Source organism: Burkholderia sp. Bp9015 (assembly GCF_003853505.1).
In the GTDB taxonomy this organism is placed as follows: Bacteria; Pseudomonadota; Gammaproteobacteria; order Burkholderiales; family Burkholderiaceae; genus Burkholderia.
Genome location: NZ_QTPZ01000044.1, coordinates 1 through 56985, shown reverse-complemented (window position 1 = coordinate 56985; position 56985 = coordinate 1). Strand labels below are relative to the sequence as shown.

Below are 56985 nucleotides of genomic sequence, written 5' to 3'. Positions count from 1 at the left end.
GCAGCAGCGCGTCGAGCCATTGCGCGAATTTGAGGCCGAGCGTGATCGGCAGCGCCTGCTGCAGCCACGTGCGGCCGATCATCGGCGTCGCACGATGCGTGCGCGCGAGCGTCGCGAGCGACGCGCACGCTTCGTCGAGCAGCGGCTCGAGCACGTCGAGCGTGTCGCGCAGCTGCAGCACGGTCGCGGTATCGATGATGTCCTGGCTCGTCGCGCCCCAGTGCACGAACTTCGCTGCCTCCGGGTCGTCGGCCTTCACTTGCGCGGTGAGCTGCTTGACGAGCGGGATCGCGAGATTGCCGCCGAGCGCCGCGCCGTGCGCGAGCGCGTCGGCGTCGAGCCGGCCGGCGTCGCACGCGCGTTCGATCGGCGCGACCGCGGTGGCGGGAATCACCTGCTGCGCGGCGAGCGCGCGCGCGAGCGCGGCCTCGACGTCGAGCATCCGCTGGATCGTCGCGCGGGGCGACCAGATCCGGTTGAGCGGCTCGGTGCCGCAAATGAGGGAGGTCAGGCGGGCGCTGTCTTCGAGCATGGCATCAGATTGGGGAAACGGCGTGCGCTTATTGTCTACCCAAGCGTGCCGGCGTGCGCGGGATCGCGCGCGCCGGCACGCTTGCCGGTCAGGCCGCGGCCTTGCGCGTCGCGTCGATCAGCGGCACGCCGGTCAGCTTCTGCAGTTCGTCGAACGACAGGTCGGTGAAGATCTCGCTCACCGCGAGGCCGTCGGCCGTCACGTCGAGCACCGCGAGATCGGTGTAGATGCGGCTCACGCATTGCACGCCGGTGACCGGATACGAGCACTGCGCGACGATCTTGCTCTCGCCCTGCTTCGTCAGGTGCTCCATCATCACGAACACCTGCTTCGCGCCGATCGCGAGGTCCATCGCGCCGCCGACGGCCGGAATCGCATCCGGCGCGCCCGTATGCCAGTTCGCGAGGTCGCCGTTCGCCGACACCTGGAATGCGCCGAGCACGCAGTAGTCGAGGTGGCCGCCGCGCATCATCGCGAACGAATCCGAGTGGTGGAAATACGCGCCGCCGGTGAGCAGCGTCACGTGCTGCTTGCCGGCGTTGATCAGCTCGTCGTCTTCCTCGCCGGGCGCGGGCGCCGGGCCCATGCCGAGCAGGCCGTTCTCGCTGTGCAGGAAGATCTCCTTGCTCGGGTCGAGGTGGTTCGCCACCAGCGTCGGCACGCCGATGCCGAGGTTCACGTACGCGCCTTCGGGAATGTCCTGGGCGACGCGCTTGGCCATTTCATCGCGGGTCAGTCGTTTCATGTCGGGTCTCCTCGGTCAGGCAGCTTGCGATGCAGCATGTTCGGCAGCCAGCTCGGCCGCGTGCGCGGCCTGCGGCACTTCGACGACGCGCTGCACGAAAATGCCCGGCGTCACGATGTGTTCCGGGTTCAGCCCGCCGAGCGGCACGACTTCCGACACCTGCACGATCGCGACCTTCGCGGCGCTCGCCATGATCGGCCCGAAGTTGCGCGCGGTCTTGCGATAGACGAGGTTGCCCCAGCGATCGCCCTTGTACGCCTTGACCAGCGCGAAATCGGCGTGGATCGGCGTCTCGAACACGTACGACTTGCCGTCGATCACACGCGTTTCCTTGCCTTCCGCGAGCTTCGTGCCGAAGCCGGTCGGCGTGAAGAAGCCGCCGATGCCGGCGCCCGCCGCGCGGATCCGCTCCGCGAGGTTGCCCTGCGGCACGAGCTCCAGCTCGATCTCGCCCGCGCGGTACAGCGCGTCGAACACCTGCGAGTCGCTCTGGCGCGGAAACGAACAGATGATCTTGCGCACCCGCTTCGCCTTGAGCAGCGCCGCGAGGCCGGTCTCGCCGTTGCCCGCGTTGTTGTTGACGATCGTCAGGCCGCGCGCGCCCTGCTCGATCAGCGCGTCGATCAGCTCGGACGGCATGCCTGCCGTGCCGAACCCGCCGATCATGATGGTCGCGCCGTCGTGGACGTCCGCGACCGCCGATTGAAGCGATTCGAAAATCTTGTTGACCATGTCTCTTCCTGATACGAACCCGCGGCTCGATGCGCGGCCTGTCGAGGGGACACGCGCGTGTCGCGTGCCGCGTCGAAGGCCGTCGTCGACCTTCGGCATTTGTTCGCTTATCGAACCGAGATTCGATTAGCGAACGATGGGCCGATCATAGAGTCGCGCACAGCGCGTTGTCAAGGCGGGATCCCTCGGGGGGCGTCTGGTCGTCGAACGGCAGGCCGACGTAGTTTTCGGCGAGCGACTGCGCGGCGGCCCGCGAGCGCGTCACGTACTTCAGCTCGGCAAACTTCAGGCGATTGACGAACGGCGAGTCCTCCGGCGACGCATGCAGCATGTTCGTCATGAAGTACGAGAAATGCTCGGCGCGCCACACGCGTTCGAGACAGGTCGCCGAGTAGCGCTCGAGCGGCGTCGCGTCGCCGTTGCGGTAGCGGGCGCCGAGCGCGCGGGACAGCGCGCGGACGTCGGCCACCGCGAGGTTCATCCCCTTCGCGCCGGTCGGCGGCACGATGTGCGCGGCGTCGCCGGCGAGGAACAGGCGGCCGTGCTGCATCGTCTCCGACACGAAGCTGCGCATCGGCGTCACGCTCTTCTGCGTGATCCGGCCCTCGGTCGGCGTCCAGCCGGTGTCGTTCGAGAAGCGCGTGTGCAGTTCGTCCCAGATCCGCGCGTCGGACCATTCGGCGAGGTCTTCGTCGGGCTTGCACTGCAGGTAGAGGCGCGTGACCGTCGGCGAGCGCATCGAGAACAGTGCGAAACCGTTGTCGTGATGCGCGTAGACGAGTTCGTCGAGCGACGGCGCCGCGTCGGCGAGGATGCCGAGCCACGCGAACGGATAGACGCGCTCGAACGTGTTCAGCCGCTCGGCCGGAATCGTCTGCCGCGCGACGCCGTGAAAGCCGTCGCAGCCGGCGATGTAGTCGCAGTCGATGCGGTCTTCGCGGCCGTCGGCATGCTTGAACGTGACGAACGGGCGCTCGCTCTCGACATCGTGCAGCGCAACGTCGCTCACTTCGAAATGCATCGCGTGGCCGTGCTCGACGCCGGCCGCGATCAGGTCGCGCACCACTTCGTGCTGGCTGTAGACGGTGATCGCGCGCCCGCCGGTGAGCGCGCTCAGGTCGATGCGATGGCGCTGGCCCGAGAACAGCAGCTCGATGCCGTGGTGTTCGAGCCCTTCGCGGCGCATCCGCTCGCCGAGGCCGGCTTCGTTCAGCGTATCGACCGTGCCCTGCTCCAGCACGCCGGCGCGGATGCGGTTCTCGCAATATTCGCGCGAACGCGCCTCGACGAGGATGGAATCCACGCCTTGCAGGCGCAGCAGATGGGAAAGCAAAAGGCCGGACGGACCGGCGCCGATGATGGCGACCTGGGTGCGCATTGTTCGTCTCCTGAACATTGGTTCGAGTAATGGAACCCATTTGAGCGCTTTCCCGACTATGCAGCAACGCGATTCAGGAGATATGTTGTATACGCTTTGAAGATACTGGCTCCCGTGATGGAAACGCTCGATCTGAACCTGATTCCGTACCTCGTCGCGCTGGACGACACGCGCAACGTCAGCCGCGCCGGCGACCTGCTCGGCGTGAGCCAGCCGCGCGTGAGCACCGCGCTCGGCCGCCTGCGCGAGTATTTCGGCGATCCGCTGTTCGTGCGCACGTCGCGCGGGATGGAGCCGACGCCGCGCGCGCTCGCGCTGCTGCCGGCCGCGCGCGATGCGCTCGCGCAGATCGAGCGCGGCCTCGTCGCGCCGCACGACTTCGATCCGGCGGCGAGCACGCATACGTTCTCGATCGCGCTGTCGGACGTCGGCGAGATCGTGTTCCTGCCGAAACTGCTGCAGGCGTTCGCGACGCGCGCGCCGCACGCGAACCTGCGCTCGGTCTCGCTCGCGCACGACGAAGTCGGCCGCGGCCTCGAAGCCGGCTCGATCGATCTCGCGGTCGGCTATTTCCCCGATCTCGACGGCAACAACTTCTTCCAGCAGCGTCTGTTTACACACCGGTTCGTCTGCCTGATGCGGCGCGGCCATCCGCTCGAACAGGCGCGCCCGTTCACGGCCGAGCAGTTCCTCGCATGCGGGCATGCGGTGGTGCGCGCCGAAGGGCGCAGCCAGGAGGTGCTCGAGAAATACCTCGCGAAGCAGCGCATGCAGCGCCGCGCGGTGCTCGAGACGCCGCACTTCATGAGCCTGCCGTTCATCCTGAGCCGCACCGACCTGATCGCGACGGTGCCGCACGCGATCGGCTATGCGTATGCGGCGGAGCACGCGTTCATCGTGCCGGTCGAGCCGCCGGTGCCGCTGCCGCGCTTCGACCTGAAGCAGCACTGGCATCGCAAGTTCCACAACGATCCGCGCACCGCGTGGCTGCGCGGCGTCGTCGCGTCGCTGTTCAACGACGAGCAGGACGAGTGGCCGAAGTGACGCGGGGTGTGCGGCAGGCCGCACGCACGACCCGCGAAAGCATGAAACAATGACCGGATATCCGCGCCGCCGCAGGCGGCCGCATTCGATGGAGCGACTAGATGGGTAAAAAGAACGCGCGGCCCGAGCCGGCCGCATCCCGGCCGAGCCGCGAAGAAGCGGAGGATGCCGTTCGCGTGCTGCTGCGCTGGGCCGGCGACGATCCCGCCCGCGAAGGGCTGCTCGACACGCCGGCGCGCGTCGTGCGCGCATACGAAGAGTTCTTCGCCGGCTATGCGCTGGAACCGCGCGACATCCTCGCGCGCACGTTCAGCGAAGTCGACGGCTACGACGAGATGATCGTGCTGAAGGACATCCGCTTCGAGAGCTACTGCGAGCACCACATGGTGCCGATCATCGGCCGCGCGCACGTCGCGTATCTGCCGAACCATCGCGTGGTCGGCATCTCGAAGCTCGCGCGCCTCGTCGACGCGTTCGCGAAGCGCCTGCAGATCCAGGAAAAGATGACCGTGCAGATCGCCGACACGCTGTTCGACGTGCTGCAGCCGAAGGGCGTCGGCGTGATCCTCGAAGCCGCGCACCAGTGCATCTCGACGCGCGGCATTCACAAGCCGGGCGTCGAAATGGTCACGTCGCGCATGCTCGGCACGTTCCGCACCGATCCGTCGACGCGGCGCGAATTCCTGTCGATCGTCGCCAATCCTTCTTCAGTCAACCTGACGAATACGTAATGCAGTCCACGAAGCAAGCGGCACACGCGCCGGTCGTGCTCGTGACCGGCGCCGCGCGCCGGGCCGGGCGCGCGTTCGCCGAGTATTTCGCCGCGCACGGCTATCGCACCGCGGTCCACTACGACCGCTCCGCCGATGCCGCACTGGCGGCGGCCCGCACGATCGCCGAACGCGGGCATGATTCGGTCGCGTTGCAGGCCGACCTGTCGGATGCCGTGCAGATCACCGCACTGATCGACCAGGTCTACGCGCGCTTCGGCCGTCTCGACGTGCTGGTCAACAACGCGTCGGTGTTCTGGCAGGACCATTTCCCGAGCTTCGACCTCGCGGCATTCGACCAGGCCTGGGCCGTCAACTGCCGCGCGCCGATCCTGCTCACGCGCGCGTTCTACGAACGGGCCCGCGCGGCCGGCACGCAGGGCGTCGTCGTCAACGTGGTCGACCAGAAGATCAAGGAAAACTTCCACCGCGACCATTTCAGCTACACGGTCGCGAAGGCCGCGCTCGGCAACCTCACGCAGATGCTCGCGCTGTCGTCGTCGCCGGTGCTGCGCGTGAATGCGGTGTTCCCCGGGCTGATGCTGCCGAGCGACGACCAGACGCAGGCCGACTTCGAACACGCGAGCCGCGCGTCGACGCCGCTCGCGCGCATCGCCGGCCCCGACGACGTCGCGAGCGCGATCCTGCTGCTGACGGGCAGCGCGTACAACGGCGTGGATTTCGTCGTCGATGCGGGGCAGAACCTGATCCGCGTCGACCAGGACGTGCTCTACAAGCATCGCTCGCCGGCCGGCAAGCACTGACGAAGCGGGGGTGCGGCGGCAGCCGTGCACCCTCTTGGCACATCGGTATGCGGGTGTCGGCGCGCGCCTTCGCTGCGCCTGCGTCTTCGCCGCGCGAACGACAGTTTCGCCGTTTGCGCGCCGCGTTACGGCTTCTCGCCGCTGCCGCCTTCGCGGACCTTGCCCTGCGCGACGCTCGTGCCGGGCGGCACGCTGTGCGTAAGCCACACGTTGCCGCCGATCACCGAGCCGCGCCCGATCGTCACGCGGCCGAGAATGGTCGCGCCCGCATAGATCACCACGTCGTCCTCGACGATCGGATGCCGCGCGTTGCCCTTCACCAGCGTGCCGTCCCCATCGGCCGGGAAGCTCTTCGCGCCGAGCGTGACGGCCTGGTACACGCGCACGCGCTCGCCGATGATCGCGGTTTCGCCGATCACGACACCGGTGCCGTGATCGATGAAGAAGCTCGGGCCGATCTGCGCGCCCGGGTGAATGTCGATGCCGGTGGCCGAGTGCGCGATTTCATTGATGAAACGGGCGAGCAGCGGCACACCGAGTTGGTGCAGCGCATGCGCGAGCCGATGGTGCATCATCGCGAACACGCCGGGATAGCACAGCAGGATCTCGGTGATGTGCTGCGCGGCCGGATCGCCCGCGTAGGCGGCCTGGATGTCGCTGACCAGCAGCGCGCGAACCACCGGCAACTGCCGGCCGAACTCGCGCGCGATCTCGAACGCGCGTTCGTCGAGTTCCGCGAATGGCGTGTCCGCATGCTCCGGCAGGAACGGCAGCGCGCGGCGGATCTGTTCGGACAGGATCCGCAGCGTGCTTTCGAGCGTGTGGCCGACGTAGTAGTCGACGCTTTCGTCGGTCAGATCCGGCGCGCCGTAGTGCGTCGGGAACATCGACGCACGCAGGCCGGTGACGATCTTGCAGATCGCGTCGCGCGACGGCAGCTCGCGGATGCCGCGCGGATGACGCGTGCGGTGAAGTTCCTCGCGCGATTCGCGCAAGCCGGCAACGATTTCTTCGAGGCCCCACTGACGGGCGGGTGATGTCGACATATGCCAATGCAGGCAGCCGCGCGCGATCGCACGGCCGCTAATAAAGTGACGGGTTCCGCAAGATTACCGCGTTTTCGCCGGGCAGCGGCACGCCGGGGGATCGGCCGGACGGCCGCCGCTGCCGCCGCGCGACGGCGTCAGATCGTGACGCTGCTCGCGTCGATCCAGCGCACGGCCCAGTCGCGCGCATGCGCGATCGCGTCGCCTTCGTCGTTGAACTGGAGCTCGCTCGGGAAAAAACGGTTCGCGACGAGTTCCCCGTCACTCGATCGGGAGATCACGACGTAGGGCTTGAACGATCCGTCAGTGGCGCGCGCGGGCGCGCAATTCAACAGATAACCGCGGTGCGTGAAGGCAGTAGTCGCTTGCATGAATCCGCCACCTCTAGTCCCTTTGCTTGTTGTTCGCTACCCGTCTCTAAGGGTGCTGCGGAGCCCGGTGCGGGCAGAGTCGGCGCGTACTGCATCCCCTGTCGCCGCTTCGCAGGAAAAGAATCATACTCTGTAGAAAACGGGTGTTCTAGCTGAAATAAATCATGACAAATCAGTGCGCGCCGCGCGACCGCGGCGATCGCCCGCGCACCAATTTCCCGTCTTGCCCGGAACGGGATTTGCTTCGATCCGGAGCGCTACGCCGCCAGGAGAGCCGTGATGGAAACGTCAGCTCAAGCGCACGCCGCGCATCCGCGCAGCATCGAACTCGACAACGACGATACGCACGACAGCACCGTCGACACCGACGGCAAGAATCGCGAGGCGGCGCGTCTCGCGAGCGGCAGCCCCTTCCCGCCCGACCAGATCACGGGCAGCAACGCGTCGCTCGTCAACGCGATGCCGGAGGCCGGTGACGGCTTCGCCGGCTTCGACAGCCGGCCGGGCGGCAATCATCCGGCGTTCGCGCTGCGGGCCGGCTACATGGTGATCGAGAAGGGGTTCGACGCGCCGTCGCACGCGGGCGACGCGCCGTACGGCCCGGTTCACCGGATGTACGGCAGCGCGCACTGGCCCGGCCACGGACGCCGGCCGGAACGGGTGATCGAAATCACCGCGGTGCCGCGGTAACGCACGTAGCGTTTGAATCGATCGTTCGATCGGCGGGTTGAAGGGCGCCGACGGCCGATGGCGGCGGACCGGCGTGCGCGTTCGCGCGCCGGCCGGTCGCTCGGTGCGCAGGCGGTGCGATCTTCCGAATCGGCGTCGGAATCGATATCGGCGCCCGGTTCGGGTTCGGCACGCGGGATTTCACGACGCCGATGCATCGGCATTGATCGAAGTCACGTCCTCGCGATACGGATGCGATTCAATGCCCATTCGCGACCGCCGGCACGTCGCTGCAAAGTCCCCGCCGTTGGTTTACCCTGCCTCGCAGCGACGCACGGCCGTTCGGCCGACTTCCGTTCAATCCGCCACTCGGAGACACTATGTACAAGCGCATTCTGGTTGCCATCGACGGCAGCGACACCGCACGCCACGCGTTCGACGCCGCCCTCGCGCTCGCAAAGGAGCACGGTGCCGAACTGCAGCCGTTCTACGTCGTCGAAAACGCCGCGATCTACTACAACGTGCCGGGCTACGACCCGTCCGTGCTGCGCGATCAGCTCATCGCGCAAGGCAATGCGCTCGCGGCGGATTTCAGGAAGCTGATGCAGGCGGCCGGCGTGAAGGGCGAGACGCTGACGAGCGAGGCGTCGTCGCTCAACGACGTGTCGACGCTGATCCTCGACGGTGCGAAAGCATTCGGCGCCGACCTCCTCGTGCTCGGCACGCACGGCCGCCGCGGGTTCCGTCGCCTCGTGCTCGGCAGCATCGCCGAACAGTGCGTGCGGCATGCGACGCTGCCCGTGCTGCTGATCCCGGCCGCCGCGCATACGGACGATCAGGAAGGCTGAGCGGTGTCGGCATCGGCATCGGCATCGGCATCAGGATCGGCATCGGCGTGCGCGGCGCGGCGCGCACGCGCAGCGGCGTGCCTGCACGCAGGCCGCTGCAATGCCCGCGGCATGTGCGCGCGGTCGCGACGTTTTGTCGCCCGACAGCGGCAACTTGCGGTGGGACAATGATTCCGTCGATTCAATGCCGGAGTAAACGATCATGTTGACGCCCGTCGCCACACGCCCCGCCGTACCGTCCCATGCAGGCACCTGGGCGCCCCGCCAGGCCCCGCACTGCTCGTCGTGCGCAATGCGGCACCTGTGCATGCCGCAGGGCCTCGCACCCGACGCGCTCAGCCGCCTCGAATCGGTCATCTGCGCGGCACGCCCGGTCAAGCGCGGCGAAGCGCTGTTCCGCGAAGGCGACACCTTCGACAACCTGTACGCCGTGCGCTCGGGTTCGCTGAAAACCGTCGCCACGCGCCACGACGGCCGCGAGCAGGTCACCGGCCTGCACCTCGCGGGCGAGGCGCTCGGCCTCGACGGTATCTGCGACGACACGCACCCGCGCACCGCGGTCGCGCTGGAAGACAGCTCGGTCTGCGTGATTCCGTACAGCGCGCTCAAGTCGCTGTGCTCGGAAGCCGGCACGATGCAGCTGCGCATGCACAAGCTGATGAGCGAACAGATCGTGCGCGAAACGTCGCAGACCATGCTGCTCGGTTCGCTGAACGCCGAAGAGCGCGTCGCCGCATTCCTGCTCGACGTGTCGGCACGCTACCTGAAGCGCGGTTACTCGCCGTCGGAATTCAACCTGCGGATGACGCGCGAAGACATCGGCAGCTACCTCGGCATGACGCTCGAAACGGTCAGCCGCACACTGTCGAAGTTCCAGAAGCGCGGCCTGATCGAAATGCACGGCCGCCTCGTGCAGATCGTCGACTTCGACGGCCTGCACCACGTCTGACCCCGCGCGGCGCGTGACCTGCGCGCCGCCGCCGGCCGCCATTCGCCGCGCCCGCCTCGATCAGTCGAGAAACAGCGCGGCGCGCGCCTTCAGTGCCGCGCTGAAGTCGTCGAGCCAGCCGATCGACAGGCGCCAGCTCTGCCAGTACAGATCGATATCGACGGTCCGCCCGCGCGACATGTCGACCAGTTCGCCCGCCGCCAGCTGGCGATCGACCATCCGGTCCGGGCACATCCCCCATCCCAGCCCCGTTTCGCAAGCGCGCAGGTAGCCCGCGACGTGCGGGATCCAGTGTTGCGGCGGATCGAGATCCGCGCGCGTCACGCGCCGGACGAAGCGCGCCTGCAAGCCATCCTTCGAATTGAACATCACGCACGGCGCGCGGCGCAGCGCATCGCGCGTGATGCCCGCACCAAAATAGCGCGCGTAAAACGCCGGCGAACACACCGCGCGATAGCGGATACGCCCGAGCCGCATCGACCGGCATCCCTGGATCGGCTCGGCCTGCGCGGTCACCGCGCCCTGCACGCTGCCATCGCGAATTCGCGCGGCCGTATGGTCCTGGTCGTCGATCACGAGGTCGAGCAAGGTCTCGCGCTCGGTGCAGAACGGCCCGACCGCATCGATGAACCAGGTCGCGACGCTGTCGTCGTTGACGGCGACACGCAACGTCGGCCATGCGCTCGCGATCTGGCCCGGCAAGGCGGGCATCCGGCCGCCCAGTTCGGCCTCGAGCAATTGCACGCGCTCGGTATGCCGGCACAGCAGCGCACCCGACGTCGTCGCGACGCACGGCTGCCCGCGCTTGACGAGCACGCTGCCGACACGCTCCTCCAGCAGTTTCACGCGCTGCGATACCGCCGACGGCGTGACGTTCAGCTCCTTGGCCGCCCGCTCGAACGAACCGTGCCGGATCACCGCCGCGAGGGCATCGAGCAATGCGTAGTCGAGCATTAGATTTCCTTAATCTGCATTAGGTGAATTAGCTTCTCTTATGTCTCAGCTCACCGCAGACTAGCGCCAACCGATTCACCCGTCTACTGCGTCACCGCTCCCCATCATGAACTGGATCGCTTTTTCCCACGGCGCCGCCCTGTGCGGGTCGCTCATCGTCACCATCGGCGCGCAGAACGCGTTCGTGCTCCGGCAAGGCATCATGCGCTCGCATGTCGGCAAGATCGTGCTGCTGTGCGCGCTGTCCGACATGATCCTGATCGGCGCGGGCGTCGGCGGCGCGTCGGTCCTCGTCGAACGCTATCCGACCTTCGTCCACATGGTGCTGTACGTCGGCCTCGCGTATCTCGCATGGTTCGGCTTCAACGCGCTGCGTCGCGCGTTCAAGCCGGGACACGCAACGCTCGACGTGCGCGGCGACGCCGTCGCGCCGCCGCCGCAGAGCGCGGTCGCGATCGTGCTGATGACGCTCGCGTTCACGTGGCTCAACCCGCACGTGTATCTCGATACGTTCCTGCTGATCGGCACGGCCGGTGCGCGAGAGCCGGAAGGCACGCGGCTGGCGTTCGCGATCGGCGCGATGTCGGTCAGCGTCGTGTGGTTCCTCGGGCTCGGATACGGTGCGCGACTGCTCGCGCCGTGGTTCCGCAAGGCCGTCGCGTGGCGCGTGCTGGACGGCGCGATCGGCAGCATGGTGCTGTTCCTGGCGGCCGTGCAGTTGCGATAACGGGCTCGGTGAATGATCGATCGCGGGCGGCAACTTGCCGCCCGCTTTTCGTTCCGCTGCGGCGAAGCGGCCAGCTCCGCCCGTCTCTCCCGTTGCCGCGCCCGGCCGCAACAAAATTCGGTTCCCGATCGAACGCGGCGGCACGAATGACCCACGCAGCAGACGATGCGTCCGCCGTCCGCTGCAATTCCTCCGTCTTCACGGCCGCGCGCCCGCTGCACGAATCCGGTCGATCGGCGAGAATGTTCCAGCGTCCCGCGACAACGGCGAACGTGCTTCACCCGACCGCCGTCCCGTCGCATTCATCGCGGCCAATCCCGTCGTTCCAACCCGTCACCCTTCAGATTCCGGAGAGCAACATGGCACTACGCACCCTCGGCACCTCGGACATCCAGGTTTCCCCGCTCGCCTTCGGCGGCAACGTCTTCGGCTGGACCGTCGACGAAAACGCATCGTTTGCGCTGCTCGACGCGCTCGCCGACACCGGCATCAACTTCATCGACACGGCCGACGTCTATTCGGCCTGGGTGCCCGGCAACCGCGGCGGCGAATCGGAGACGATCATCGGCAAGTGGCTGAAGCGTTCCGGCAAGCGCGACCAGGTCGTGATCGCGACCAAGGTCGGCCTGCTCGACGCGCGTGCGGGCCTCACGAAAGACAACATCCTGAAGGCCGCCGACGATTCGCTGCGCCGCCTGCAGACCGACTACATCGACCTGTACTTTTCGCACCGCGATCTGGCCGACACGGCCCCGCTCGAAGAAACGCTCGCCGCATACCAGACGCTGATCGACGCGGGCAAGGTGCGCATCATCGGCGCGTCGAACTACAGCGGCGCGCGCCTGCGCGAAGCCGCCGACATCAGCAAGCGCGACGGCCTGCCCGCGTACCAGGTGATCCAGCCGGAATACAACCTGATCAACCGCGCCGACTACGAGCGCGATCTCGAACCGGTCGTGCGCGACCTGCAGCTCGGCGTCGTCAACTACTACGCGCTCGCGAGCGGCTTCCTGTCGGGCAAGTACCGCAGCGAGGCCGACCTGAAGAAGAGCGTGCGCGGCGATCGCGTCGCCCGCTATCTCGATGCGCGCGGCCTGCGCATTCTCGCGGCGCTCGACGATGTGTCGGCGAAGCACGGCACGCAGCCGGCCGCGATCGCGCTCGCATGGCAGATCGCGCGGCCGACGATCACCGCGCCGATCGCGAGCGCGACGTCGCTCGAACAGCTCGCGCTGCTCGGCGAGGCGATTCGCGTGCGGCTCGACGATGAGGACATTCGGAAGATCGACGCGGCCAGCGCGGTCTGACGTCGCGTACAAGCAGATGACGGCTTGAATCGCGGCGTTTCGCGCTTCAAGCCGCCGGTGCGAGGCCCGGGTGACGCGAACAGGGATGTCGGCATCGCTCACGCCGCGCGCGCGGGAAGAGCGCCGCGAATCACTCGACCGGCGCCCGGTTTCGGCAAGACGATCCGACAACACGCGCTTCTGCTCCAACACAACGAAAAAAATCCACGACACACCGCCGCCCCAGGTCTTCGGCGGCACGCAAACATGCATACCGCCATCGCTTCGCCAGCGCGCGAGATGCGAGCTCGATGAATCACGCGACCACGGCGCAGCTTCAACGAGACGATCCGGCGGCACGCGACTTTTATTCCGTATAACGAAGCAGCTGCGCGTCTCACCGTTCGAACCGAACCGAACAACATACCCCGAACACGCCCGCACGTTTTGCCTTTCCCGGCCATATTCGTTGACTCACACGGACATCCGGCCGCAACGCGCCGCCGCAAGCGCATCCCGGGCCCGCCCCGGGTCTTTCACCGATTGACCGCGCCCGCCGGCGTATCCGAGACTGCGCCGCTCGGGCGGTCATTGGGAGGACGTCATGCCGGACATCAGCACGGGAATCGTGTCGATCTCGACGCGCGCCGTACGCGGCGACGAACGCGTCGACTTCTGGGTCGACCATGTCGCCCGCTCGCTCGTGCGCATCGAATGCAGCGGCAAATCGTCCGAAGGCATCGACGCGTCGCTGCGCAAGCGCGACCTGGGGCTGCTGGGGGTGTGCGACATCGTCGCGAACCGGCATGCGGTCGTGCGCACGCCGCACAACATCCACGCGGACCCGCGCGACGCCGTGTTCGTGTGCCTGATGCACGAAGGGCAGGGCTATACGTTCCAGGACGTCGAGTGCATCCAGCATGCGCCCGGCGACATCGTGCTGTACGACACGTCGATGCCGTACGGTCACGGCTTTCCCGCGAACATGGCGATGACCGTGCTCGACGTGCCGCGCGACGTGTTCGAAGCGCACGTGGGCCCGTGGCGCCATCGCAGCGTCGTCAAGATCGACCGCGACGACGGCGTCACGTCGTGGGCCGCGCGGCAGCTCTACGCACTGCTCGCCGAACCGCACGAATCGATGCCCACCGCGCGCGAACGGCGCGCCGCCGCGATGCTCGACCTGATGCAGTCGATGCTGCGGCTGCGCGACGGCGACGCGTCGCCGACCAAGTCGACCGTCCACACGCTGTCGCGCGCGAAGGCATTCATCGACAGCCATCTCGCCGACGACGATCTCGATACCCGGTCGGTCAGCCGCGCGATCAACCTGTCGCCGCGCCAACTCGCGCGCATCTTCGAAATCGAAGGGATGCCGCTCACGCGCTACATCCTCGCGCGGCGTCTCGAACGCTGCCGCGCCGACCTGCGCGACCGATCGCTGAAACACCTGACGGTCAGCGAAATCGCGTTCCGCTGGGGCTTCAACAACAGCGCGCACTTCAGCCGCAGCTATCGCGCGCGCTTCGGCGAGACGCCGAGCGACACGCGCGCGCCGGGCAACCCGCGCTAGCCGCTCGTCACCGGGTTCTCCCGCTGCGCAATCCACGGCCAATGGTCAGCGCAACGAGATCGCTGCATGAGCCGCCGCGGCGCCCCGCCGTGTCCGCGCGAAGCAAGCCCGGCGTCCGCCCCGGTCAAACGGGGACACGCGCCCGTCGCTAAGCTGGCTTCCTGCGCGGCGGTGCTCGTTCCGCCGCCTGACAGCGAGGAGACAAAGCAGGATGGAGACGTACGACCATATCGTCGTCGGCGGCGGTTCGGCCGGCTGCACGGTGGCACATCGACTGGTGAAGGCAGGCAGGCGCGTGCTACTGCTCGAGGACGGCCCGAAGGACGACAGCCTGTTCATCCGGATTCCGGCGACGTTCATCCGCGTGCTCGGCACGCAGCGCACGGTCACGTTCGAAAGCGAGCCGCAGGCCGGCGCGGCGGGACGCAGGACCTACGTGCCGCAGGGCCGCACGCTCGGCGGCGGCAGTTCGGTCAACGCGATGCTGTACGTGCGCGGCACGCACGCCGACTACGACGAATGGGCCGCGCTCGGCTGCACGGGCTGGCGCTGGAGCGACGTGCTGCCGGTGTTCAAGCGCGCCGAGTCGCACCTGCGGCTGTCCGAGCCGTTCCATGGCACCGACGGGCCGCTGAAGGTCGGCGACACCCGCTTCCGGCATCCGCTGAGCCTCGCGTTCGTGCAGGCCGCGCAGGAAACCGGCATCGCGTACAACGACGATTTCAACGGCGCCGCGCAGCACGGCGCCGGCTTCTACCACACGACGATTTTCGACGGGCAGCGCGGCAGCACCGCGGCGACCTATCTCGCCGACGCGCTCGGCCACCCGAACCTCCGCGTGCTGACCGGCTGCCGCGTGACCCGCGTGCGTTTCGACGGCCGGCGCGCGACCGGCGTCGAATGGCGGATGGAGAACGGCGCGACCGGCTCGGCCACCTCCCGCGCCGACGTCGTACTCGCCGCCGGCGCGCTCAGTACGCCGAAGCTGCTGATGCTGTCGGGCATCGGACCCGGCGCACACCTGCGCGCATACGGCATCGACGTGCTGCACGACAGCCCGGAAGTCGGCGCGAATTTCCAGGACCATCTCGAGGTCTCGATCTACGGCTACAGCCACGCGCCGATCAGCCTGTTCGGCGAGGATCGCGGGCTGAAGGCGCTGCGGCACGGGCTGCAATGGATGCTGACCCGCACGGGCCTGCTGACGTCGAACGTCGTCGAATCCGGCGCGTTCGTCGATACGACCGGCAGCGGCCGCCCCGACATCCAGTTCCACGTGCTGCCGACGCTCGTCGGCGACGTCGATCGCGCACCGCTGCCGGGCCACGGCCTGTCGATCAATCCGTGCCTGTTGCGGCCGCGTTCGCGCGGCTCGGTGCAACTGCGCGGCAACGATCCGGCCGTGCCGATCCGGTTCGACAGCGGCGCACTGTCGGATCCGGCGGACGTCGACGGCCTCGTGCGCGGCGTCGCGCTCGCCCGGAAGATCATCCGCGCGCCGTCGCTCGCCCGCATCGTCCGCGAAGCCGAAGCGCTGACCGACGACGCGCTGGCCGACTACGTGCGGTGCCGCGCGAAAACCGTCTATCACCCGGCCGGCACCTGCCGGATGGGGAGCGACGAAACCGCGGTCGTGACGCCGCGTCTCGCGGTGCAAGGGATCGACGGATTGCGGATCTGCGACGCATCGGTGATGCCGCGCATCGTATCGGGCAACACGAACGCGCCGACGATCATGATCGCGGAACGCTGTGCCGAGTTCATGCTCGCGGAGTGACGCGGCGACTCACGCCGCGACCGGCATGCAATGAAAACGAAAGCGGCGCGTGAGCCACGCGCCGCGTCGGCACCGGTTCCGCTGCTTCAGCGTCAAGCGCTGCGCAGCGCCATCGGCGACGCACCGTAGCGCTCGCGAATCGCACGGCTGAAGTGCGCCTGGCTGGAGAAGCCCCACCGAAACGCGATCTCGCCGATGCTCGTCTTGCGCAGGCGCGCGTCGGTCAGCTCGCGATGCGCATGCGTCAGCCGCTCGGACCAGATGTGCTGCGTGATCGACTCGCCTTCGGCCGCGAAGAGCCGGCCCAGGTGCCGCAACGACAGCCCGACCGCATCGGCCACCGCCTGCGGCCCGAGCTCCGGATCGCCGAGACGGGTCGCGATGTACTGCTTCGCGGTCAGCAGGTACGACAGCGACGCGCGCGATGCGCCTGCGCCGTTCACTTCGGCGTCGATGAGTTCCGCGACCAGCATGCGCGTGTGTTCGACGAAGCGCGCGGCGTCGTCTTCGACCGGCGCCTTCATGAAGCGCTCGACGCTCGCGCGCAGGGTCGCGCCGAGCATCGCGCCCGCGCCCGGTTTCGGCGCGATCCGCAACGGCAGCGCCGCCAGCTCCGCGTCGAATCGATCGTCGAACGTGGCAATCGGGATATCGATCAGCAATTGCCGCATCGGCGTCAGGAATCCGAACAGATAGGGCACGCGCGTATCGTACACGACGATGTCGCCGGCTTCCGCGAGCAGGCAGCGCTCGCGCTGGATGAAATACGCGCGACCGCTCAGGATCTGGCACGCAAACAGCGACTCCTTCGGCAACTGGCGCACCAGCGCGGGGCTGCGCTCGATCACGTGATCGCGCCCGCTGATGTCGGCCACGCCGAGCCCCGGCAGCGCGAGATCGGTCTTCTCGACCTCGAGCCCCGCCGGCGACAGCGACGAGCAGCGCAGGCCGACCAGCGTCGCGGCGTTGAACGCATCCCAGTAGGCCATCCGGTCGCGCACCGGCACGTCGGCCGTCGAGCCGCGCGTGCATGAAAGAACGGTCGAATTCGTCACGTCGCCTCCTGCGGGCGCCTGTCGTGCGGAGCGGCACGGATTGGGGGATGGTTCTTGTGATTACAGGTGCGGCGCGATGTCCGGCCCGATCAAGCAATTCGTCCAGCCCAGTCAAGAGCGGCGCGCACCGGCTGGCTAAAGTCGACCCCACGACACCTAACCACAAGGAGACGAACCGTGGTCGACCAAGCCGTATCCGAATTCTGGCAAAACATCGCGCCGATTGCCAATCCGTTCAAGCCCGATGCGCTGCCGGAAGCGTACATCCCGACCGCGGCCACCGAGGACGCGCGCTATTACGTTCCGTTCACCGAAACGGTTTCGTCGCGGCCGCTGTGGATCTCGCCGTCGCAGAACAGATGGTGCGACATCCTGATGGCGAAGGAAGCCGGGCTCGTGAACCGGCACTACCACCCGCACGAGGTGTTCGCTTACACGCTGTCCGGCAAGTGGGGCTACCTGGAGCACGAATGGACCGCGACGCGCGGCGATTTCGTGTATGAAACGCCCGGCGAAGGCCACACGCTCGTCGCGTTCGATCATCCGGAACCGATGCGCGCGTTCTTCATCGTCAAGGGCCCGTTGATCTGGCTCGACGACGAAGGCAACCCCGACGGCTACTTCGACGTGCATTCGTACATCGCGATGTGCAAGGCGCATTACGAGAAGGTCGGCCTCGGCGCGCACGCGATCGAGAAGCTGTTCCGCTGACGCGCGACGAGGCCGCCCATGACATCCCGCCCTTCCCCCAAACTCGCATGGACGTACGAGAACAGGCTGCTGCTGATCCTGTTCATGACGTTCGGCTTCGTGTTCTTCGACCGCCTCGCGCTGTCGTTCCTGTTCCCGTTCATGTCGGCCGAGCTGCACCTGTCGAACACGCAGCTCGGCATGGTGTCGTCCGCGCTCGCGCTCACGTGGGCGCTGTCGGGCGCCGCGACCGGCGCGTGGTCCGATGCGCGCGGCACGCGCAAGCCGCTGTTGATCGCGGCCGTGCTCGGCTTTTCCGTATGCTCGGCGCTGTCGGGGCTCGTCGGCGGCTTCGCGAGCCTGATCGCGTTCCGCGCGCTGATGGGCATCGCCGAGGGCCCCGTGCTGCCGCTGTCGCAATCGCTGATGGTCGAGAGCTCGACGCCGAGCCGCCGCGGGCTGAACATGGGCCTGCTGCAGGGCTCGGCCGCCGGCCTGCTCGGCGCGATGATCGGGCCGCCCGTCGTGATCGGCATCGCGACCGCCTACGGCTGGCGCGAGGCGTTCTACGTGTCGTGCGTGCCCGGCTTCCTGATCGCGTTCTGCATCTGGCGCTGGGTGCGCGAAGTGCCGCCCGGCGGCGTACGGCATGCACAGGCCGAAAGCGCGGCCACGCACGGTACGCAGACGGCCGGCGGCGCCGCGATCGACCGCTGGGCGCTGCTGAAGGAGCGCAACATCCTGCTCTGCGTGCTGATCAGCTGCTTCTTCCTCACGTGGTTCATCGTGATCATCTCGTTCGCGCCGGTCTTCCTCGTCGAGAGCCGCCACCTGTCCCCGGCCGACATGGGCGTCGTGATGACGTGCCTCGGCGCCGCGTGGGTGTTCTGGGGCTTCGCGGTGCCGGCGATCTCCGACCGGATCGGCCGCAAGCCGACGATGATCGCGTTCGCGCTGATCGCCGCCGCCTGCCCGCTCGTGATGATCCACGTCGATTCGCTCTGGGCGCTCGGCGCGCTCGTGTTCGTCACGTACACCGGCCTCGGCTGCTTCACGCTGTTCATGGCGACGATCCCGGCCGAAACGGTGCCGCCCCGCGCGATCGCCAGCGCGCTCGGCCTGATCATGGGCGCGGGCGAGCTGATCGGCGGCTTCGTCGCGCCGACCGTCGCGGGCTTCGCCGCCGACAAGTACGGCCTGCAGTTCGCGATGTGGACGTCGGCCGCCGGCGCGATCCTCGCGTGCGTGCTGTCGTTCGGCCTGGTCGAAACCGCGCCCGCGGTGCTGCGCAAGCGCGCGCGCGCCGATGCCGCTCCCCGTCTCGATACGCAAAACCTCGGAGGACGCTGACATGCGCGCACTTCAATGGCACGGCCCGCTCGACATCCGCCTGGTCCATCTCGACACGCCGCGCGCCGGGCCCGGCGAGGTTCGCATCGCGGTCGCGTATTGCGGCATCTGCGGCAGCGACCTGCACGAATACGCGGACGGCCCGCACGCGATTCCCGTCGACGCGCCGCATCCGCTGTCCGGCCGCACCGCGCCGCTGACGCTCGGTCATGAGTTCTGCGGCACCGTCGTCGAAGTCGGCGCGGGCGTCACGACGCTGGTCCCCGGCGACCGCGTGGCGGTCGAGCCCGAGTATCACTGCCACCAGTGCGCGTATTGCCGCGCGGGGTCGTACAACCTGTGCGTGTCGATGGGTTTCGCCGGCCTGATGGGCGACGGCGGAATGGCCGATTTCGCGGTCGTGCCGGCCTACATGCTGCACCGCCTGCCCGACGACGTCAGTCTCGAACAGGCCGCGGTGATGGAACCGGCGGCCGTCGCGCTGCACGCGCTGCGGCGCGGCGAGCTGCGGCTCGGCAACACCTGCGCGGTGTTCGGGCTCGGGCCGATCGGCCTGCTGCTGATCATGCTCGCGAAACTGCAGGGCGCGACGACCATCGTCGCGGTCGACGTGTCGCCCGAGCGGCTCGCGGCGGCCGCGCGCTTCGGCGCGACGCACGCGTTCGACGCGCGCTCGCTCGACGCCCCGGTGCTGCGCGATGCGATCCGCGAAGCGGCGGGCGGGCTCGGCGTCGATGTGAGCTTCGAGGCGGCCGGCCTGCCGGCCACGTTCGAGGCGGCGATGCAGGGGCTGCGCAAGGGCGGCCGCCTCGTGATGGTCGGCCTGATGCCGCACGCGGGCTTCGATGCGTTCCGCGCGGTCAACGACGAGCTGACCTTCACGGCGAGCGTCGGCTACCGGCACGTGTACGAAGATCTGCTGCGGCTGATCGGGTCAGGCGCGCTCGATCTCACGTCGATCGTCACGCGCACCGTCTCGCTCGAGGACGCCGTCGGCGACGGCTTCGACGCGCTGCTCGCCGATCGCGCGCAGATCAAGATCCTGGTTGCGCCATCGCGCCGGCATGCGCGCCGCCTTCACACCGTCGGGAGCATCGAACATGAGCCGCCCCTGGTCGTTTGACGGCAAGACCGTCGTTGTCACGGGCGGCACGTCGGGCATCGGCGCGCGCACCGCGTGGCGTTTCGCGGAAGCGGGCGCGTCGGTCGTCGCGCTCGGGCTCGATGCCGCCGGCCCGCATGCGCCGGTGCATCCCGGCATCGGCTGCGTGGAGCTCGACGTGACCGACGACGCAGCATTGACGCGGCAGATCCGCTCGCTGCCGCGCGTCGACGTGCTCGTCAACGGCGTCGGCATCAGCCGGCACGCGGACGAATACCGGATGGACCAGTTCGAACTCGTGCTGAACGTGAACCTGACGTCGGTGATGCGGGCGTCCGACGCCGCGCTGCCGGCACTCTCGGCGAACGGCGGCAGCATCGTCAACGTCGCGTCGATGTACACGTACTTCGGCAGCAAGGATCGCCCGGCATACAGCGCGAGCAAGGGCGGCATCGCGCAACTGACGCGCTCGCTCGCGCAGGCGTGGGCCGAGCGCGGCATCCGCGTGAACGCGGTGGCGCCCGGCTGGATCGACACGCCGCTCAGCAGCGGGCTGATGGCCGACGCGCAGGCGTCGCGGCGGATTCTCGATCGCACGCCGCTCGCGCGCTGGGGCACGGCCGACGAGGTCGCGGACGTGATCCTGTTCCTGTGCTCGCCCGGCGCATCGTTCGTCACCGGCGCGATCGTGCCGGTGGATGGCGGGTATTCGACGGTCTAGCGCCGGGGGCGCGCGTGCATCGGCGCAGGAGACGTGCGTCGGTGTCCGCGTGCCGGAATGCCGGCGTGCCGCCTCCGGCTTACGTTTTCGGCTCCTGCTTTCGGCTCCTGTTTCCGGGCGCGACCCGATCGAGCGTTGCACGTTTCACTATCTTCATATCAATCAGTAGTCCAATCAAAAATATTCCGGCGTGACCGGACATGTGAGGAGCACTTTGGAGATGACGAAAAAGACCTTGCTGGCCCTCGCGGCCTGCACGATTCCGGCCGCCTCGTTCGCGCAGAGCAGCGTGACGATGTTCGGGCTGCTGGACGCCGGCCTCAGCTACGTAAGCAACGAAGGCGGCCACGGCAACGCGAAATCCGACGACAACATCTTCTTCCCGAACCTGCTTGGTTTCGAGGGCAAGGAGGACCTCGGCGCCGGCACGCGCGCGATCTTCCGGCTCGTCAATCAGTTCTCGCTCGCGAACGGATCGATGATCGGCGGCGGCCTGTTCGCGCGCACGGCCTATGTCGGGCTGCAGAACGACCGCTACGGCACGCTGACGCTCGGCAACCAGTACGAGTTCATGGTCGACGCGCTGGCCGCGAGCGGCAACGAGATCGCGCAGGATCTCGTCGGGCTGTACGGCTTTCGCAACGGCCCGTTCGACAAGCTCGCGCTGCCGAACAACCCGACCGGCGCATTCGACTGGGATCGCGTCGCGGGCAGCAACCGCGTCGCGAATTCCGTGAAGTACACGAGCGCGTCGATCTCGGGCCTGACCTTCGGCGCGCTGTACGGCTTCGGCAACGTCGCGGGATCGGTCGGCGCGAACAATACGGTCAGCGTCGGCGCGAGCTACGACAACGGCCCGTTCGGCGCCGGCGCGGCCTATACGAACCAGAAGTACGGCGCGGCGGGCGGGCTGCCGGCCACCACCGTGCGCAACTGGGGCGCGGGCGCGCACTACACGCTCGGCACGGTCACGGCGAAGGCGCTCTTCACGACCGTGCACAACGCGTGGAACGGCGCGGGCGCGTGGTCGGCGGAAGCCGGCGCCGCGTGGCATCCGTCGCCGGTCTGGGTGATCGGGGCAAGCTACACGTACATGAAGGGCAACGACACGCTCGACAACGCGCATGCGCACCAGTTCCTGGCCGCCGTCCAGTACTGGCTGTCGAAACGCACGATGGTGTATGTCGCGGGCGTGCATCAGCGTGCAAGCCACGGCAGCAACGCGCAGATCAACGGCGTGATGGATGCGAACGGCGCGTCGAGCGGCGCGCTGCAGTCGGTCGCGCGGATCGGGTTCAGTACGCGGTTCTGATCGACGTCGGCGTTGAACGGAAAACGCCCGCCCGGTCGATGCCGGGCGGGTTTCCGTTGGCGGGTCACGTCGTCAGAAGCGAATGGTCACCGATTTCGGCTCGGTATAAGCGTCGATGAACGACGAGCCATACTCGCGTCCGATACCGGAGCCCTTCGCGCCGCCGAACGGCACGGCCGGGTCGACCAGCGTGTGCATGTTCACCCACACGGTGCCGGCTTCGATCCGCGGCACGTAGCGCAGCGCCTTCGACAGGTCGTTCGTCCACAGGCTCGCGGTCAGCCCGAACGGCGTGTCGTTCATCATCGCGATCAGTTCTTCCTCGTCGTCGAACGGCACGAACGCGCCGACCGGCCCGAAGATCTCCTTGCGATACGAAGCCGATTCCAGCGAGCGCGGCAGCACGATCGTCGGCTTCACGTAGAAGCCGTCACGCGCATACGCGTCGCCGCCGGTGACGATCGTATCGCCCTCCGTGCGCGCGAGCTCGAACGCGTCGAGACACTTGCGAAACTGCGGCTCGTTGCAGACGGGGCCGATCATCCCGGCGTCGTCCATCGGGTCGGCCGGCTGGAAGCTGTCCAGGCGCGCCTTCATCTTCTCGACCACTTCGTCGAACTTCGCGCGATGCACGAAGAAGCGTTCCGCCGACGCGCACACCTGCCCGCTATGCAGGAACCCGGCTTCGACGATGCCGTCGAGGATCTTGTCGACCGGCGTATCCGGCAGGAACGCCGCCGCGTTCTTGCCGCCCAGTTCGAGCGTGAAGCGCGTGAAGTTCGCGTTGACGGCCTCCGCGCCGATGATGCGGCCGGTCGGCACCGACCCCGTGAACGACACCTTCGCCACGCGCGGATCGCGGATCACCTTCGCGCCGACCTGGCCCGTGCCGTTGATCACGTTGAGCGTGCCGGGCGGCAGGCCGGCTTCGGTCGCCAGTTCGGCGATGCGCAGCATCGTGAGCGGCGTGAACTCCGACGACTTGATGAGCACCGTGTTGCCGGTCGCGAGCGCCGCGCCGAATTTCCATACCGGGATCATCACCGGGAAATTCCACGGAATGATCCCGAACACGACGCCCAGCGGTTCGCGCAGCGTGAACGACGTGTAGCGCTCGCCGTTCATGCTCGGGAACGACGGGGCGAGCGTTTCGCCCGCGATCTTCGTCGCCCAGCCCGCGTAATAGCGCAGCCAGCGAGCCGACCAGCCGACTTCGATCACGCGCGACAGCCCGATCAGCTTGCCCGACTGCGCGGTTTCGATCTGCGCGATCTCTTCGCCGTGCGCGTCGATCAGGTCGGCGAAACGCAGCAGGATGCGCTCGCGATCGGCCGGCGTCAGGCTGGCCCACTCGCCGCGGAACGCGCGATGCGACGACGCGACCGCGGCCTCGACGTCGTCGTCGGTCGCCTGCGCGACGGAGCCGATCACCGCGCGCGTCGACGGATCGCGCACGTCGATCCGCTCGCCGCGGCCGGCTACCGCCCGGCCGTCGATGTAGTGACCGTGTTCGCGCGCGAGAAACGCGCTGACTTCGTCCAGCATCCGTACCCGTGCCATCTGTATCCCTCCGGAATTCGAATTGAGTGAAAGGCCCGACTTGCCGGCCGCTCTTCGATTCTAGGGACGCGTCGCGCACTCGGATCGGCGTTGCGTGCACACTTTTGGCTTCAGCGTGCAGATCGGTGCGATGCAGCGGTTTCCCTGTGGAAACCGCCATTGACGCTGAAAGTCGCTGCTGCCGACGATGATTGCGTTTCGCCCCCGCGTCCAAGCCGAATGCATTAAGCTCGACGCATTCCCCGGCCCTCTCCCTCTTCCGGCAATGGCACACGAACTCGTCGTCGACGCCAGCAACAGCAACGCGAATCTGCGCGACCTGATCGCGGACAGCTTCCTGCCGCTGCTCTTTCACGACACCGGCCCGCAGTTCCGGATGTCGGTGCGGGTTGCCACGGTCGGCGGCCTGCGGATGGCGGAGGTCGACACCACCGCGATCCGCGTCGATCGCGACCGCTCGCTCGCGTCGCGCGCCGACAGCGACTGCTACAAGATCCTGTTCCAGATCGCCGGACAAAGCCGCGTCACGCAGCGCAACGCGGCGTCGACGGTCAATCCCGGCGAGTGGGTGATCTACGATGCGACGCAGCCGTACATGATCGAATCGGCGAATGCGTCGCGCTTCGTCGCGGCGTTGACGCCGCCGAGAAGCGGCACGATGTGGCGCTGGTTCGTGGAGCGCGCGGGCGTGCAGGTCCGTCGAACCGTCGGCAATGCGCAATTGGCGCTTCAATCGATCCATTACCTGATGGACGGACAGGTGCCGAACGATCCGGAAAGCCTGTTCGGCTTCGAGCAGTCGACGCTGATGCTGCTCGATTCGGTGATCCGCCGCGAGGCGAGCGATTCGCTGAGCGGCGCCGATGCGCGCAGCGCGACGCTGCGGATGAATGCGGAAATCCACCTGTCGCACCACTACAGCGATCCCGACCTGTCGCCGGACAAGCTCGCGAGCGCGCTGAACGTGTCGCGGCGCACGTTGTACAGCGCGCTGGCCGCGACCGGGCGGACGCCGCAGAGCCTGATCCAGGAATACCGGCTGCAGGCGAGCAGGCGCGCGCTGGAGGATCCGGCGGATCCCAACCGCAACCTGCTGGAGCTGGCGATCGCGTGCGGCTTCTCGGACATCACGCATTTCGGGCGCGCGTTCAAGGCACGGTTCGGATGCAGCCCGGGCGCGTATCGCGTCGCGTGTCGCGGTATTTCGGAGGCGTGAAGCGGGATCACCGTGAACTGCGGCGGCTTCGATGAACGATCCCGGGGTCGACGCTCGCGTGCTCCGGGGAAATATGCATCATCAGCAGCCTCGCATCGCCGCCCGGTGTCGACCACACGTGCATTCGTGTCATCCCGGCACGGTTCGACGACGTCGGCCAACGCACATGCGATCGTCCACTTGCGATTCCGGCGTGTCGGCTCGACGGTCCGTTACTGCAAAAAATCGGCGACACCACGCGTATCGCCCCGTCCGGCCTCCGCACAAGTCATTCAACATGATCAGCATTCAATGCGACGCTTGAGGCCGACACTATGTGCAACATGAGATTCAATCAGGCCCAACTTCCACTCGACGAGCTCCGCATCTTCACCTGATTCGATCACTCGAAAATAATATGCACTACTACGGTGCCAATCCATAGTGCTGACTACCCATTGATGCATCATTTGATGTCTGACATTCTGGAAGCGTGTCAGCGATGCATGGAATGTAACAAACATGAATGGATTTCGTCTTGAAAATGAAATTTCTTGCGCATGCAACGTAGACGGCCCGGACCTTGCGCCCCGCACACGTTCGAAGACGGAATCTCCTGTTGTTTCGCCCGACGAAACAGCCCCCGCACGCCCCGACTGTCTCAGGATTGCCCGCCTGATCGATGTCCTTCGGACACCGGCATGCCATTTCGACGAGAACGGGCGGGTCGTGAGCATCAACGATGCATGGCTTGCCTACGCGGATCGCTCCGCCGAGGCCACGTATCGACTCCAATGGACGGAGTTGATCCATCCGGAGCACCGATGCACCGCCGAGTCGACACTTCACGCGGCGCAACCCGGCTCGGTACACGAAACGCTGGAGTGCCGGCTGGCGGGTTCCCACGGCATCGACCAGTGGTTCACCGTCGACCTTCACCGTGTCGACGACGGATGGCTCTGCACCTGCACGAATATCCACGACCTGAAGGCCAAGGAAATCGAACTGAAGAGTCACACGTCGATACAGACAGACATGCTGAATATCAGCATCGACTGCATCAAACTGATTTCGCCGACAGGCAACGTGCTGCACATGAACCGCGCCGGATGCCAGGCGCTGGGCGTCGACGAAGACTCGGGATTCGGTATGCCGTGGCTGCCGCTCCTGCCCGAAGACGTGTGGCCCGACGGAAATGTCGCGCTCGAATCCGCCAGGAACGGTGTGTTCGGCAGGTTTCCCGGGCGCAGCGAGCGTCCGGGGCGCGACGTTCAATACTGGGACAACATGCTGACGCCGATCTTGGACGCCGATGGAAAAACGACCGCCATTCTGTGTGTTTCGAGAGACGTGACGCGGGAGCGCGTGGCGCTCGATCTGCTTCGGCGAAGCGAAGAAAGGCTGGCCATCGCGGCCCGCGTCGGCGGACTGGGAATCTGGGACTACGACATCGCATCGGACACACTGCACTGCGACGAGAACTGGCATCGAATCATGGGCCACGCTCCCGGGACGGCGATTACCTCGATCGACCAGTTTCGCGCGTTGATTCATCCGGACGACGTCGACAAGGCGATGAAGGTCACTCGGACCGCGGAGGAATTCAATTCGTTCGGCAGGGATTATCGCGTCGAGTATCGCGTCATTCAGCCCAACGGCGAGATTCGATGGGTTCAGTCCACCGCCTATCCGCAGCATGAAGACGGCGTGACCCAGCGAACGATCGGTTTCGTGCTCGACGTGACGAAGATTCGCCTGGCGGAGCGGCGCCGGGAGGCATGGCTGCACTTCATTTCCCACGACATGCGCTCGCCTCAGGCATCGATTCTCGCGTTGATCGATCTTCAGCGAGCCGCTGAACCGGCCCCGCCCGCCAAGGACCTGCTCGATCGAATTGCCGCGTACGCGCGCCGTACGCTGGCACTGGCCGACGACTTCGTTCTGCTGGCGCGCGCCGAAGCACCGACCTGGTCACTGGTGGAAACGGATATCGGCAGCGTGGTACTCGATGCGATCGACGAACTGTGGGCACTCGCTCAAGCGCGCGGCATCCGGCTCGACGTGAACGTCGGGGACGAGATCTGCATCGCACGCGTGGAACCCTTCCTGCTGATGCGCGCGGTCGTCAATCTCGTGAGCAATGCCATCAAGTTCAGTCCTGGCAATGCGACGGTAACCGTGCGTCTGACCGGCGTCGAACATGGCTACGCCATTTCCGTTGCAGACCACGGGCCCGGCATATCGGCCGAAGCCCAACAACGTCTGTTCGAGCCATTTCAACGGCTGCAAGTCGAACCGCCTCGTTACCCTTCGGGCGCCGGTCTCGGGCTGGCTTTCGTGAAGACGATCGCCAAGCGCTATGGCGGCAACATCGATTTGCATACCCGCCCGGGCGAAGGCTGCACGTTCATCCTGACGTTGCCGGGTGTCTCGTCGATACAGGACGGTGCCTGATGCCGGTTCCTTGAAGCGTCGCCCCGCCACGCGCCCGCAAGATGCCACGTACTCTGAAGCGGTGTCAGTCCATGCGGGCTCGCGCTTTGGATATTGAAACGATCGACCACCGACGCCTCATTCGCGGTTCCCGGTTTCCGACCAGTCATTAGGAACGCCCGTCACCGGCTTCATTGCGACATCAATGCGGCGGGCGGTCCCTGGTCGACAGGTCCGTGTACCGGTCAACTACGCAGGAACGCAAGAAGGTCCTGGTTGAGCTGAGCCTTGTGCGTTTCGGTCAAACCGTGCGGCGCCCCCTTGTAAATCTTCAGAATGGCGTGCGGAACCAGTTTCTTCGTGGCGCGCCCGCCGACGTCGACCGGCACGACTTGATCGTCGTCCCCGTGCACGATCAACGTCGGCATGTCGAACTTGCTCAGATCCGAAGAAAAATCCGTTTCAGAGAATGCCCGCACCGAGTCGTAAGTGTTCTTGAAGCCCCCCATCATTCCCTGGCTCCACCACGAGTCGATCATCCCCTGAGACACCTTGGCGCCGGGACGGTTGAAGCCATAGAACGGGCCGCTGGCAATCTCCCTGAACAACTGTGACCGGTCAGCAACCATCCCGGAACGGATGGCATCAAAAACCTCTATCGGTACCCCCTGCGGATTGGCGGGAGTCTTGAGCATCAACGGCGGAACGGCCGAAATCAGCCCGACTTTCGTCACGCGCGAGCCACCATGGCGGCCGATATAGCGCGTGACTTCGCCCCCTCCGGTCGAAAAGCCGATCGCCGTCACGTTCTTGAGGTTCAGCCCGTCAATGACGGCAGCCAGGTCGTCGGCGTAGTGGTCCATGTCGTTGCCGTCCCACGGCTGGCTTGATCTTCCATGCCCACGCCGGTCATGAGCAATCACCCGGAAGCCGTTCGACGCAAGGAAAAATGCCTGGTTGTCCCAACTATCCGAGCTAAGGGGCCAGCCGTGGCTGAGTGTGACTACCGGAGCGTCCTTCGGTCCCCAGTCCTTGTAGAAAATTTCCATGCCGTCCCTGGTGATGATCCTGTCCGTCGATTGATTTCTCCTCGCGCCGGAAACCGCAGTGGACTTCGACAAGCGCCCAGTCGTTGCGTCCGCTGCAGCCGGTACAACGGCAGCGACGGTTGCCAGAACACCGCCCAGCATCAGACCTCGACGGCTGGCATCGTCGGGAGACAGGTGAGAATCAGGCTTCATGCAATATGCTCCTGTTGTGGAAGAAATCGTCATGCCGGCCGATCGATCGGCCAGACGAACCCGCCGCGCCGTTGGCGAATTTCAGATACAAGCACGCGCTCACGAGGCGATTGGAACTCGCGATCATGTTTGCTCGATATGGCGGGAATCGTAGGACGGCCATTAACCCGGCGGTAGCTACGTAGAAGTGCTCACGGTGTTGTTCAAACAGCACCAATCCGCGCGCCTCAACATGCCCTCGCCCGGACCAACTCAGGACATGTGGGGGATTGCGGCGTGAAGATGAACGCGGTCGGCCATCGAGATTTCGACGCCGGAGCAGACGCCGGGCCGAATATCCGCACCTCACGCATATCGACAGGAATCACTCGACGATTTTGTCTCGCCGGCCAAATTTGAGCGTCTCATTCATGTCGGCCCATGTTCCTTCTCGCGCTATCTGGATCGAGCGAGCTGTTGCGAGACGAAATCGATGAATATTCTCGCGCGGGCGGGCAAACCTTTTCCGAATGCGTGCAGCGCAATGACCGGCACCGCACTCAACTTCACGTCAGGCAGCACCTCTGTCAACCGGCCGGAATCGAGATCAGGCTGTACTGCCGTTCTCAGAATCTGGGCGATACCGAGTCCATTCAATGCAGCCACTCTCATCGCATCACCATTGTCGGCATCGAACATGCCATCGATGGGGATGCTCGTTCCGTCGGCAAAAACGATCGGTACGACGCGTCCGTCGAGTTTGTAACGCACATGAAGATGCGCAACGAGATCGTCCTTTCCCTTGGGCATGCCATGCTTGAGCAGATAGTTCGGGGAAGCCACGAGCACCAGCGGCAAGCTCATCAGCGTGTGCGCATAGAGTCTGCTATCGACGGCGCACCCGGCTCTGATGGCGACATCGAAGCCCTCACGGATCACATCGACGTGACGATCGCTGATGTTGACTTCGAGTGACAATTCGGGATTGCTGCCCATCAATTCCCGCGTGATCGGCTCGAGCAGGGTCCGCCCCAGATCGACTGGAAGGCTCACGCGCAACTTTCCTACCGCTTTTTCAGGCGTCGTCAGAACGTCGCTCGCATCCTCGAGACCTCGCATGAGCGGCGCAACGCGCTCATAGTATGTTTGCCCTTCGCTCGTCAGGACGAACGCCCGCGTCGACCGCTGAAACAGCGTTACGCCGAGCCGCTTCTCCAGCCTTGCGACACTCCTCGACACGGCGGACGGTGTCGTTTCGAGCGACCGTGCCGCGGCCGTGAACGATCCTGCCTCGACCGACCTCACGAACGCTGGAAGACCGCTGAATTTCTCGAATGCCATTCGTGACTCTTCGGCAAAATTGATAGTTCCGTTGCATGACTACAGCACTCGAAGTCCCCGGACTATATTGGCGCCGTACGCCAGATCGGCGCGAAACAACGGAGATTTCAATGAATCGACTCGCAAACAAGGTTGCCGTCATTACGGGTGGCAACAGTGGAATCGGGTATGCCACGGCAAGGCTGTTCGTCGAGGAAGGTGCAAACGTCGTCATCGTGGGCCGTCGCTCCGAGGCCGTGACCGCGGCCGTGGCGGAACTCGGAAATCGCGCGACGGGACTGACAGGAGATCTCGCCGATCTTCGAACGCACGAGCGCGTCGCAACCCTGGTAGCCGAACGGTTCGGCGGCGCCGACATATACGTCGCGAATGCCGGCGTCAATACGATTGCACCGTCGAGCCAGGTGGGCGTCGAGTCGTATGACGAACATTTCGCCACCAATACCAGAGCCGTGTTCTTCGGCGTGCAAAAGATCGCGCCCCACGTGCGCGACGGCGGAGCGATCCTGTTGACGAGTTCGATCGCCAGTTCCAAAGTGTTCGACGGACATGCCGTTTATGCGGGAACGAAGGCCGCCATCGAAGCATTTGCCCGCAGCTGGGTGCTCGAATTCAATACCCGCGGCATCCGGGTCAACGTAATCAGTCCCGGTCCCACCGACACCCCCATTCTTTCCAAGCTCGGTATCGAATCCGCTGACCGACCGGCATTCGAGGCTGCCGTCTCTGACAGCATCCCGCTCGGCCGTTTCGGCCGCCCGGAAGAACTGGCTCGCGCCGCACTGTTTCTCGTCAGCAGCGAAGGGAGCTTCGTCAACGGCGTGAACCTGAATGTCGACGGCGGGATGTCGCTGCGCTGACCTCCCGCCAGGGCGCTCACTCTGCCGCTCGGCGATACATCGCAACGTAGCGTGCCCGTGCAAGCACTTTTCCGTGCATCTGATAGGCAACGAGGGCCGGGCTCGATGTGGCGTTCACGTCGATACTTGGCACGGCGAGCGCCGATGCTGTAACGATGTATCGGTGCGACTCCCCCTGAGGTGGGCAAGGCCCGCCGTATTTCGCCGCCCCGAAGTCGGTCAGCGTTTCGATGGCCCCGGCAGGCATCCGCTTCGGATTGCCGGACGCGCCTTTTTCGATCGACGCTTCCGACGCCGGTATATTGACGACGCCCCAATGCGTCCAGCCCAGCCCGCCGGTCGGGGCGTCTGGGTCGTGAATGGTCACGACGACGCTCTTCGTTCCATGAGGAAGATGGGACCACGAAATGCGTGGCGAGACGTTGTCGCCGTGGCAGCCGAATCCGCCGTAGACCTGTTCGTTCTCGAACCGGCCACGGTTCAGGCCATCGACTTTAACGGAGAACGCGCCCGCGACAGCGATCGTCGGCACGATCGACAAGAGCATTGCAGAGCAGAGGGTCGAGCGCGGAAAGAAGTTGAATCTCACGGTGTACTCCGTTGAAAAGGAGGGCGCTTCTGCAGGGGGCGAGAACGACCCGGCCGAGCGGGGCGGGACGAGACGACACTTGCGCTGCCAGGGTGCTGACGCGCATGCCGCCCGCCCCAAGATCACCGTGCAGGCTTGCGTGCGTTCGCCCGACCAAGTACGGACGCGTCCCGCATCGGCCGCCGACGTTCAAAAATCAATCAGTAGTCCCACAGAACAGGCACAAAGCTGAAACCGTTCCCCTTCTTTGCAACGTGGCCGACGGACGGGAACGCGACATGTGCCGCGGCCAGCAGAGCGCCGGTCTCGGCGGCTTCGTTCAACAGCGAGATACGTACGTCCACAGCGGCTTCAGGATCGTGCTCGAAGCCGTTTTGCCAGTCGGGATTGTCGAAGTTGACTTCGAAAATCGCGTCGCCCACGAACGTCAGCTTCTCGCCGTTCGATGCGACATCCACCACGCAGTGCCCCGGCGTGTGCCCCCCCGTCACGCGCGCCGACACACCCGCTGCAACTTCCACGGCCCGATCGAACTGCACGATGTTTTCGCGATAGAGTTCCACGAACTTCGAAGCTGCCTTGCGGAGCGCGGGAGGAACCGTTTCCGGCATCACCGTCTTGCTGAAATCCGGATTTTTCCAGAACGCCACTTCCTCGGCCGATACATGAATGCGCACGTCCGGACGCAGCCTGGCCTTGACACCGTCGACGTTCAGCCCCCCGACGTGATCCATGTGCATATGCGTAATCACGATATCGGTGATCGCAGCCAGGTCGATGCCGGCCGATTCCAGTCGCATCACCGACTTCCCTGCACGCGTGAAGTACTCAAATCCGTCGCCGACACCCGAGTCGATCAGGATCAGGCGTTCGCCGCTACGCACGAGTGCGATGTTCAGTGCCCAGTCGAACATGTCACGTTGCAGGAAACGGCCGTCGAACCACTCGTTTCTGTCTGCTTCGCTCACGTTGGTGGACATGGTGGAAGTCGGCAGCGGCAGAACGCCGTCGCTGATCAGCACGACGTCGACGTTACCCACGCGCACGGCGTAACGGGAAGGCACGAGTTCTCCCGATCCTTCTTTGCCGAGCCCGGAGGTAACCGGCTGCACATTGCGGGTCGTTTCGCTCATCTTCGATTGTCCTGTTGGTCAAGTGGGTGAGGCGCTCGGCGCGGCGCGATTCACGAGCGCGGCCACGAATTTCGCTCGCCTGGTTTCGCTCGCATTTCAACCGAACGTGAGACGGATTGTAGTCAGGGGGAGGCAAACGCCAGTAGCGTCGGGAATGCACACACCGCGTTGTCCAACCGGCAACAATCGACGTCCGGCGGGCAACACGAGCCGATCCGTCACCCGTCGTGTTTGAGCGTTCGACCGGATCCTTCGACAGGAGGTGGATTTCAGCGCAAATCAATTCACCGTCGGCGCCGACCTTTTTTCTCTCGAAGGGCAACGCCGACGTGCATGTGTCCAACCGCTGGCGCTAGCGCGGTTCAGCCGTCAGTTGCCGCAACTGTTCGAGCAGCTTGACGGCAGGACTCGGCAACAAACCGTGCCGACGCCGAAATGCGGTCAACGTGCGCCGCCCGACTACCCCCGGCAATTCGAGCGTATCGAACACCCCCGCCTTGCTCTCCGTCACGTACATCGGTTCGGCCATCCAGCTCAGAAAACCGGATCGGGCGACGAGACTCTTCAGCACGGTGATCGATCGGGTTTCGACCACGACGTTCGGCAAGCCGAGCCCGTTTGCGACGAACACCTGCTGCATGTGCTCGAACGGCGCGGTGCCGCGCGGCGGGATCGCCCACTGCTGATCCAGCGTATCGGCCAGCGTGATCCCGGGCTTTGCCCGCAGCGGGTGATCGAGCGCCGCCACCACGTAGCTGTTGTCCTCCCAGCGACAGTCCTCGATCGCGACGATCTCCTCGGTGTCGGGCATCACCATGCTGAGTGCGAGATCGATTTCGCGCTGCACCAGCGCCTCGGCAAGACGATCCCAGACGCCTTCGATGACGTGAACGCGCAAATTGGGCCACTTCTGCAACACGCCGCTCACGGCGAGCGGCAGCACGAGGCTCGCGATGCTGCCTACCGCACCGCAGCGAATCGTCCCGCGTGCGAGCCCGCGCATCGCGTCGATCTCTTCACGCGCCTGCTCCGCCTCGCGCTGCAACAGAATCGCGTGCGGCAGCAGCGCCTCTCCCACCGCCGTCAGGTGCATGCCGCGCGTATGGCGCTCGAATAAAGGGGCGCCAACCTCGTCTTCGAGCCGGCGGATCGCGCGGCTCAAGGCCGGTTGGGTGACGTGCAAGGTCTCGGCCGCGCGCCCGAGACTACCGGCCGAGGCGATCGTGACGAATGCGTGAAGCTGCTGGAGATTGAAAGTCATGCCTGAAGGTAATGCCTTTTTGTGAAATCGGCAATTTCGGATTCTTCCTGATGTTTCGATAATGCGTTCACCTGAACCGTACTGAACGACAGGAGACTTCAATGGAGCTCAGCCTCCCGCCGCTAGGCGCCCCGGCAGTTTCCGCCGCGCGCGCTTGCGCCCGGTCCGGGTGAGAGCGCATGTCGGTCGCCTTCGCGCTGCACGCGCCGAGTGAAGCCCGTCTCGCCGAGGACATCGGCGTCGAAGAAATCCAGGAGACAAACGATGAAGACAGTGTCGATGCTCATCGACGGTGAGGTAGCGTCACGCGCGCCCGCCGCCGCCGCCGGCGTCGAGGATGCCGAGGCAGCGGTGGACGCCGCGGCCCGCGCATTCCCGATCTGGTCGGGATTCGGCCCGCTCAAGCCGGGCAGCGGCTTCCGGTGCTTCGGCGGCCGCGCGGGTGTCGCGGAATTCACCGACTTGCGGGGGATTACCCTGCAGAGCACTCTCCACCACGATCCGTTCTGAGGAGCACGCCATGCAGATCGCCATTCTGGGTGCCGGTGCGATGGGTTCGTTCTTTGGCGGCCGCCTCGCGCTTGCGGGGCATTCGGTCAGCCTGCTCGATATCGACGACGCTCATCTCGCATCGATTCGCAGCCACGGCCTGCGGCTTTCGACCGATTCCGGCGAGCAAATCGTGCGCAATCTCGTCGCACTGAGGCCGGAGGAGGCCGGCGAGCCCGTCGACCTCGTCATCGTCTTCACGAAGACGATGCATACGACCGCCGCACTCGCTGCCGCAAGCGCCGTACTCGGCCCCGACACCGTCATCCTGTCGTTGCAGAACGGCCTGGGGAACGCCGAACGGCTCGCCCGATCCGTCTCGCCCGACCGGGTCATGGTCGGCGTGACCACGTGGCCGGCCGACAAGTCGGAACCTGGCGCCGTCAGCTCGCATGGCCAGGGCACGATCCGGCTGATGAACGCGAACGGCACGCATACGAGCGCGCTCGAACAGACCGTGCATACGTTGAATGACGCCGGCCTCTCGTGCCATGTCGATCCCGACGTCTGGGCCGCGATTTGGGAGAAGGTTGCATTCAACGCCGCCCTCAACAGTCTGTGTGCCGTGACGCAATGCACGGTCGGCGAATTGACGAATACTCCAGACGGCGAAGAGCTGGCGCTGAAGATCGTTTCAGAGGTGATGGCCGTCGCGCGTGCGCTCGGCATTTCGGCAAGTGAAGCGCACGTGGCGTCGAATGTGCGCGATGCGCTCGCCCATCATCGTACGCATCGGCCATCGATGCTGCAGGACGTGCTGGCCGGCCGGCGCACCGAGATCGAAGCGATCAATGGCGCGGTAGTCGAGGCTGCTCGCAAGGCCGGTGTCGCGGTGCCGTATACGAACAGCCTGGCCTGCCTCGTCAGGCTCGTCGATGCGCGTACGCGTCAGTCGGGCGGCGCGACGGCTCGACACTGAAGCGCGTGGCGGTTGCCGCCAGGCGCTTCGTCGAAGCGTCCGTCCGTCGACCCATCCACGCAGCTGGCCGCGGTGCGGAGCGTCACGCAAATCGGCGCATCGGCGACGATCACCCGTTCCTCTAGACCTCGTTCTAACCGCGCCCTGAACTTCTCGAGGAACGACTCATGCGTCGAGACATGCGCACAGCGCTTGCGCGATCGCATCGAGCGGTGTGCCGGGCCCGAACGTCGCCGCGACGCCCTTCGCCTTCAGATGGCGAATATCCGCGGCCGGAAAGATGCCACCCAACACCACCGGAATCCGGGCGCGATGCAATGCCAGTTCGTCGAGCAGCCCTTCGACGAGCTCGAGGTGGGCGCCGGACAACGACGAAATGCCCACGATATCGGCGCCATGCGCCTGCACGGCTGCCGCCACGGACGCCGGTTGCTGAAACAGCGGCAGGCGCAGGACGTCGAATCCGGCGTCCTCGAGCGCGGCTGCGACGACGGCCGCACCGCGGTCGTGTCCGTCCTGGCCGAGCTTGGCGATCGCGATGCGCGGCCTGCGTCCCGCGCGTTTTGCCAGGCGGTCGACGCCGAACCGGTGATGCCGGCGAGCGAGCTGACCGACACGGCCGCGTGTACGGGCGGGTTCGGAATGCGCTTCAGCGCGTCGCTGACGACGCTCGGATCGCCGCATTGAATGTGTGCAACACGTCGATCACTTTCGACTATCTGCCGGGCAGCGGTGGGACCTCATGACGCAATCCGTGTGCAATGGTTGCGCGGCACGCGTCAGACGGATCGCGACGGGTCGAGCCGTTCTTTCGCTCCAGGACCGATAGGAAACTTCATCGCGTCGTGGAAGGGATTTTTTCTATCTTTGACTACCACGGCGCGAAGCACCCGACCAGAGCAATGCAAGCAATTGCCGCGAAGGCAGAACCGGCTCGTCAGACGAGCGCAATCCGGGCAAGCGATGCCACGCCACGCCGGGTTCGCGATGATGCTGTTGGTGATAGTTGATGTTGTACGGCCAGATAAAGAAGCGGCCCAGTAACCCGACGCGCCACGAATAAGTCCAGTCATTCCAGCCAGCCGTGACACCCGGCCCGCCGCTGTGCTCTGCAATACTACGGATCTTCTGCACCAGCGCCCCAATTGTCACAAGAGGAACGAACCAAAGCGCCGCAAGCGTCAACAGTTCGCGTACTGTGCATGCATGCAGGAGCGGCACGAGCAGGATGCCCCAAGTCGCTATCGCCGTAAGCAGCGGCAGTGACATGGACGCACCACGCCCGTTCGCACGCCGGTATGCGCGCATGTTTTTCACCATGTTGACCAGGAACAAATCACCGAGCAGTTGCCGGACGAGCGGGAGTGTGTCGAGTGGCTCGAATTTCCATGGCTGCGCGTGGTACAGATAATTCCGCTCTGGATCTTCCGAAGTCCCGACGTGACGATGGTGTGCGAGATGCAGCGGGCGATAAAACTCGATGGGCACGAGTCCCGGTACGCCGATTGCCAAGTTGATCAGAAAGTCGTTCGCGAAACGGCGGCGGGTCAAATGATAGTGTGTCGCGTCGTGATACAGAATGAATAACGCGTGTTGCCGGGTCGCGACAACAACGGCAGCGACGAGGTAGCCTCCCCAATGCCCCACCGATAACGCAACTCGCAGCATAACTACGATACATAGCCATTCAAGCAACAATGCGGCGGCCGTACGCAGGTCAACGTCGAGACGAATGAGCACGGTCGTCGCACCGCCAACGCCAATACCGAGTGCGAGTCCCGCGAGCATGTCCGCGATCAGATGCTGCCCGGTCGTCAAAACCGTGAGCGCCAGCATTGCGCTCCACGCAGCGTAATAGCGCGCTGCACGGACACGTAGCGCAGCCAATACCACGGTTACAGCCACAGGCAGCGCAACATGCCCGCATGGACTCGCGGCGAGTGGCGCGTCGATCCGATACAGCCACGCGATCCATCCTGTCGCAGCCGGCGACCGGCTCACGGCAGTCGGCCATAGCAGATGACTGACGATGCACAGGCCTGCGGCAAGCGCACCTGCGAAAAACGCGGGCAGCAGCCAATTTCGGCATCGGCCGAACCAGACGATCGACGGCATCACGAGCGCGTAACTCAAATAAAGCGGCACGCTGGCGGACACGCGCGGAATGACCGCATCGTACGGCCCCGGACGCAACAGCGCCACGGGTGCCATCGGCGCGTGTGTGACCCAGAAGTACAGCGCACCCGACACGACGACATAGATTGCGAGCCAGCGCCACGCGTCGAACGCTGACGGTATATAGGAGGCGGAAACAGGAGGTATGGCGCGCATGTGAAAAAAGGAGCGGCTCAATCGCGTATCATGATAAATCGTTTCAGCTCGCATGAATAACGACGCTATGCCGCTTCGAGCCAGTTCCATGACACGTGCGCAGCTGCGCGACGTCGACGTTGCACATATGTACGCGCTCTACTCGACCTGTTACCGGGATACGGAACAGGCACGTTTCGAACACGATCTCGACGACAAGACACATTGCGTCATCATGCGCGATGACACCGGCAAGCTGCGCGGCTTCTCCACATTGAAACTATATGAACAGCAGTGGTGCGACACCACACTGCGCATCCTGTTTTCCGGCGACACGATCGTGGATCCGGCCTGCTGGGGCAGCCAGCAACTCGCGTTTTGCTGGATTCGACTCGCAGGTGAGCTCAAACGCAACTCGCCCGACGTGGCACTATACTGGTTTCTGATCTGCAAAGGGCATCGTACGTACCGCTACTTGCGAGCGTTCGCGCATGACTTCACCCCGCGATTCGACCGACCGACTGAGCCCGTGAATCAGGCACTGCTCGATCATCTGGCAGTTGAGCGCTTCGGGCACGCATACGACGCCGCGTCCGGCGTGCTCAAGTTTCCGGTACCGCAAGGCCGCCTCGCCCCAGCCCTCGCCGAAGTGCCGGACGTGCATCGACGGCTGCCGGATGTCGCCTATTTTCTGGAGCGCAATCCAGAATACGCATGCGGCAACGAGCTCGCCTGCCTGTGTGAACTGACGCCGGAAAACCTGCGCCCGATGGCAAGACGAATCTTCACCGGTGAATGAGCCGATGACGCGGATCCGGCTAGCCACAGCGGTCGACAACGAACGGCTCCTCGCGTTTCAAACACGTTACGCGATGCTAAGCGGGATGCCGCTTCGCTTCGATCGCTCGCCGGATTACTCCGCACTGCATCGGTGTCATTCGAACGACTATCGAACCTGGCTCGCGGAGGACAGCGCCGGGCGCGTCAAAGGAATAGCCAGCATGGTCGTTCGCGACGGCTACATCGCCGGCGAGAAACAGCGCATCGCTTACCTCGGCGACTTGCGCATCGCACCCGATCGCGAACTGGCGCACACGTGGGTCGACTATGTCGTCGATCGCCTCGCTGATCTCGCCCGGCACGAAGATGTGCAGCATACGTACTGCTGCGTCATTCGCGACAACAGGATCGCAACGCAATCGCTATTCAAGACAGGCAAGCGGACCCGGCTCGGATTTCGACATTGGCGCGGCTACAGTAACGTGTCGATCTATGCGCGGCGTATCGCTGCGCGGAGCGCCAGTTCCGTCAGGATCACGAACGCGTCGGCCGCCGACGCCGACGCGCTCCGCGCATTTCTGGACCAGGAGTCGCGTTCCCAACCCTTCGGTTGCGTCTTTACGGCGGACGAATTCGCGCGCCGCCTGAACGTCTGGCCCGACTTTGGAATCGAGCGCTTTCTGGTCGCACGTAACGCGCAGCGGCGTATCGTGGGCTGCGTTGCTCCGTGGGATGCAGGACGTATCAAGCGCATCGTGTTGGAACGTCTGCCGCGCTCGCTCGGTGCGCTGCGTCACGGCTTCAACGCCATCGCGCCGTTGCTCGGACGCCCTCCCATCGCAGCACCCGGCCAGCCGCTTCAGGACATCTACCTGACTCATCTGCATGTGAGCGGACGCAACCCGGACATCGCACAGGCACTGCTCGATGCGGTCTGGCAACGAGAGCGGAGCCGCTATGCGTTGCTGCAGCTTTGCCTGTACGATCACGACCCGCTATGGCCCGCCTTGCACGGCTATCGGTACACCGCACTGCCGATGGATCTATACACGCTATCCACGCCCGGCGCGAGCGCACTTGATCCGGGCGGCACCGAAGCGATCCCGGGATTCGAAATCTATCTCGTCTGACCGCTCGCGACCGCAGCCGCTCGCGTGTCGTTCAGGAGCGCAACGAGTGCAAGCCAGAAACGCCCCGCATCGAAGCCGGCGCCGCCGAGTACAGGCTGGCCATGGTCGAGATGCGGCACGCACACTTGGGGCATGCCGCGAATCGTCTGGTGATCGAGGTAGAACTGTCCGTCATGCGCACAACCGGGACGGTAGCGGTCGAGGCGTGAGTGATGTGCGTCGAACCGGGACGTGCGTTCTATCGACCAGCTCACGACATGCACACAGTGCAGGCCACCGGGCACCGCAGACAACAGATTCGCGATGCCCGCGTCGCGCCCGCTGCCGATATCGCGCGAGCCTGCATGCAGCCAGCGTGTGCGCAGCAATCTCCCGGCGGCTCGACCCAACCATGCGGGATCGATGCGCGCCCCCCGTTGCTCGAGCAGGCCATCGACGATCGCACTCGGGCCGACGGGCGGCTGAACGAGTGCGATACCGTCGCAGCGAGCACGAAGCCCTGAATCCGCATGCAGAGCCGCCAATGCATCGAGCCCGCCCTTGCTATGGGTAAGGACGATAAAACGGCGATCAGCGGGCAAGCGCGCATACAGGTTGCGCGCGATATGCGCGCCCTGCTCGGCAACGGCGCGCGACGAGCGGACCGGCACACGAAGGACTGAGTACCGCGCGGCACGCAACGCCCGCGCAGCATGCCCGAAGCAGGCAGGTATCCATTCGGAATAGAGTCCCGCAACCAGCACGATGACGGTGTCCGGGAATGCGTGAGCGCCATGTGCGTGCCAACATTCGATGAAGCGCCCGGTCCAGTCGAGTGCTGCGGGCGCCGGTTCGAACGGCGTCAACGGGTAGTGTTGCCGCCACTCGTCGAAGCCGGACGGCGACCATGCCGGACACCGTGCGCTCATGCCGGCTCCGTTGTCACGCCATCGGCAGCGAGCGCAGCGCGAGCAGCAGCCAGCGTGGCTGGATTCCCGATTCGGGCAGGGTGAAAACGCGGCGAGAACCATGCCAGCCACGCAGGCAGCACGCGGGTAACGATGCCCGGCGCGCCGAACAGCCACCAGCCAAGCTGTGCCCAGCTTCGCCAATTGCCGGCGTCGCGGTCGGCACGCGCGAGACGGACGATGAAATAGCCCAGATCGACGACGAAGCATGCCGTAACGCCGAGCATCGCCGCCGTCCGCATGAAATAGCGCTTGATCGCGCCGCCGCCGCAAGCGCGAAATACGTCGAACGCGACGGCCTTGTGTTCGGTTTCCTCTATCGCATGCCACCGCCAGATCGCGGCCATCGACGGGTCGACGCCGTCGAGAATGGCCGGATCGCGCAATAGCAGATCGGCCAGAATGGCCGTGTAGTGCTCAAGACATGCCGTGAAGGTCAATTGAAGCAGCGGCGAAGCGACACGCCGGCATTGTTGCTGCCGTCTCCGCATGAGCGCCTCGAGTGCGTCGACCGGCATGCCCTGGCGAGCCAGGCGCCGGTTATACGCGCGGTGCTCGCGGATGTGAGCGGCTTCCTGGTACAGGAAAGCATCCACTTGCGCGGCGAGCGTGCCGTCGGCCGGCAGCGCGTCGCAGTACTGCCTCACGCTATCGACAAAGAACTTCTCGCCAAGCGGAAACATGATCGAGAACGCGTCGAAAAAGCGCGTCACGCGGCGGTTGTCACGATACCAATAGCGCGGAATGTGGTCGGCGAAGCAAAAACGCGGATTGCGCCGACGGATGTCTGCCGCGTCGTTGCGGCGTTCATGCGTTGAATCGTCGGTTCGTTTGGCGTACATGGTCGTGGCCGATCGTGGCGTAACGCGCAGGGTCAGCGCAGGCGGGCGTATTGTTCGATGATGGCGATCGAAGGTATGCTCTGCGTCGCCGCCACCATCCATGTCCGAATTGTATGTTCGTTGCCAATGCAAGCGCCATAGATAATCGTTCGCGACGGTTCGATCGGCTGAATCTCTGCGTGCTCGCGCTGCAGAGCGTTGCATGGGCCGGCATCCTGACGTGGCTGTCGCATGGTACGAGCCCCTTGCGCTGGGTGTCGCTCGTACCGTTCTGCCTGATCATGCAAGGTGTGTTTTCGATGATGCACGAAACATTCCACGGTTTCGGGCATCGGCGCGGGGAAATCAACTACTTGATGATGTGGTGGGCATCGACGATGTTCGGCGCCGCAGCAACGCTGATCCACGTGAATCATCTCGGTCACCACGTGCGGAATCGAACGCCTGCGGAGCGGGTGGACTTCGTCGAGCCGGACGTTTCGCTGTGGCGCAAGCGAATCGAATACTACGTGGCGATCGTCGGCGGCATTTGGTTGGCGAGTTTCGCGGGCAGCTTCGTCCTGGCCGTGCTTCCGAGTCGCATCCCGCATGGTTGGGCGAAGTACGGACACGACAACACGTATGCGGCTGCGTTCAGGGACTTCGACCAGGCCGACTTTCGACGAATTCGATACGAAACCCTCGCAGCCGTGGCCGCGTGGATTGCACTGGGTGCATTGCTGGACTGGCGCGTGCTCGACATCGCGATTGCCTACCTCGCATTCGCGTTTTCGTGGTCGTCGCTCCAATGGGTGTATCACATGCACACTCCGCTCGACGTTGTCGAGGGCACATACAACATGCGTGCCCCCGCACTGATCCGCTGGGCGTTCCTCAACTTCAACTACAACCTGACGCATCACCGGCATCCGAGCCTGCGCTGGCAGGAGCTTCATGCATGCTCCGACGCAGCGGAGACGCGACCGCTGTGGTACGGTTGGCTGCATGTGTTCGAGGCGCCCCGGCGTTTGCCCAGCGATCCGACACAGCTCGAAAAGACCTATTTCTGACGAGAGGACGCACGTGCGTGCACAGGATGCGTGGGCCACGTTTGGCGCGGCAGCAGAACCCTTCCGTCGCGCGTGGCTCAGCGCGCTCGATGCGCCGGGCGACGCGCAGGCGGCCTATCTGTCACGCTTGCTCGCCGCAAATCGGAACACGACGTTCGGCATTGCCAACGGGTTTGCCGATATCGCAGATCCGGCACAATTTCGCGAGCGCGTGCCGGTGGCCCCCTACGCCGGCATGTCCCGATGGATTGATCGTGCACTCAAGGAGTCCGCTCCGATCCTGACCGCGCAAGCGCCACGCTTCTTCGAGCGCACGAGCGGCGGCAGCGAGCAGCAAAAGCTCATTCCCTATACGCCGGCCTTTCTCGAAGAATTGCAGTTCGCGCTGATCGTCTGGCTCTCCGATCTGCATCGCGCCGTGCCCGGCGTCGCGGCCGGGCGCGCGTACTGGTCGATGTCACCTCCAATGCACGCGCGCGAACGCGCTCCCAACGGCATCATGATCGGATCGGACAGCGATCTCGAATACCTGGCCGACAGCCCGCTCGTCGATCTGCTGCCGACGCTCGTCGCACCATCGCTATCGGGTGACGGTCGCGCGTGGCGCAACGAAACGTTGCGCGCGCTGATCGCCGCTGATGATCTGGCCTTCATCAGCGTATGGAGCCCGACCTTCCTGACCAGTCTGCTTCGTCCGCTGTTCGACGAAGCCGAACCGCAACGCGGCGATACGCTCACCTTCCTGTTCGATTCGCTGCCGTCGAACCGTACGGCAGCGCTGCGGCGCGCACTCGACGATGGCCACTGCAGCCGGCTGTGGCCGCAGCTCGCGGCAGTGAGTTGCTGGATGGACGGTCCGAGCAAACACTACGCCGCACATGCCCGCACCTTGTTTCCGCAGGCCGCATGGCTTCCGAAAGGCTTGTTTTCCACCGAGGCGGTGGTCAGCCTGCCGTTCGGCGATATGGCCGGCTGTCCCCTCGCCGTCTGCAGCCACTTCCTGGAGTTCCTGCTCGACGATGGAACCGCGATAGGCGTGGAAGAACTGAAGCCGGGCGATACGGTCGAGGTCGTCGTGACGACCGGAGGCGGCCTGTACCGCTATCGGCTCGGCGATCGGGTCCGTGTGACCGGATATGCGGGACGAACGCCATGCGTGGCCTTCGTCGGGCGGGCTGGCACGCAAAGCGATCTGGTCGGTGAAAAGCTGGACGAAGCCTATCTGGCTGCGTCGCTTTCCGAGGTGCTGCAACCGGGCGATGAAGGTTGCGTGATTCCGTGCGCAGACGCGGATCCGCCCCATTACCTGCTGTTGCTTGCAAGCGGTACGCAGGACGTCGCCGCCCTGCGTGATGCGCTGGAACAGGCTCTCGCCCGCGCTTTTCACTACCGACACGCACGCACGGTCGGCCAGCTTGGCCCGTTGCGCGTGGTTCGTATACCCGGGGGTGCCGCCCAGCTGGCGGATCTCGTCCAGCGAGCCCACGAGCGTGCTGGCATCCGGGCTGGCGACGTCAAACCCCGCGCACTGGTGGCCAATCCCGCCGTGGCGGACGCACTCCGCGCATTCATCGAGGACGCGTGCTCATGTTGAACATATCGATCGCATCAACGTGCCCCCCGTGCGACGAATCCGAGCCGGACGCCGATGGCGAAGCCTTCGGCGCGCTCGTCGAGCAATGGTACGTCGCGGGCACCGAAGCCGAGGTCAAGCGGGACAAACCGTTCGGCACGCGCGTACTCGGCCTCGGCATCGTGCTATTCCGGGCGGCAGACGGCGAGATCGTCGCGCTCGTCGACCAATGCGTGCATCGCGGCACCCGGTTGTCGGCCGGGAATGTCATCGACGGCTGCCTCGTCTGTCCGTATCACGGCTGGCATTACGACCAGCACGGCCGCGTCACCCGAATTCCCAGCATCGACGGCGCAAGCGCCGAATCGACCGGTACGACCTACCCATATCGTCAGCGCAGGTTGCCGGTGCTGACTCGGCACGGCCTCGTCTGGGTCTATCGCGGGCGAGGTGATCCAGCGCTGAAGCGGCCGTTCGACATGCCGCACCACGGCGAACGGCCGTGGCAGTCGTACTACATGGTCAATACGTTCGATGGCGATCTCGGTGCGCTGGTCGAGAACTTCATGGACGTCCCGCATACGGTGTTCGTGCACGACCGGATCTTTCGCTCATCCACTGGGCGGCGACTACGGGCGACCGTCGAACTGAAGCAGCAGAGCGTCGAGGTCACGTATCACGATGATGGCGACAAGATCGGCATGCTGGACTGGCTGACCAATCCGTCCAGGGAACCGCTTCGGCATACCGATCATTTTTATGCACCGAACGTTACACGGTGCGACTATCACTGGGGTAGCCGTTCGAGTTTTCTGATCATCAGCCAGATCACGCCGCTCGACACGCGTCGATCGCGTGTCTATACATACATCGCCTATCGCTTTTCCTTGCCGGCTGCGGTGCTGCGCGCGCTGAAACCGCTGCTGCACCTCTACACGCATTCCGTGATCCAGCAAGACGTGCGAATCATGCGCGCGCACCGCGAGGGACTCGACAACGCCGCAGGCTTCACGCCGTCGAGCGTGCGCGCCGATGTGGTCCACATTGCGATCGGTCGGTTGTTGGCCGCGACGCAGCGTGGCGAGCCGTTGCCCGATGCGCAATGCGGCACGAAGCCGATGGAATTCGTGATCTGAGCGTCACCGGCGCGATCGGGCGAGGCGCCCGGCTCGACCGGCGCACCGCCCACGTGCCCCGTATTTCCGTTAGCCTCCCGTCTGGTCCTGGCTCGCGATCAGGCGTGCTCCGCATGCCAGCAAGTCGCCGTCGCATGCGGCGACTTGCCCGTCGAACCGGGCGTGACCCGACACCGTCGCAATGAAGGTCAGGCCGTGAATCTCGCAAATCGCGGGATCGTGCAAGCGTGCAATCGCGCGCCCGTTGATTCGCGAGTTCGGCGCCCCGGACACAACGCGTCCGCAGTGGCTGTGCACATCGCCTTCGATGATGTATCGCTTTTGACCCATGACGTGTCGATCCGGTCCGTCAGAAATCCCAGCTGAACGTCTGCGGATGCGCTTGCCGCGACGCGGCGTCCGACGGCGTCAGCATGACGATCGTGGCATGCAGCGGATCCCGCAGGTTGATCAGTGCGCTCGTCTTCCCGTCGCCATAACCCATCATCAGCGCCAGCGCGGTCTGGACCCAGATCGAGCTCGTTCCGGTGTCGCCGCCGATACGGCGTTGCATGTCGAATGCGTCTTTCGGATCGTCAATATCGATATGCTGCGGGTTGTCGTGCAGCGACTGCACCAGCAACGCGAGATTGGCGGTCGAAGAGCCGGTGTCGTAGAACATCCGTCCCGGCTGCTCGCCGGGCGCAAGCGTGCCCACTGCCTGCTGCCAGCCGGCGCGGATCTTTTCGATTCGCTCGCCCTTCTTCAACGGCGCCCCGTGCCCGTTGCTCAGATCGACTCGCACCGGCCGATGCAGATTGGCCAGGACCGGCCATTTGTCGTACTCCTTCAGTTGCCACGTCGTCCACGGAATCGGCATCCACGGGTTCGGCTTGAAGCCGTCCGGTATCTTCAGCGACGCGGTCTTCCAGAACTCGGGGAGCTTCGCCTGCCAATAATCCGCCGGCATCTCCTTTTCACCCTTCTTCCAGTAGGCTTTCTGAAGCTGCCAGAAATAATTCCACAGCTTGATCACGTCATATCGGGTCTGGGTGTTGTCGATTGCCTCTGGTGCGTCCACCACATATGGACGAATCAATCGGTCAACGCGATCCTTTCTCGTCACGAGCAACGCAACGTAACTGTCCGGATTCTTTGGTACGAAGTTTCCATCTTTTGTGGACAAACCCAGGTAATCGGCGCCCGGAGTACCCAAATAGGATCGCGTGTTGATTCCATCCTCAACCAGCAACACTACTGCCGGCAAGTCCGGCTCGCGGTCAAAAATATCAAACGCTCTAGAGACTACATCGTCCCCATACGCAGTATGTATTTCATCGAGTCTCGTATAAATTGTATTGCCAATCCCCGCCCCGTTATCCGCACTACTGATGTGGGTTGCCATCCGGCCCGCCTCCGGATCACTCTCGTTTCGGGGCGGCCCGGCCACTATCACGGGAATCGGCCAATAATCGACCCATCCACGCAATGTATAGCCGAAAACGTTGTTCTCGCGCTTATGTCCCGCAAAGCTTCGATCACTACTCGACCACGGATATTGTTTGGGATCTTGCAGGAGCAACGTTCCATTGGTTCCTGCCTCGTCCAGCCGCATCAATAGCGCACGCTGGCGAAACCGGTCAACGGCGACGCCAAAGCGTCGTATCTCCAATGTGAACCGTGCGTCCCGAGATCCGTCCCCGGCAACGACAGCTTCATTTACGCTCGAGGGACGAGCGGCAGCGGGCGTGTCTCGAGGCGGCGAGTCTCGACGCAACGAGGCACCATAGGCGATACTGACGCATGCCGCCAACAATAGCGGCGGCAAGATCAACAGCGACAAGCGTCGATACATTGCAATATTCCCTCCCAAAAATCCCTCCCTTCCAACAACAAACTCAAAGACTGCAATCCATAAGAGAGTCAGGATTGCGAGTGCGAGCAGAAATATTCGTGAAGCCGGTGGTCGCGTGACGTTTGTCGTAATCATGGCGCATCAATTTGTCAATGTACCGATCGTGCTTCTTTTGTATCTTCGCTATTTCGATCTTTCCTGGTTTCACTGACCACACCGTCAGGAAAATCCTTGGGCACGATATTTTCTTCCGGGAAAACTCCGCTTTCGTAATAGCTGCAATTGGCTTTTACTATTTCGGACGTTACGGGGTCGAGCTTTTTGCCGAGTTTTCTCTCGGCTTTTACTATATCGCTCTCCGGAAGTCTCCAATCGGCAATTGCCCGCAGGAGTTTTGCCCAGTCCGGATCGTCCAGCGCACGCGCCTGGCCTACCGATACATCGAACGCGGTCGCACAGCGGTGATTTCTACGACCGCTCATGACCGCCGAGTGATATGAGCTTTCTCCCTGATGATTATTCATCAGCCGAACCTTGGCTTCGTTGAGCGTCTCCTGCCGATAGACGACGATGTGCCCGGGCGACGGCGGTACCGTCGACACGACCCGGCCTACCTTGCACTGATCGTCTGGATCCTTGCCCGCATTCAACGACGCCTCGACCTCGGCGGTGGTCGGCAGCGTCCCATCCTCGCTCGTTGGCCATTCGATGGTTTGTGCGGGCAATGGCTGCAACGCACCTTCGCCACTGTTCGTGCTCAAGGCAATTTCCGCTTCGAGCTGGTCAATGGATTGTTTGCCGGGCGCATACTCGCCAGCATTATTTGCCGAAAGAGGCGTTACCTCCGTTCCAGGCAGCACATTGCCTTCCATTTCGGGATCGAACGGTGGCGTCAATGCTTCGCCATTGATATTGCGCTCGGTACCGACGCTTATCTGCGTCGATTTCACCCATGTCGTGAAGCCGCCGGGCAAGCCATGGGATGTTTCACCCTTTTCCCGCATCGTAAAGTTTCCGGGCGGCGTACCAACCTGAACCGGCTTGCCCTGCCGCAGACGCCGGGTAAAGACACGCTGCCGGAAAGCCGCCGACAGCAGATCGATTTTCTCAGGCTTGCTTCCCCGCTGCGCCGCACGCACGTGGATTGAGTCGGGCAAGCCCGAGCAACCCATGCCATTGACGCCGCGCAGACCGACGGTCGCATCCTCCGGGCTGAAGTACATATACACTTTGCCGCGATTGTCGCGCTCGGCGAACACGACGCATTCGTTGCCTTGCAACCCGCTCAGGCGCGTCGCCTGCACGGGATCCCACGTCGGGCCGACGATGCCGAAATTGTCCCGACCTGGCACGTACTTCAATTGATCGAGTGGTGGCGTCGAATATTTGCCGCTCGCCACAAACCCGGCCAGGTTTGCCAGGGTCTTTGCACGCGCGTAAGCCGTCTGCTGCTGGTCCCCGCGTTGCAGCAGCCGATCCATGAACTCCTCGCTCAAGCTGTAGGGCGAGTCGATCAGGACCAACGTGTCGGCAGGACGGTCAGCCGGGCCACATTGGTTGGGAATCAGCCCCTCGACGAGATAGGCCTGGGCGAGCAGCGATATCAGCGTGCCCTGACTGTGCGCAATGATGTTGACCGTCCCGTCCGGGTCGATAAGGCGGATTTGCCGCACCAATGCCGCGAGCCGCCGAGCTGCCAGCAACATGTAGTGCCGATTTTCCGCCTCGCGAAGCGGGTGCGTCGGGTCGCCCTGCATCCGGTCGAGAATTTTCGTCGTCATTCCCCCTTTGAAATTCGAGTCGAACATGTCGGGGATGTTGTTGGTCGCGTTGGCGAAGAATCCGCCGTTGCGCGCGCGGTGCTCATCGAGGCGGTTGCCGAACCGGTCGACGTACTGGCCGTTGACGGTTTCCTTATTGGGGTCCCGGGGCAAATCCTCCTTCCCGACGCGTAACCCCCAATAAAACGGAATCAACGGGCTCCTTGTCTCTTCGCTTTCCTGCCGACGATAGATGGCGTCGTCCATGTTCTTCATCATGTCGGCAACGCTCACCTGGCTCGGGTCGTTCGCCATGCGGCCGTGCGAGTACTCCGCGCCCTTGAAATCGGTGCGACCGAGGCGGTCGTTCAATCCATCGCACAGTCCGCCTTCGACCGTGCCGAAATCCGTTCCAAGGTCATTCACGCCATGGATCAGGATCGTCGTGCACGGGAAGCGATTTTGTACGTCGGTATTGACGAACGCATCCTGCGGCCGGTTGCAATTGAGAATCGCCTGATGTTCGCCGACGATCCGGGGCGACGAGGTTGTGGTATCGGACATGATCGCCTGCCTTAAACGTCGAAAACCTGAATGTGTGCAATGTGCATCGCGTCGCTCGATGCCAGCTCCGTCAACCCGTGTGCATCCGAGATCCCGTTAATGACCTGGCCATTGCGCAGCGTGATCTTGTATGGACGATTCGGCACGGGATGCATACCGTCGTCACCGTCGGTGCCGGGGTACCGCAAGCGGAACTTCTGATCGGCTCCTCCGCGATTGAACGCCGGCGGCGCAACGTGGTCCGTGTTCGGGCCGACGAAATCATGTCCCGCCGTGTGCGCGGTGAACGCACCGTCGGAACCGACCTCGACGCCGCCACCGACTTTCACGTAGCTTCCGTCTTCCGCGACGAGCCGGATCGACTTGCCCGAGATCAACACCTCGTCGCCGACCGACATGATCTGTATCCCCTTCTGAGCAGTCGCCGCGAGCGTGTCCTGTTGCGCCTGCAAGACAACGGGGCCCTCGCCGGCAATCGCACGGACGCCTTCTCCGCGCCCGAACAGGTGGATGCCCTGGCCCGCCGTCGTGATTACGCGCTGACCGCCGGCGAATTGCAGGTTCTGCCGCGCGATCTGATCGATGTTCTCGCCGGCGTAGGTCACGTAAGTCTTCGGGGTGATATTGAGCGCGCCCGCCTTTGCGCCGAATGCCATCAGCGCCTGAGAGTCGTCTGCGTCGGCGTTCGACGCACGATCGTCGCCTGAAGCGTGGCCGCCCGGCGTCCATCCCTTGAAGGCGGTCACGACAGCTTGCTGCCCCGTCGCATCGGTCGCCGTGCCGCCGTGCTGTCCGGCGTAATCTCCCAACGCCTTGAACAGCTCAGCGCATTCGCCGAGCAACTCGACGAGTTCATTGCGGTCAAGCTGTCCGCCGCTCGCCTGCGTACGCGCGTAAGTCGTCAGAAGCATCCCTTGCGCCGCGCGCAACGCAGCTGCCGCGTCCGTGCGCAATTCGGCGCCTTGGCCGCGGTCTGCACCCTGTCCGTTGTCGCGTGGTTGCGTCAGGTAGCCGAGATTCAACTGGCTATGCGCATGCTCCGATGCAAGCTGCGCGCTGATTTGCTGCGGTGTATCGTCGAGACGAAGCTGGTTGTAGCGTTGCCCCTTGATTTCCTTCGTCTTGATACCGGAGAGAAAGCGATTGCCCGGCAGACTGCCCGTATGAGTGAAACTCGCCGGCATGTTCGCGCCGTTTGCCAGCACGCCGATGATGACCAGCCTGTCCGGATCCCCGCCGAGGCTCCCGAGCAGAACTTCGGTGCCCACCCGCGGCAAGAAAGTCTCCCCGAAATTCGGCCCGGCCAGACTGGATGCCACGCGGATCGGTGCGCTGTCGCTCTCGTTGCTGTTCGTTCCGGCACCCTGCGCGTGCGCATGATCGCGGGAATCCTGACCGAGAATCTGCACGAACACGCAGCCATTCTCGTCGCAACTGACCTCCTCGCCCTCGGCCCCGACCACGCGCCCGGTAATCAACGGCGTCGGCGGAAGGTCGGTCTTGGGATCGTAAAGCGGCGTGAGAGGCGTGCCACGCGGCACGCACGAGAACGTATTTTCGTAGCGCGTATCCTGCCCGGACGGGTCGCCATCGCTCAGCGAGCGTGGCTGCTGAAGCGTGTGGCTGGCGGCGAACAGCGTCTGCGCACGCTCGTTCAACCCTTTGGGCAGATTGTTCCAGATCTCGTGGTGCAGTGACGTAATCACGAATTGCTGCTTGTCGGACGGGAGCGTGCCCCACTCGTCCTCTCCGGCGATCGTGATCCATGAGCCGACTGCGAGGTCGCGAATTCCGCTCACGCCGTCGTATCGAACCGCCTGCGCTTCATGAGCCAGAATGCGATCTTCCGTCATCCGTTCGTGGTCTGCCCACGAGTCCGCCATATGCGGGACGTCGATCACGAAGTCCGATAGCAATTTCGCGAGATCGTTACCCGATTCGCCTTGATCGATCCTTGTCGATGCGCTCGACTGGTCCACGCGGGCATATCGGTAGTCCCACGAAGGTCGCCCCGATTCCCCCGAAATCAGTTGCTGGCGCATCGTCAGAGCGGTGATGGTGTCGCGCTGTTCCGTTCCAGCGTCTCGTGGATGGACGCGCACTGTACCTGCGGCGGACTCGCTCAGTTTCTGAGGGTCATCGCAGAACACCAGCGTATGCACGGGAGGATCGCCGTCTTTCGCCTCCCCGCTCACCCGTCCGGCGCGCACGAACAGCGTGATGCCGTCGCGACGTGCAATCCGGGAGATGAAACGGGCATCAGATTCGTTGACCTGGCGTACGAAAGAGCGACTTGGATAGCGGGATCTGTCGAGTTGGGACAGGTCGAACTCGAACGCCTGCGCGAGGGCAACACTACGCTGTCGCCATTCGCTCAGGACGACTCCAAGTACATCGACAACGCTGACGTTACGGAAGATGCGGGAATTGGTGCGCTTTTGCAGCAGGTTCACCGCGTCGGTCACGGTGAACTGGTAAACCGTCAGCTCCCCGTCGGTCCGGCCGATCTGAACGGCGCTGACGATTGCGTTGATGGCATGCAGTTGGCCGCGATCCGTGACGATACCGACTGAGACCGGCGCACCAATGAAAAGCTTCGGAGGCAAATCGCCCTGCTGCGAAATGCAGGTCAGATAGCCGCTGATGCCGGTCATCATGCTTTCGCGGATGCTCGCGTGCTGCAACGCGATCTTCGACGCCAGCGCGTGCTGCGCCTTACCCCAATTCAGCACGACCGGCCGGCGATTCGCATCGATTCCCGATACGAATTTGCGGAACGACTCTCGGATATCCACGACGGTCTCTCAGTTTGATTCGTTATGACCCGCCGGATGTTGCTGTTCTAAATAGCTGGCGGCTGCGCGCGAGTTTACCAAAATGTGACACGGAAATAACAATCGGGGATGCCGACTAACAATTTTTCATGTTATTCGACGAAGAACACTATATTCCGCCGCTCTATCTGGACCGACGCGCAGTGCTCCGAACGTCGGATGTCTCCCGGGCCCCGCCCAAGGCGCGTACACGCTTCCATCGCTGTGTTCGTCTTGGCTAGACGGGCCGAAGTGAATGCTGATGCTATAAATGTGCATATAGCGTGCAATAAAAAGCAGTCGTGGAATCCGATATCACCGGCAGTTCCAGCGATTTCGCCTAATTCATGGCGTCATTGAGAGGACCGACGAGCATCGCTCCGATCGTCTCGGCGAAGCGATTCGCTCTCGCTTTGCACATCCACATCCATATGCAAACGCTCGCGGGGCTGGCCCATGTACACCGTAACATGATGAGCCGTTTGGCAGGCTCCGAGAGCGTACGGAAGTTCCTTGGAGACGCGCCTCGGATCATTCGGGCAGCAACCGATATTTCCGGCGACGTACAGAGCACGCTCTTCTGGTATCGCAATGCCCCGTTGCCAATCCGCAATGCCACAGCAACGATCTCCCGTCTCGAGACGCTGGGCGCCATTTAGGCGGAACTTCCCGTCAACCTCGAGCGGTAGCTATTGAATTGGGAAATTAATAGTTTGGTTCAAATACTGCAAAAAAGGGCCACCGTTTTTCCAGCCTACATCCCCTCCCATCAACATCCGCCCCCCAATAATCCTCCTTGACACCCTATCTTTCGATATATATCTTTAGATATGTTTTACGACATACAGGACACGATCATGCGACACAACTCCTCCCGCGGCCATGCCCGATGCGACGGTCATGGTGCGCATGCGGGCCCTGACTGGTACACCAGTGTCTGGCAACTGATCGGCCGCCATCGGCGCGGCCACGATCCGTTCGGCGGCGGCCCGTTCGGTGGCCGTGGCGGACGCGGCGGCTTTGGCGATTTCGGCGACGACGGCATGCCGCGCGGCCGCCAATTCAGCTCCGACGACCTCCAGCTGCTGCTGCTCGCGCTGGTCGCCGAGCAACCGAGCCACGGTTACGAACTCATCAAGGCGCTCGATACGCGCTCGAACGGCTTCTACAGCCCGAGCCCCGGCATGGTGTATCCGGCGCTCACGTATCTCGACGAAGTCGGTTTCGTCGCGTCGCAGGCGGAAGGCAACCGCAAGCGCTATGCGCTGACCGACGCCGGCCGCGCGCATCTCGACGCACAGCGCGAACGCGTCGACACCTTGTTCGCGCGCCTCACGCACCTCGCACGCAAGATGGAATTCATGCGCCGCGCGTTCGCCGGCGAAGCGGCGGGCAGCGAGGCACAGGACGACACGCAGCCCGGCTGGCTGCCGGAGTTCGTCGAGGCCCGCCTGGCACTGAAGCGGGCGCTGCTCCACAAGAGCGCGGCCGATGCCGACGAACAGCGGCGCATCGCGGCAATCATGCGCCGCGCGACGGCCGAAATCGAAGGCGGCACCGGCGCGTAACCCGCGCCGTCCCGTCAAAACCCAAGGAGTACGGATTGATGCAGAACCCCTCCGAACGCGCCGTCACGCGCGTGCGCCATACCCTCAAGTTCCGCCTGCTGCAGGTCGTGCGCGTGCACGCCGTGACGCCGCACCTGCTGCGCGTCACCCTCGGCGGCCCCGACCTCGCGGATTTCGAATCGTCGTCGTTCGACGATCACGTGAAGGTGTTCTTCCCGCCGCCCGGCGCCGAACGCCCCGCGATGCCGACGCTCGGCGCGAACGGCCCCGAGTTTCCCGAAGGCGAACCGAAGCCGGTCGCGCGCGATTTCACGCCGCGCCGTTTCGACCGCGCCGCCTGCGAACTCGATCTGGAATTCGTGCTGAACCATCCGGGCCCCGCATCGCAGTGGGCGGCACAGGCACGCGTCGGCCAATGGCTCGGCATCGGCGGCCCGCGCGGATCGTTCGTGGTCCCGATCGATTTCGACTGGCATCTGCTGATCGGCGACGATACGGCGCTGCCGGCGGTCGCGCGGCGTCTCGAGCAATTGCCGGCCGGCACACGCACGGCGGTCGTGCTGGAAGTCGCGGATCGCACCGCGCAGATCGCGTTCGATACGCGTGCCGACGTGCACGAAATCTGGCGCTTTCGCGACGAAGCCGACGCCGCGGACGGCGACCTGCTGCTGAACGCGGTGCGCGAGCTGCCGCTGCCGTCCTCCGGCGACGGTTACGTGTGGGCGGCAGGCGAAGCGCAAGCGATGCGCGCGGTGCGTCAGTACCTGACCGGCGAGTGCGGCGTCGACAAGTCGCGCATCCGCGCGGCGGCCTACTGGAAGCGCGGCGCGACGGCCGTGCACGAAACGCTGGAAGACTGACGCGGACGGGTGCCCGCGCACGGGCGGGCTTGGCATCGGCGGGGCGGCTGGTATATATCTATGTCTGCGACGCCGCTGTCGGGCGACAGCCGCCGCAGCCCGCCCAGGAGCGCCCGGTCATGACAAGAGAAAGCCACGCTTCGCCTTTCCTTCGCAATCTGAAGATCGCCGGTTATTGCGGCCTGGCGGTCGTCGTGCTCGCGCTGTTCGTCGCGATGTGCGCGATCCTGAAGGAAAGCGCGCTCGAACGTGACGCCGCGCAGCATCCGGGCGAGACGCCCGAACTGCATGAAGCGGGCGGCGGCCCGTCCGCTTCGGCGGAAGCAGCCAAGACGCCCGGTTGACGGCGTCCGGCCCGCACTTCTCCCGCGTAGTCCTGCCGCTCAGGGCGTGCGCTCGCGCCCCATCAGCACCGCGTGCACGACGTCGCCGATCCGTTCGAGCAGCTCGACCACGCGTTGTCCGTACAGGTGCGCGGCCAGCGCGCCGGCCGTGCCGACCAGCACGCCGCCGGCCATGTCGAACGGCCAGTGCACGCCCGCATACACACGTCCCCATGCAATCGCGACGGCCATCGCGGCCATCACGACGCCGGTCAGCCGCGTGGTACCAGCGAGCATCATGCCGACCGCGAGACTCCAGGCAAACGTCATGTGATCGCTTGGAAACGAGCTGTCCGGCGCATGCGGAATCAGTTGCGTGCCGATTCCGGCCATGAACGGCCGCGGCGAAAACCAGAAATGCCCGATCACCTGCGCGAGCGCCAGCGCCACACACGTGCCGACGCCGGCCTCGATCGCCTGGCGGCGCGTCGGGCGTTCGCCGAAGATCCAGGCCAGCAGCAGCATCGCGGGCAGCGCATAGACGAGCCAGTCGGCGGCGAAGATCGCGAGGTGGGCAACGCCGGGGTGCGGCGCGGCGCCGGCATTGAAGGCGGAAAACAGGGTGAGATTGAGGTTCTGCATGAATCCGGTTGCGTGGGATGTCGTGACGGGACCGGCGGTGCCGGTCGGATGCGAACGATGCTAGTGCTCACTCGCTTAAGCAGTGCTTAATGCGCCGGGCGACCGGTGACCAGGACCGAGGCCCGCGCGCGAACGCACTTAGAGCCTGTACTGCAACACAAGTTCACACAATTGTCACATTCCCGCGCGACTGTCTCCCGTAAAAGCTCACCGACTATCCCGTAAAGGCTCACCTTTTTCACATCGTGGCGTCACCGGCCCGTGCGAGTATCGGACCGCTCACGCGCGCCATGCCGTTTGCACCGTTCGTCTCAATATTTGCGTCGCAAATCATTCGAAATCGGCAACAATTAATTCCATATGCGGCATCGCACAACGGCAACGCACAGGCATAGGATTACGAGCTTACGAGCACTCATCCACGAAGCGATCAACAACAAGGAGTCCGCATGAAACCCAGCGATGTCCGATCGAAAGCGTTTGCGATGCCGTTGACCAGCCCGGCCTTTCCGATGGGCCCGTACCGTTTCGTCGATCGTGAGTTTCTGATCATCACGTACCGCACCGATCCGGACCGTCTGCGTGAAATCGTGCCCGAGCCGTTGCAGGTCAAGGAGCCGCTCGTCCATTACGAATTCATTCGCATGGCCGATTCGACCGGCTTCGGCGACTACACGGAAAGCGGCCAGGTGATCCCCGTCGAGTACAACGGCCAGGCCGGCGGCTACACGCTCGCGATGTATCTCGACGATCACCCGCCGATCGCCGGCGGCCGCGAGCTGTGGGGTTTCCCGAAAAAACTCGCGTCGCCCACGCTGCACGTGAACACCGACCACATCCTGGGCACGCTCGACTACGGCAAGGTGCGCGTCGCGACCGGCACGATGGGCTACAAGCACAAGGAACTCGACATCGACGAGCAGACGAAGCGCCTCGCCGGCCCGAACTTCCTGCTGAAGATCATCCCGCACGTCGACGGCACCGCGCGCGTATGCGAACTGGTGCGCTACTACATGCAGGACATCAGGATGAAGGGCGCGTGGACTGGCCCCGCGTCGCTCGAACTGGCACCGCACGCGCTCGCGCCGGTGGCCGACCTGCCGGTGCTCGAGATCGTCGAAGCGCGCCACCTCGTCGCGGATTTGACACTCGGCCTCGGCGAAGTCGTCTACGATTACCTGGCTCAGTAACACGTCCGCAGTCCTTTCTCCCTGTCAATCCTTTCACCACGGGAATTCGAAATGAGCAACCTGAATGGCAAGACCGCAGTCGTCACGGGCGCCGCAAGCGGCATCGGCAAGGAAATCGCGCTGGAGCTCGCGAAAGCGGGCGCGGCCGTGGCGATCGCCGACCTGAACCAGGACGGCGCAAACGCGGTTGCCGACGAGATCGTCAAGGC

At 64.6% G+C, this 56985-nt stretch carries 53 protein-coding genes (1 of these 53 only partly in view); 30 read left to right on the top strand and 23 right to left on the bottom strand.

The window, feature by feature from the left end; genetic code table 11:
* The 4 genes from DIE12_RS32935 to pobA form a co-directional block, all read right to left on the bottom strand.
* Positions 1-532, bottom strand: partial view of a 3-carboxy-cis,cis-muconate cycloisomerase gene (locus DIE12_RS32935; protein WP_124489019.1) — the start only. 842 nt of this gene lie to the left of the window's left edge; the window shows 532 of its 1374 coding nt (coding positions 1-532); its start codon is at positions 530-532; its stop codon lies beyond the left edge, outside the window.
* 88 nt (positions 533-620) lie between these two features.
* On the bottom strand, positions 621-1277 hold the full coding sequence (locus DIE12_RS32930; protein ID WP_012365076.1) for a CoA transferase subunit B: 657 nt from the start codon (positions 1275-1277) through the stop codon (positions 621-623).
* Between the two features lie 15 nt (positions 1278-1292).
* Entirely contained in the window at positions 1293-2009 is a 717-nt protein-coding gene (locus DIE12_RS32925; protein ID WP_124489018.1) for a 3-oxoacid CoA-transferase subunit A, read from the bottom strand.
* Positions 2010-2154: 145 nt separating this feature from the next.
* A complete protein-coding gene (gene pobA / locus DIE12_RS32920) occupies positions 2155-3387 on the bottom strand; it encodes a 4-hydroxybenzoate 3-monooxygenase (protein WP_124489017.1) in 1233 nt (410 codons plus the stop codon).
* Positions 3388-3504: 117 nt separating this feature from the next.
* Between pobA and DIE12_RS32915 the strand changes: the two genes are divergently transcribed.
* The 3 genes from DIE12_RS32915 (at position 3505) to DIE12_RS32905 (ending at position 5965) form a co-directional block, all read left to right on the top strand.
* Positions 3505-4431, top strand: a complete 927-nt coding sequence (locus tag DIE12_RS32915) for a LysR family transcriptional regulator (RefSeq protein WP_124489016.1) — start codon at positions 3505-3507, stop codon at positions 4429-4431.
* Between the two features lie 101 nt (positions 4432-4532).
* Positions 4533-5162 carry a GTP cyclohydrolase I FolE gene (folE, locus tag DIE12_RS32910; protein ID WP_044846461.1) on the top strand — a complete coding sequence of 210 codons (630 nt, stop codon included), beginning with the start codon at positions 4533-4535 and terminating at the stop codon, positions 5160-5162.
* The gene (locus DIE12_RS32905) at positions 5162-5965 is read left to right on the top strand and encodes an SDR family oxidoreductase (protein WP_124489015.1); all 804 of its coding nucleotides are present in this window, start codon (positions 5162-5164) and stop codon (positions 5963-5965) included. Before folE ends, DIE12_RS32905 begins: the two co-directional genes overlap by 1 nt.
* A gap of 125 nt (positions 5966-6090) precedes the next feature.
* Here DIE12_RS32905 and epsC read toward each other — a convergent pair whose 3' ends face one another.
* Both epsC and DIE12_RS32895 read right to left on the bottom strand, forming a co-directional pair.
* Positions 6091-7011: a serine O-acetyltransferase EpsC gene (epsC, locus tag DIE12_RS32900; RefSeq protein ID WP_124489014.1), complete on the bottom strand. Its 921-nt coding sequence runs from the start codon at positions 7009-7011 to the stop codon at positions 6091-6093.
* Between the two features lie 137 nt (positions 7012-7148).
* Positions 7149-7382, bottom strand: a complete 234-nt coding sequence (locus tag DIE12_RS32895) for a hypothetical protein (RefSeq protein WP_044846464.1) — start codon at positions 7380-7382, stop codon at positions 7149-7151.
* A 279-nt stretch (positions 7383-7661) separates the two neighbouring features.
* Between DIE12_RS32895 and DIE12_RS32890 the strand changes: the two genes are divergently transcribed.
* The 3 genes from DIE12_RS32890 to fnr all read left to right on the top strand — a co-directional run bounded on the left by DIE12_RS32890 (position 7662) and on the right by fnr (position 9848).
* Positions 7662-8072 carry a DUF3005 domain-containing protein gene (locus DIE12_RS32890; RefSeq protein WP_124489013.1) on the top strand — a complete coding sequence of 137 codons (411 nt, stop codon included), beginning with the start codon at positions 7662-7664 and terminating at the stop codon, positions 8070-8072.
* Between the two features lie 359 nt (positions 8073-8431).
* Positions 8432-8899, top strand: a complete 468-nt coding sequence (locus tag DIE12_RS32885) for a universal stress protein (RefSeq protein WP_124489012.1) — start codon at positions 8432-8434, stop codon at positions 8897-8899.
* A 202-nt stretch (positions 8900-9101) separates the two neighbouring features.
* On the top strand, positions 9102-9848 hold the full coding sequence (gene fnr, locus DIE12_RS32880) for a fumarate/nitrate reduction transcriptional regulator Fnr (RefSeq protein ID WP_044846467.1): 747 nt from the start codon (positions 9102-9104) through the stop codon (positions 9846-9848).
* A 60-nt stretch (positions 9849-9908) separates the two neighbouring features.
* Here the strand turns inward: fnr and DIE12_RS32875 are convergent, their stop codons facing one another.
* Entirely contained in the window at positions 9909-10802 is an 894-nt protein-coding gene (locus DIE12_RS32875; protein WP_124489011.1) for a LysR family transcriptional regulator ArgP, read from the bottom strand.
* Positions 10803-10908: 106 nt separating this feature from the next.
* On the opposite strand from DIE12_RS32875, the gene DIE12_RS32870 reads away from it, so the two are divergent.
* From DIE12_RS32870 to DIE12_RS32855, 4 genes are all read left to right on the top strand, one after another.
* Positions 10909-11529 (top strand): LysE/ArgO family amino acid transporter, encoded by a 621-nt coding sequence (locus tag DIE12_RS32870; RefSeq protein ID WP_124489010.1) that lies wholly within the window; start codon positions 10909-10911, stop codon positions 11527-11529.
* A 359-nt stretch (positions 11530-11888) separates the two neighbouring features.
* Positions 11889-12836, top strand: a complete 948-nt coding sequence (locus DIE12_RS32865) for an aldo/keto reductase (RefSeq protein ID WP_124489009.1) — start codon at positions 11889-11891, stop codon at positions 12834-12836.
* Positions 12837-13419: 583 nt separating this feature from the next.
* The gene (locus DIE12_RS32860; RefSeq protein WP_124489008.1) at positions 13420-14388 is read left to right on the top strand and encodes a helix-turn-helix domain-containing protein; all 969 of its coding nucleotides are present in this window, start codon (positions 13420-13422) and stop codon (positions 14386-14388) included.
* A gap of 187 nt (positions 14389-14575) precedes the next feature.
* Positions 14576-16165, top strand: coding sequence for a GMC family oxidoreductase (locus DIE12_RS32855; protein WP_409362236.1), 1590 nt, complete (start codon positions 14576-14578; stop codon positions 16163-16165).
* Between the two features lie 92 nt (positions 16166-16257).
* On the opposite strand, the gene DIE12_RS32850 is transcribed toward DIE12_RS32855, so the two are convergent.
* A complete protein-coding gene (locus tag DIE12_RS32850; protein WP_124489006.1) occupies positions 16258-17220 on the bottom strand; it encodes a helix-turn-helix domain-containing protein in 963 nt (320 codons plus the stop codon).
* A gap of 177 nt (positions 17221-17397) precedes the next feature.
* On the opposite strand from DIE12_RS32850, the gene DIE12_RS32845 reads away from it, so the two are divergent.
* The 5 genes from DIE12_RS32845 (at position 17398) to DIE12_RS32825 (ending at position 22395) form a co-directional block, all read left to right on the top strand.
* Positions 17398-17931, top strand: a complete 534-nt coding sequence (locus tag DIE12_RS32845; protein ID WP_124489005.1) for a 2,4'-dihydroxyacetophenone dioxygenase family protein — start codon at positions 17398-17400, stop codon at positions 17929-17931.
* Between the two features lie 18 nt (positions 17932-17949).
* Positions 17950-19260, top strand: coding sequence for an MFS transporter (locus tag DIE12_RS32840; RefSeq protein WP_124489004.1), 1311 nt, complete (start codon positions 17950-17952; stop codon positions 19258-19260).
* A 1-nt stretch (position 19261) separates the two neighbouring features.
* Positions 19262-20383: a 2,3-butanediol dehydrogenase gene (locus DIE12_RS32835; protein WP_124489003.1), complete on the top strand. Its 1122-nt coding sequence runs from the start codon at positions 19262-19264 to the stop codon at positions 20381-20383.
* Positions 20361-21083: an SDR family NAD(P)-dependent oxidoreductase gene (locus DIE12_RS32830; RefSeq protein ID WP_124489002.1), complete on the top strand. Its 723-nt coding sequence runs from the start codon at positions 20361-20363 to the stop codon at positions 21081-21083. Before DIE12_RS32835 ends, DIE12_RS32830 begins: the two co-directional genes overlap by 23 nt.
* A gap of 220 nt (positions 21084-21303) precedes the next feature.
* Complete coding sequence (locus DIE12_RS32825) at positions 21304-22395, top strand: porin (protein ID WP_124489001.1); 1092 nt, start codon at positions 21304-21306, stop codon at positions 22393-22395.
* Positions 22396-22467: 72 nt separating this feature from the next.
* Here the strand turns inward: DIE12_RS32825 and DIE12_RS32820 are convergent, their stop codons facing one another.
* Positions 22468-23955, bottom strand: a complete 1488-nt coding sequence (locus DIE12_RS32820; RefSeq protein WP_124489000.1) for an NAD-dependent phenylacetaldehyde dehydrogenase — start codon at positions 23953-23955, stop codon at positions 22468-22470.
* Between the two features lie 265 nt (positions 23956-24220).
* Here DIE12_RS32820 and DIE12_RS32815 point away from each other — a divergent pair, with 265 nt between their 5' ends.
* Positions 24221-25171 carry a helix-turn-helix domain-containing protein gene (locus DIE12_RS32815; protein ID WP_124488999.1) on the top strand — a complete coding sequence of 317 codons (951 nt, stop codon included), beginning with the start codon at positions 24221-24223 and terminating at the stop codon, positions 25169-25171.
* A gap of 501 nt (positions 25172-25672) precedes the next feature.
* Positions 25673-27604 carry an ATP-binding protein gene (locus DIE12_RS32810; RefSeq protein WP_124488998.1) on the top strand — a complete coding sequence of 644 codons (1932 nt, stop codon included), beginning with the start codon at positions 25673-25675 and terminating at the stop codon, positions 27602-27604.
* 224 nt (positions 27605-27828) lie between these two features.
* Here DIE12_RS32810 and DIE12_RS32805 read toward each other — a convergent pair whose 3' ends face one another.
* Complete coding sequence (locus DIE12_RS32805) at positions 27829-28824, bottom strand: alpha/beta fold hydrolase (RefSeq protein WP_124488997.1); 996 nt, start codon at positions 28822-28824, stop codon at positions 27829-27831.
* A gap of 435 nt (positions 28825-29259) precedes the next feature.
* The gene (locus DIE12_RS32800) at positions 29260-30144 is read right to left on the bottom strand and encodes a LysR family transcriptional regulator (RefSeq protein ID WP_124488996.1); all 885 of its coding nucleotides are present in this window, start codon (positions 30142-30144) and stop codon (positions 29260-29262) included.
* A 110-nt stretch (positions 30145-30254) separates the two neighbouring features.
* Here DIE12_RS32800 and DIE12_RS32795 point away from each other — a divergent pair, with 110 nt between their 5' ends.
* Positions 30255-31004, top strand: coding sequence for an SDR family NAD(P)-dependent oxidoreductase (locus DIE12_RS32795; RefSeq protein ID WP_124488995.1), 750 nt, complete (start codon positions 30255-30257; stop codon positions 31002-31004).
* Between the two features lie 16 nt (positions 31005-31020).
* Here DIE12_RS32795 and DIE12_RS32790 read toward each other — a convergent pair whose 3' ends face one another.
* The 3 genes from DIE12_RS32790 to DIE12_RS32780 form a co-directional block, all read right to left on the bottom strand.
* Complete coding sequence (locus DIE12_RS32790) at positions 31021-31551, bottom strand: YbhB/YbcL family Raf kinase inhibitor-like protein (protein WP_124489031.1); 531 nt, start codon at positions 31549-31551, stop codon at positions 31021-31023.
* Positions 31552-31793: 242 nt separating this feature from the next.
* Positions 31794-32726, bottom strand: a complete 933-nt coding sequence (locus tag DIE12_RS32785) for an MBL fold metallo-hydrolase (RefSeq protein WP_124488994.1) — start codon at positions 32724-32726, stop codon at positions 31794-31796.
* Between the two features lie 352 nt (positions 32727-33078).
* Entirely contained in the window at positions 33079-33987 is a 909-nt protein-coding gene (locus DIE12_RS32780) for a LysR family transcriptional regulator (protein WP_124489030.1), read from the bottom strand.
* Between the two features lie 264 nt (positions 33988-34251).
* Between DIE12_RS32780 and DIE12_RS32775 the strand changes: the two genes are divergently transcribed.
* Positions 34252-34497, top strand: coding sequence for a hypothetical protein (locus tag DIE12_RS32775; protein ID WP_124488993.1), 246 nt, complete (start codon positions 34252-34254; stop codon positions 34495-34497).
* 10 nt (positions 34498-34507) lie between these two features.
* Positions 34508-35455, top strand: coding sequence for a ketopantoate reductase family protein (locus DIE12_RS32770; protein WP_124488992.1), 948 nt, complete (start codon positions 34508-34510; stop codon positions 35453-35455).
* Positions 35456-35620: 165 nt separating this feature from the next.
* On the opposite strand, the gene DIE12_RS32765 is transcribed toward DIE12_RS32770, so the two are convergent.
* Both DIE12_RS32765 and DIE12_RS32760 read right to left on the bottom strand, forming a co-directional pair.
* Entirely contained in the window at positions 35621-35989 is a 369-nt protein-coding gene (locus DIE12_RS32765) for a cobalamin-dependent protein (RefSeq protein ID WP_260426312.1), read from the bottom strand.
* 327 nt (positions 35990-36316) lie between these two features.
* Positions 36317-37876, bottom strand: coding sequence for a fatty acid desaturase family protein (locus DIE12_RS32760; RefSeq protein ID WP_260426311.1), 1560 nt, complete (start codon positions 37874-37876; stop codon positions 36317-36319).
* On the opposite strand from DIE12_RS32760, the gene DIE12_RS32755 reads away from it, so the two are divergent.
* A complete protein-coding gene (locus tag DIE12_RS32755; protein ID WP_235879180.1) occupies positions 37875-38564 on the top strand; it encodes a hypothetical protein in 690 nt (229 codons plus the stop codon). The two genes, DIE12_RS32760 and DIE12_RS32755, sit on opposite strands and share 2 nt — an antisense overlap.
* On the top strand, positions 38557-39675 hold the full coding sequence (locus DIE12_RS32750; RefSeq protein WP_260426310.1) for a hypothetical protein: 1119 nt from the start codon (positions 38557-38559) through the stop codon (positions 39673-39675). The genes DIE12_RS32755 and DIE12_RS32750 overlap by 8 nt, the downstream gene beginning before the upstream one ends.
* On the opposite strand, the gene DIE12_RS32745 is transcribed toward DIE12_RS32750, so the two are convergent.
* Both DIE12_RS32745 and DIE12_RS32740 read right to left on the bottom strand, forming a co-directional pair.
* Complete coding sequence (locus DIE12_RS32745) at positions 39663-40583, bottom strand: hypothetical protein (RefSeq protein WP_124488991.1); 921 nt, start codon at positions 40581-40583, stop codon at positions 39663-39665. The genes DIE12_RS32750 and DIE12_RS32745 overlap by 13 nt on opposite strands.
* Positions 40580-41464 carry a metal-dependent hydrolase gene (locus tag DIE12_RS32740; protein WP_063927848.1) on the bottom strand — a complete coding sequence of 295 codons (885 nt, stop codon included), beginning with the start codon at positions 41462-41464 and terminating at the stop codon, positions 40580-40582. Before DIE12_RS32740 ends, DIE12_RS32745 begins: the two co-directional genes overlap by 4 nt.
* Positions 41465-41577: 113 nt before the next feature.
* On the opposite strand from DIE12_RS32740, the gene DIE12_RS32735 reads away from it, so the two are divergent.
* From DIE12_RS32735 to DIE12_RS32725, 3 genes are read left to right on the top strand one after another with little or no spacing between them, the layout of a single operon-like run.
* Complete coding sequence (locus DIE12_RS32735; RefSeq protein ID WP_044846489.1) at positions 41578-42513, top strand: fatty acid desaturase; 936 nt, start codon at positions 41578-41580, stop codon at positions 42511-42513.
* Between the two features lie 13 nt (positions 42514-42526).
* Entirely contained in the window at positions 42527-44107 is a 1581-nt protein-coding gene (locus DIE12_RS32730) for a GH3 auxin-responsive promoter family protein (RefSeq protein ID WP_124488990.1), read from the top strand.
* A complete protein-coding gene (locus tag DIE12_RS32725) occupies positions 44101-45222 on the top strand; it encodes an aromatic ring-hydroxylating dioxygenase subunit alpha (protein WP_124488989.1) in 1122 nt (373 codons plus the stop codon). Before DIE12_RS32730 ends, DIE12_RS32725 begins: the two co-directional genes overlap by 7 nt.
* A gap of 69 nt (positions 45223-45291) precedes the next feature.
* Here the strand turns inward: DIE12_RS32725 and DIE12_RS32720 are convergent, their stop codons facing one another.
* From DIE12_RS32720 to DIE12_RS32705, 4 genes are all read right to left on the bottom strand, one after another.
* On the bottom strand, positions 45292-45552 hold the full coding sequence (locus DIE12_RS32720; RefSeq protein ID WP_124488988.1) for a PAAR domain-containing protein: 261 nt from the start codon (positions 45550-45552) through the stop codon (positions 45292-45294).
* Positions 45553-45571: 19 nt separating this feature from the next.
* On the bottom strand, positions 45572-47056 hold the full coding sequence (locus DIE12_RS32715) for a DUF2875 family protein (protein WP_260427348.1): 1485 nt from the start codon (positions 47054-47056) through the stop codon (positions 45572-45574).
* 149 nt (positions 47057-47205) lie between these two features.
* Positions 47206-49380, bottom strand: a complete 2175-nt coding sequence (locus DIE12_RS32710) for a DUF3274 domain-containing protein (RefSeq protein ID WP_124488986.1) — start codon at positions 49378-49380, stop codon at positions 47206-47208.
* Between the two features lie 11 nt (positions 49381-49391).
* A complete protein-coding gene (locus DIE12_RS32705; RefSeq protein ID WP_124488985.1) occupies positions 49392-52175 on the bottom strand; it encodes a type VI secretion system Vgr family protein in 2784 nt (927 codons plus the stop codon).
* Between the two features lie 875 nt (positions 52176-53050).
* On the opposite strand from DIE12_RS32705, the gene DIE12_RS32695 reads away from it, so the two are divergent.
* The 3 genes from DIE12_RS32695 (at position 53051) to DIE12_RS32685 (ending at position 54965) form a co-directional block, all read left to right on the top strand.
* A complete protein-coding gene (locus DIE12_RS32695) occupies positions 53051-53761 on the top strand; it encodes a PadR family transcriptional regulator (RefSeq protein ID WP_044846504.1) in 711 nt (236 codons plus the stop codon).
* A 38-nt stretch (positions 53762-53799) separates the two neighbouring features.
* The gene (locus DIE12_RS32690; protein ID WP_185500428.1) at positions 53800-54621 is read left to right on the top strand and encodes a siderophore-interacting protein; all 822 of its coding nucleotides are present in this window, start codon (positions 53800-53802) and stop codon (positions 54619-54621) included.
* Positions 54622-54740: 119 nt separating this feature from the next.
* On the top strand, positions 54741-54965 hold the full coding sequence (locus DIE12_RS32685) for a hypothetical protein (RefSeq protein ID WP_124488982.1): 225 nt from the start codon (positions 54741-54743) through the stop codon (positions 54963-54965).
* A gap of 39 nt (positions 54966-55004) precedes the next feature.
* Here DIE12_RS32685 and DIE12_RS32680 read toward each other — a convergent pair whose 3' ends face one another.
* Entirely contained in the window at positions 55005-55586 is a 582-nt protein-coding gene (locus tag DIE12_RS32680; protein WP_124488981.1) for an undecaprenyl-diphosphatase, read from the bottom strand.
* 449 nt (positions 55587-56035) lie between these two features.
* Between DIE12_RS32680 and DIE12_RS32675 the strand changes: the two genes are divergently transcribed.
* Entirely contained in the window at positions 56036-56776 is a 741-nt protein-coding gene (locus DIE12_RS32675; RefSeq protein WP_124488980.1) for an acetoacetate decarboxylase, read from the top strand.
* Between the two features lie 51 nt (positions 56777-56827).
* Positions 56828-56985, top strand: a 158-nt coding sequence (locus DIE12_RS32670; protein ID WP_124523396.1) for an SDR family NAD(P)-dependent oxidoreductase, incomplete at its 3' end; no start/stop codon positions are given.

Bases quoted from the DNA above. Each gene is read 5' to 3' on its own strand.
- DIE12_RS32930 (WP_012365076.1), bottom strand. From the start codon at position 1,277: ATGAAACGACTGACCCGCGATGAAATGGCCAAGCGCGTCGCCCAGGAC.
- DIE12_RS32925 (WP_124489018.1), bottom strand. From the start codon at position 2,009: ATGGTCAACAAGATTTTCGAATCGCTTCAATCGGCGGTCGCGGACGTC.
- pobA (WP_124489017.1), bottom strand. From the start codon at position 3,387: ATGCGCACCCAGGTCGCCATCATCGGCGCCGGTCCGTCCGGCCTTTTG.
- DIE12_RS32915 (WP_124489016.1), top strand. From the start codon at position 3,505: ATGGAAACGCTCGATCTGAACCTGATTCCGTACCTCGTCGCGCTGGAC.
- folE (WP_044846461.1), top strand. From the start codon at position 4,533: ATGGGTAAAAAGAACGCGCGGCCCGAGCCGGCCGCATCCCGGCCGAGC.
- DIE12_RS32905 (WP_124489015.1), top strand. From the start codon at position 5,162: ATGCAGTCCACGAAGCAAGCGGCACACGCGCCGGTCGTGCTCGTGACC.
- epsC (WP_124489014.1), bottom strand. From the start codon at position 7,011: ATGTCGACATCACCCGCCCGTCAGTGGGGCCTCGAAGAAATCGTTGCC.
- DIE12_RS32895 (WP_044846464.1), bottom strand. From the start codon at position 7,382: ATGCAAGCGACTACTGCCTTCACGCACCGCGGTTATCTGTTGAATTGC.
- DIE12_RS32890 (WP_124489013.1), top strand. From the start codon at position 7,662: ATGGAAACGTCAGCTCAAGCGCACGCCGCGCATCCGCGCAGCATCGAA.
- DIE12_RS32885 (WP_124489012.1), top strand. From the start codon at position 8,432: ATGTACAAGCGCATTCTGGTTGCCATCGACGGCAGCGACACCGCACGC.
- fnr (WP_044846467.1), top strand. From the start codon at position 9,102: ATGTTGACGCCCGTCGCCACACGCCCCGCCGTACCGTCCCATGCAGGC.
- DIE12_RS32875 (WP_124489011.1), bottom strand. From the start codon at position 10,802: ATGCTCGACTACGCATTGCTCGATGCCCTCGCGGCGGTGATCCGGCAC.
- DIE12_RS32870 (WP_124489010.1), top strand. From the start codon at position 10,909: ATGAACTGGATCGCTTTTTCCCACGGCGCCGCCCTGTGCGGGTCGCTC.
- DIE12_RS32865 (WP_124489009.1), top strand. From the start codon at position 11,889: ATGGCACTACGCACCCTCGGCACCTCGGACATCCAGGTTTCCCCGCTC.
- DIE12_RS32860 (WP_124489008.1), top strand. From the start codon at position 13,420: ATGCCGGACATCAGCACGGGAATCGTGTCGATCTCGACGCGCGCCGTA.
- DIE12_RS32840 (WP_124489004.1), top strand. From the start codon at position 17,950: ATGACATCCCGCCCTTCCCCCAAACTCGCATGGACGTACGAGAACAGG.
- DIE12_RS32835 (WP_124489003.1), top strand. From the start codon at position 19,262: ATGCGCGCACTTCAATGGCACGGCCCGCTCGACATCCGCCTGGTCCAT.
- DIE12_RS32830 (WP_124489002.1), top strand. From the start codon at position 20,361: ATGAGCCGCCCCTGGTCGTTTGACGGCAAGACCGTCGTTGTCACGGGC.
- DIE12_RS32825 (WP_124489001.1), top strand. From the start codon at position 21,304: ATGACGAAAAAGACCTTGCTGGCCCTCGCGGCCTGCACGATTCCGGCC.
- DIE12_RS32820 (WP_124489000.1), bottom strand. From the start codon at position 23,955: ATGGCACGGGTACGGATGCTGGACGAAGTCAGCGCGTTTCTCGCGCGC.
- DIE12_RS32815 (WP_124488999.1), top strand. From the start codon at position 24,221: ATGGCACACGAACTCGTCGTCGACGCCAGCAACAGCAACGCGAATCTG.
- DIE12_RS32810 (WP_124488998.1), top strand. From the start codon at position 25,673: ATGAATGGATTTCGTCTTGAAAATGAAATTTCTTGCGCATGCAACGTA.
- DIE12_RS32805 (WP_124488997.1), bottom strand. From the start codon at position 28,824: ATGAAGCCTGATTCTCACCTGTCTCCCGACGATGCCAGCCGTCGAGGT.
- DIE12_RS32800 (WP_124488996.1), bottom strand. From the start codon at position 30,144: ATGGCATTCGAGAAATTCAGCGGTCTTCCAGCGTTCGTGAGGTCGGTC.
- DIE12_RS32795 (WP_124488995.1), top strand. From the start codon at position 30,255: ATGAATCGACTCGCAAACAAGGTTGCCGTCATTACGGGTGGCAACAGT.
- DIE12_RS32790 (WP_124489031.1), bottom strand. From the start codon at position 31,551: ATGCTCTTGTCGATCGTGCCGACGATCGCTGTCGCGGGCGCGTTCTCC.
- DIE12_RS32785 (WP_124488994.1), bottom strand. From the start codon at position 32,726: ATGAGCGAAACGACCCGCAATGTGCAGCCGGTTACCTCCGGGCTCGGC.
- DIE12_RS32780 (WP_124489030.1), bottom strand. From the start codon at position 33,987: ATGACTTTCAATCTCCAGCAGCTTCACGCATTCGTCACGATCGCCTCG.
- DIE12_RS32775 (WP_124488993.1), top strand. From the start codon at position 34,252: ATGAAGACAGTGTCGATGCTCATCGACGGTGAGGTAGCGTCACGCGCG.
- DIE12_RS32770 (WP_124488992.1), top strand. From the start codon at position 34,508: ATGCAGATCGCCATTCTGGGTGCCGGTGCGATGGGTTCGTTCTTTGGC.
- DIE12_RS32755 (WP_235879180.1), top strand. From the start codon at position 37,875: ATGACACGTGCGCAGCTGCGCGACGTCGACGTTGCACATATGTACGCG.
- DIE12_RS32760 (WP_260426311.1), bottom strand. From the start codon at position 37,876: ATGGAACTGGCTCGAAGCGGCATAGCGTCGTTATTCATGCGAGCTGAA.
- DIE12_RS32745 (WP_124488991.1), bottom strand. From the start codon at position 40,583: ATGAGCGCACGGTGTCCGGCATGGTCGCCGTCCGGCTTCGACGAGTGG.
- DIE12_RS32740 (WP_063927848.1), bottom strand. From the start codon at position 41,464: ATGTACGCCAAACGAACCGACGATTCAACGCATGAACGCCGCAACGAC.
- DIE12_RS32735 (WP_044846489.1), top strand. From the start codon at position 41,578: ATGTTCGTTGCCAATGCAAGCGCCATAGATAATCGTTCGCGACGGTTC.
- DIE12_RS32725 (WP_124488989.1), top strand. From the start codon at position 44,101: ATGTTGAACATATCGATCGCATCAACGTGCCCCCCGTGCGACGAATCC.
- DIE12_RS32720 (WP_124488988.1), bottom strand. From the start codon at position 45,552: ATGGGTCAAAAGCGATACATCATCGAAGGCGATGTGCACAGCCACTGC.
- DIE12_RS32715 (WP_260427348.1), bottom strand. From the start codon at position 47,056: ATGTATCGACGCTTGTCGCTGTTGATCTTGCCGCCGCTATTGTTGGCG.
- DIE12_RS32710 (WP_124488986.1), bottom strand. From the start codon at position 49,380: ATGTCCGATACCACAACCTCGTCGCCCCGGATCGTCGGCGAACATCAG.
- DIE12_RS32695 (WP_044846504.1), top strand. From the start codon at position 53,051: ATGCGACACAACTCCTCCCGCGGCCATGCCCGATGCGACGGTCATGGT.
- DIE12_RS32690 (WP_185500428.1), top strand. From the start codon at position 53,800: ATGCAGAACCCCTCCGAACGCGCCGTCACGCGCGTGCGCCATACCCTC.
- DIE12_RS32685 (WP_124488982.1), top strand. From the start codon at position 54,741: ATGACAAGAGAAAGCCACGCTTCGCCTTTCCTTCGCAATCTGAAGATC.
- DIE12_RS32680 (WP_124488981.1), bottom strand. From the start codon at position 55,586: ATGCAGAACCTCAATCTCACCCTGTTTTCCGCCTTCAATGCCGGCGCC.
- DIE12_RS32675 (WP_124488980.1), top strand. From the start codon at position 56,036: ATGAAACCCAGCGATGTCCGATCGAAAGCGTTTGCGATGCCGTTGACC.